This window comes from Streptomyces millisiae, assembly GCF_031845425.1.
Classification (GTDB): Bacteria; Actinomycetota; Actinomycetes; order Streptomycetales; family Streptomycetaceae; genus Streptomyces; species Streptomyces millisiae.
Map to the genome: position 1 here is coordinate 342,196 of NZ_JAVREM010000001.1, position 57,671 is coordinate 399,866.

Annotated in this window: 43 protein-coding genes and 1 pseudogene (2 of these 44 only partly in view); 32 read left to right on the plus strand and 12 right to left on the minus strand. The window is 71.9% G+C overall.

Annotated features, from left to right (window positions below; genetic code table 11):
* The 6 genes in view from RNC47_RS01470 to RNC47_RS01495 are tightly spaced (at most 1 nt apart) and all read left to right on the plus strand, a layout consistent with a single transcriptional unit that may run on beyond the window.
* A protein-coding gene (locus tag RNC47_RS01470) for an NAD(P)/FAD-dependent oxidoreductase (protein WP_311594728.1) crosses the window boundary here: on the plus strand, positions 1-532 show its 3' portion. It extends 491 nt beyond the left edge of the window; the window shows 532 of its 1,023 coding nt (coding positions 492-1,023); the start codon falls outside the window, past its left edge; it ends in the stop codon at positions 530-532.
* Position 533: 1 nt separating this feature from the next.
* Entirely contained in the window at positions 534-869 is a 336-nt protein-coding gene (locus RNC47_RS01475; protein ID WP_311594729.1) for an indolepyruvate ferredoxin oxidoreductase subunit alpha, read from the plus strand.
* The gene (locus tag RNC47_RS01480; protein WP_311594730.1) at positions 866-1,666 is read left to right on the plus strand and encodes a 2-keto-4-pentenoate hydratase; all 801 of its coding nucleotides are present in this window, start codon (positions 866-868) and stop codon (positions 1,664-1,666) included. The genes RNC47_RS01475 and RNC47_RS01480 overlap by 4 nt, the downstream gene beginning before the upstream one ends.
* Positions 1,663-2,622, plus strand: a complete 960-nt coding sequence (locus RNC47_RS01485) for an acetaldehyde dehydrogenase (acetylating) (RefSeq protein ID WP_311594731.1) — start codon at positions 1,663-1,665, stop codon at positions 2,620-2,622. Before RNC47_RS01480 ends, RNC47_RS01485 begins: the two co-directional genes overlap by 4 nt.
* A complete protein-coding gene (gene dmpG / locus RNC47_RS01490) occupies positions 2,619-3,644 on the plus strand; it encodes a 4-hydroxy-2-oxovalerate aldolase (protein WP_311594732.1) in 1,026 nt (341 codons plus the stop codon). Before RNC47_RS01485 ends, dmpG begins: the two co-directional genes overlap by 4 nt.
* Positions 3,641-4,426: an alpha/beta fold hydrolase gene (locus RNC47_RS01495; RefSeq protein WP_311594733.1), complete on the plus strand. Its 786-nt coding sequence runs from the start codon at positions 3,641-3,643 to the stop codon at positions 4,424-4,426. Before dmpG ends, RNC47_RS01495 begins: the two co-directional genes overlap by 4 nt.
* Before the next feature lie 28 nt (positions 4,427-4,454).
* Here RNC47_RS01495 and RNC47_RS01500 read toward each other — a convergent pair whose 3' ends face one another.
* A complete protein-coding gene (locus RNC47_RS01500; RefSeq protein WP_311594734.1) occupies positions 4,455-6,008 on the minus strand; it encodes an ABC transporter substrate-binding protein in 1,554 nt (517 codons plus the stop codon).
* A gap of 153 nt (positions 6,009-6,161) precedes the next feature.
* Between RNC47_RS01500 and RNC47_RS01505 the strand changes: the two genes are divergently transcribed.
* Positions 6,162-7,094, plus strand: a complete 933-nt coding sequence (locus RNC47_RS01505) for an NADP-dependent oxidoreductase (protein WP_311594735.1) — start codon at positions 6,162-6,164, stop codon at positions 7,092-7,094.
* Positions 7,095-7,108: 14 nt separating this feature from the next.
* Here the strand turns inward: RNC47_RS01505 and RNC47_RS01510 are convergent, their stop codons facing one another.
* Complete coding sequence (locus RNC47_RS01510) at positions 7,109-8,029, minus strand: sugar phosphate isomerase/epimerase family protein (RefSeq protein ID WP_311594736.1); 921 nt, start codon at positions 8,027-8,029, stop codon at positions 7,109-7,111.
* 182 nt (positions 8,030-8,211) lie between these two features.
* Here RNC47_RS01510 and RNC47_RS01515 point away from each other — a divergent pair, with 182 nt between their 5' ends.
* Genes RNC47_RS01515 through RNC47_RS01525 form a run of 3 tightly spaced genes read left to right on the plus strand, consistent with a single transcriptional unit; the run spans position 8,212 to position 12,160 of the window.
* The gene (locus RNC47_RS01515) at positions 8,212-9,165 is read left to right on the plus strand and encodes an ABC transporter permease (protein ID WP_311594737.1); all 954 of its coding nucleotides are present in this window, start codon (positions 8,212-8,214) and stop codon (positions 9,163-9,165) included.
* Positions 9,162-10,040, plus strand: a complete 879-nt coding sequence (locus tag RNC47_RS01520) for an ABC transporter permease (RefSeq protein WP_311594738.1) — start codon at positions 9,162-9,164, stop codon at positions 10,038-10,040. The genes RNC47_RS01515 and RNC47_RS01520 overlap by 4 nt, the downstream gene beginning before the upstream one ends.
* The gene (locus RNC47_RS01525; protein ID WP_311594739.1) at positions 10,037-12,160 is read left to right on the plus strand and encodes an ABC transporter ATP-binding protein; all 2,124 of its coding nucleotides are present in this window, start codon (positions 10,037-10,039) and stop codon (positions 12,158-12,160) included. The genes RNC47_RS01520 and RNC47_RS01525 overlap by 4 nt, the downstream gene beginning before the upstream one ends.
* A 78-nt stretch (positions 12,161-12,238) precedes the next feature.
* On the opposite strand, the gene RNC47_RS01530 is transcribed toward RNC47_RS01525, so the two are convergent.
* Positions 12,239-13,348, minus strand: a complete 1,110-nt coding sequence (locus RNC47_RS01530; RefSeq protein ID WP_311594740.1) for a Gfo/Idh/MocA family protein — start codon at positions 13,346-13,348, stop codon at positions 12,239-12,241.
* 152 nt (positions 13,349-13,500) lie between these two features.
* Positions 13,501-14,505, minus strand: a complete 1,005-nt coding sequence (locus tag RNC47_RS01535) for an Lrp/AsnC family transcriptional regulator (protein WP_311594741.1) — start codon at positions 14,503-14,505, stop codon at positions 13,501-13,503.
* 239 nt (positions 14,506-14,744) lie between these two features.
* Here RNC47_RS01535 and RNC47_RS01540 point away from each other — a divergent pair, with 239 nt between their 5' ends.
* The 14 genes from RNC47_RS01540 to atzF all read left to right on the plus strand — a co-directional run bounded on the left by RNC47_RS01540 (position 14,745) and on the right by atzF (position 32,809).
* On the plus strand, positions 14,745-16,304 hold the full coding sequence (locus RNC47_RS01540) for an ABC transporter substrate-binding protein (protein ID WP_311594742.1): 1,560 nt from the start codon (positions 14,745-14,747) through the stop codon (positions 16,302-16,304).
* 15 nt (positions 16,305-16,319) lie between these two features.
* Positions 16,320-17,360: an ABC transporter permease gene (locus RNC47_RS01545; protein ID WP_311594743.1), complete on the plus strand. Its 1,041-nt coding sequence runs from the start codon at positions 16,320-16,322 to the stop codon at positions 17,358-17,360.
* The gene (locus RNC47_RS01550; protein ID WP_311594744.1) at positions 17,350-19,092 is read left to right on the plus strand and encodes a dipeptide/oligopeptide/nickel ABC transporter permease/ATP-binding protein; all 1,743 of its coding nucleotides are present in this window, start codon (positions 17,350-17,352) and stop codon (positions 19,090-19,092) included. Before RNC47_RS01545 ends, RNC47_RS01550 begins: the two co-directional genes overlap by 11 nt.
* The gene (locus RNC47_RS01555) at positions 19,089-19,871 is read left to right on the plus strand and encodes an ABC transporter ATP-binding protein (protein ID WP_311594745.1); all 783 of its coding nucleotides are present in this window, start codon (positions 19,089-19,091) and stop codon (positions 19,869-19,871) included. Before RNC47_RS01550 ends, RNC47_RS01555 begins: the two co-directional genes overlap by 4 nt.
* 57 nt (positions 19,872-19,928) lie before the next feature.
* Positions 19,929-21,200: a metal-dependent hydrolase family protein gene (locus RNC47_RS01560; RefSeq protein ID WP_311594746.1), complete on the plus strand. Its 1,272-nt coding sequence runs from the start codon at positions 19,929-19,931 to the stop codon at positions 21,198-21,200.
* A 298-nt stretch (positions 21,201-21,498) separates the two neighbouring features.
* Positions 21,499-22,455 (plus strand): phosphotransferase enzyme family protein, encoded by a 957-nt coding sequence (locus RNC47_RS01565; protein ID WP_311594747.1) that lies wholly within the window; start codon positions 21,499-21,501, stop codon positions 22,453-22,455.
* Positions 22,452-23,804 (plus strand): aspartate aminotransferase family protein, encoded by a 1,353-nt coding sequence (locus tag RNC47_RS01570; protein WP_311594748.1) that lies wholly within the window; start codon positions 22,452-22,454, stop codon positions 23,802-23,804. The genes RNC47_RS01565 and RNC47_RS01570 overlap by 4 nt, the downstream gene beginning before the upstream one ends.
* Positions 23,797-24,534 (plus strand): ATP-binding cassette domain-containing protein, encoded by a 738-nt coding sequence (locus tag RNC47_RS01575; RefSeq protein WP_311594750.1) that lies wholly within the window; start codon positions 23,797-23,799, stop codon positions 24,532-24,534. Before RNC47_RS01570 ends, RNC47_RS01575 begins: the two co-directional genes overlap by 8 nt.
* Positions 24,535-24,536: 2 nt before the next feature.
* Complete coding sequence (locus RNC47_RS01580; protein WP_311594751.1) at positions 24,537-25,568, plus strand: ABC transporter permease; 1,032 nt, start codon at positions 24,537-24,539, stop codon at positions 25,566-25,568.
* Between the two features lie 72 nt (positions 25,569-25,640).
* Positions 25,641-26,672 carry a substrate-binding domain-containing protein gene (locus RNC47_RS01585; RefSeq protein WP_311594752.1) on the plus strand — a complete coding sequence of 344 codons (1,032 nt, stop codon included), beginning with the start codon at positions 25,641-25,643 and terminating at the stop codon, positions 26,670-26,672.
* A 70-nt stretch (positions 26,673-26,742) separates the two neighbouring features.
* Positions 26,743-28,806, plus strand: coding sequence for an amidase family protein (locus tag RNC47_RS01590; protein WP_311594753.1), 2,064 nt, complete (start codon positions 26,743-26,745; stop codon positions 28,804-28,806).
* Positions 28,803-30,215 (plus strand): amidase, encoded by a 1,413-nt coding sequence (locus RNC47_RS01595; RefSeq protein WP_311594754.1) that lies wholly within the window; start codon positions 28,803-28,805, stop codon positions 30,213-30,215. The genes RNC47_RS01590 and RNC47_RS01595 overlap by 4 nt, the downstream gene beginning before the upstream one ends.
* A 71-nt stretch (positions 30,216-30,286) precedes the next feature.
* Positions 30,287-31,072, plus strand: a complete 786-nt coding sequence (locus RNC47_RS01600) for a DeoR/GlpR family DNA-binding transcription regulator (protein ID WP_311594755.1) — start codon at positions 30,287-30,289, stop codon at positions 31,070-31,072.
* Positions 31,073-31,105: 33 nt separating this feature from the next.
* Complete coding sequence (gene atzF, locus RNC47_RS01605) at positions 31,106-32,809, plus strand: allophanate hydrolase (RefSeq protein WP_311594756.1); 1,704 nt, start codon at positions 31,106-31,108, stop codon at positions 32,807-32,809.
* 33 nt (positions 32,810-32,842) lie between these two features.
* On the opposite strand, the gene RNC47_RS01610 is transcribed toward atzF, so the two are convergent.
* Entirely contained in the window at positions 32,843-33,421 is a 579-nt protein-coding gene (locus tag RNC47_RS01610; RefSeq protein ID WP_311594757.1) for a dihydrofolate reductase family protein, read from the minus strand.
* Positions 33,422-33,719: 298 nt separating this feature from the next.
* Here RNC47_RS01610 and RNC47_RS01615 point away from each other — a divergent pair, with 298 nt between their 5' ends.
* Entirely contained in the window at positions 33,720-35,747 is a 2,028-nt protein-coding gene (locus tag RNC47_RS01615) for an immunoglobulin-like domain-containing protein (protein ID WP_311594758.1), read from the plus strand.
* 89 nt (positions 35,748-35,836) lie between these two features.
* Here the strand turns inward: RNC47_RS01615 and RNC47_RS01620 are convergent, their stop codons facing one another.
* The 3 genes from RNC47_RS01620 to RNC47_RS01630 form a co-directional block, all read right to left on the minus strand.
* Positions 35,837-36,859 (minus strand): LacI family DNA-binding transcriptional regulator, encoded by a 1,023-nt coding sequence (locus RNC47_RS01620; protein WP_311594944.1) that lies wholly within the window; start codon positions 36,857-36,859, stop codon positions 35,837-35,839.
* A gap of 224 nt (positions 36,860-37,083) precedes the next feature.
* On the minus strand, positions 37,084-39,951 hold the full coding sequence (locus RNC47_RS01625) for a Tat pathway signal protein (RefSeq protein WP_311594759.1): 2,868 nt from the start codon (positions 39,949-39,951) through the stop codon (positions 37,084-37,086).
* 112 nt (positions 39,952-40,063) lie between these two features.
* A complete protein-coding gene (locus RNC47_RS01630) occupies positions 40,064-41,080 on the minus strand; it encodes a hydroxyacid dehydrogenase (RefSeq protein WP_311594760.1) in 1,017 nt (338 codons plus the stop codon).
* Positions 41,081-41,382: 302 nt separating this feature from the next.
* Here RNC47_RS01630 and RNC47_RS01635 point away from each other — a divergent pair, with 302 nt between their 5' ends.
* From RNC47_RS01635 to RNC47_RS01645, 3 genes are read left to right on the plus strand one after another with little or no spacing between them, the layout of a single operon-like run.
* On the plus strand, positions 41,383-42,711 hold the full coding sequence (locus tag RNC47_RS01635) for an ABC transporter substrate-binding protein (protein WP_311594761.1): 1,329 nt from the start codon (positions 41,383-41,385) through the stop codon (positions 42,709-42,711).
* 9 nt (positions 42,712-42,720) lie between these two features.
* The gene (locus RNC47_RS01640) at positions 42,721-43,608 is read left to right on the plus strand and encodes a carbohydrate ABC transporter permease (RefSeq protein ID WP_311594762.1); all 888 of its coding nucleotides are present in this window, start codon (positions 42,721-42,723) and stop codon (positions 43,606-43,608) included.
* Complete coding sequence (locus tag RNC47_RS01645; protein ID WP_311594763.1) at positions 43,608-44,534, plus strand: carbohydrate ABC transporter permease; 927 nt, start codon at positions 43,608-43,610, stop codon at positions 44,532-44,534. The genes RNC47_RS01640 and RNC47_RS01645 overlap by 1 nt, the downstream gene beginning before the upstream one ends.
* A 260-nt stretch (positions 44,535-44,794) precedes the next feature.
* On the opposite strand, the gene RNC47_RS01650 is transcribed toward RNC47_RS01645, so the two are convergent.
* The 3 genes from RNC47_RS01650 to RNC47_RS01660 all read right to left on the minus strand — a co-directional run bounded on the left by RNC47_RS01650 (position 44,795) and on the right by RNC47_RS01660 (position 51,101).
* Positions 44,795-46,906, minus strand: coding sequence for an alpha-galactosidase (locus RNC47_RS01650; protein WP_311594764.1), 2,112 nt, complete (start codon positions 46,904-46,906; stop codon positions 44,795-44,797).
* A gap of 124 nt (positions 46,907-47,030) precedes the next feature.
* Positions 47,031-49,871, minus strand: coding sequence for a hypothetical protein (locus RNC47_RS01655; protein ID WP_311594765.1), 2,841 nt, complete (start codon positions 49,869-49,871; stop codon positions 47,031-47,033).
* Positions 49,872-50,096: 225 nt separating this feature from the next.
* The gene (locus RNC47_RS01660; protein ID WP_311594766.1) at positions 50,097-51,101 is read right to left on the minus strand and encodes an SDR family NAD(P)-dependent oxidoreductase; all 1,005 of its coding nucleotides are present in this window, start codon (positions 51,099-51,101) and stop codon (positions 50,097-50,099) included.
* A 73-nt stretch (positions 51,102-51,174) separates the two neighbouring features.
* Here RNC47_RS01660 and RNC47_RS01665 point away from each other — a divergent pair, with 73 nt between their 5' ends.
* The 3 genes and pseudogenes from RNC47_RS01665 to RNC47_RS01675 form a co-directional block, all read left to right on the plus strand.
* Positions 51,175-52,125 (plus strand): helix-turn-helix transcriptional regulator, encoded by a 951-nt coding sequence (locus tag RNC47_RS01665; protein WP_311594767.1) that lies wholly within the window; start codon positions 51,175-51,177, stop codon positions 52,123-52,125.
* Positions 52,126-52,311: 186 nt separating this feature from the next.
* A complete protein-coding gene (locus RNC47_RS01670) occupies positions 52,312-53,229 on the plus strand; it encodes a S1 family peptidase (RefSeq protein WP_311594768.1) in 918 nt (305 codons plus the stop codon).
* A 311-nt stretch (positions 53,230-53,540) separates the two neighbouring features.
* A pseudogene (locus tag RNC47_RS01675) lies at positions 53,541-54,887 on the plus strand (ThuA domain-containing protein); the annotation flags it as partial.
* Positions 54,888-55,121: 234 nt separating this feature from the next.
* On the opposite strand, the gene RNC47_RS01680 reads toward RNC47_RS01675, so the two are convergent.
* On the minus strand, positions 55,122-57,011 hold the full coding sequence (locus RNC47_RS01680) for a WD40 repeat domain-containing protein (protein ID WP_311594769.1): 1,890 nt from the start codon (positions 57,009-57,011) through the stop codon (positions 55,122-55,124).
* 113 nt (positions 57,012-57,124) lie between these two features.
* Between RNC47_RS01680 and RNC47_RS01685 the strand changes: the two genes are divergently transcribed.
* Positions 57,125-57,671: the 5' portion of an AraC family transcriptional regulator gene (locus RNC47_RS01685; protein ID WP_311594770.1), read on the plus strand. The gene runs 290 nt beyond the window's last position; the window shows 547 of its 837 coding nt (coding positions 1-547); the start codon lies at positions 57,125-57,127; its stop codon lies beyond the right edge, outside the window.

A 57,671-nucleotide genomic window follows, 5' to 3' on the forward strand; every position in this document is an offset into this window, starting at 1 on the left:
CGAGGACGTGGTGGTCGTCGGCGGCGGGGACAGCGCCTTCGACTGGGCGGCCACCCTCTTCCCGGTCGCCGGCTCGGTCACCCTGGTCCACCGCACGGGGCGCTTCCGGGCGCACCGGGCGACCGTGGAGAAGGTCACCGGCCTCGGCGTCGAGATCGTCACGGACTCCGAGGTGAGCGCGCTGCACGGCGCCTCCCGCCTCCAAGCCGTCGAGGTCAGGCACCGGACCACCGGTGCCACCCGGACGCTGCCGGCGCACACCGTCGTCGCCGCCCTCGGCTTCGTCGCCGACCTCGGCCCGATCCAGCACTGGGGGCTCGCCCTGAACGCCCGGCGGATCTCCGTGGACACCCGGATGGCCACCAACCTCCCCCGCGTCTTCGCCGCCGGGGACATCACGGACTACCCCGGCAAGGTGCGCCTGATCTCCGTGGGGTTCGGCGAGGTCGCGACCGCGGTGAACAACGCGGCCACCGTCATCGACCCGGAGGCCGCCCTGTTCCCCGGGCACTCCACCGAGAAGGAGAACTGACATGGCCTACGTCATCGGCGCGGACTGCGTCGACGTCATGGACCGGTCCTGCGTCGAGGAATGCCCCGTCGACTGCATCTACGAGGGCGGGCGCAAGCTCTACATCAACCCCGTGGAGTGCATCGACTGTGGCGCCTGCGAGGTGGCCTGCCCCATGGAGGCCATCACCGTCGACCGTCGGGCCGACCCCGAACACCGGGCCGACAACCGGCGGTTCTTCGAGGAGCCGCTGCCCGGCCGCGACGCCCCGCTCGGCCTCCCCGGCGGCGCCGGCCCCGTGGGCCCGCTGGGCGTGGACACCCCCTTCACCGGCGCGCTGTCGGGCGACGCCCGATGACCGCGCCGGAGATCCGCGCGGCGGCCGACGCGCTGTGGGAGGCCGAGCGCAGCAACACCCCCTGCCCGCCGGTCCGCGCGCTCCTGCCCGCGGGTGACATCGAGGCCGCCTACGCGGCGCAGCGGCTGAACGTGGCACGCGGCACCGCCGCCGGACGGCGCCTCGTCGGCCGCAAGATCGGTCTGACCTCGCCCGCAGTGCAGGCCCAACTCGGCGTGGACCAACCCGACTTCGGCGCGCTCTTCGCCGACATGGCGATCCCCGGGGGCGGCGTGGTACCGGCCGGCCGGCTCATCCAGCCCAAGGTCGAGGCGGAGATCGCCCTTGTCCTGGGCGCCGAACCGCCGCACCGCGACTGCACGGTGGCCGACGTGATCCGCGCGACCGAGTTCGCGCTGCCCGCGCTGGAGATCGTCGACAGCCGCAACGCCGACTGGGACATCACCATCGTCGACACCGTCGCCGACAACGCCTCGAGCGGCCTGTTCGTCCTCGGCTCCACCCCGGTGCCGCTGACGCGCCTCGACCCGCGCGGCGCCCGGATGACCATGACCCGGCGCGGCGTGACCGTCTCCCGGGGGACCGGCGCCGACTGCCTCGGCAGCCCGCTGAACGCCACCGCCTGGCTGGCTTCGACGCTGGCCGAGAGGGGCGACCCGCTGCGCGCCGGCGACCTCGTCCTGACCGGCGCGCTCGGGCCGATGGTGCCCGCGGCGCCCGGGGACGGGTTCGAGGCGCGCATCAGTCAACTCGGCAGCGTCACCGTCGAGTTCGCCATGGAGGGAGACCACGTATGAGCACCCGCACCAGGGTCGCCGTGATCGGCTCGGGCAACATCGGCACCGACCTCATGATCAAGGTGCTGCGGCTCTCGGAGCACCTGGAGATCGCGGCGCTGGCCGGCATCGACCCCGACTCCGACGGCCTCGCCCGCGCCCGCCGCCTCGGGGTGGCCACCACCCACGAGGGCATCGGGGGACTGGTCGCGCTCGACGAGTTCGCCGACGTCCGGATCGTCTTCGACGCCACCTCGGCCGGCGCCCACCAGCGGCACGACGAGGTGCTGCGCGGCCTCGGCCGCACCGTCGTCGACCTCACCCCGGCCGCCCTCGGCCCCTACGTGGTGCCGCCGGTGAACCTCGACGCCCACCTGGAAAGCCCCAACGTCAACATGGTCACCTGCGGCGGACAGGCCACGATCCCCGTCGTGGCCGCCGTCTCCGCGGTGACCCCCGTCCACTACGCGGAGATCGTCGCCTCCATCGCGTCCCGCTCGGCGGGTCCCGGCACCCGGGCCAACATCGACGAGTTCACCGAGACCACCGCCGCCGCCATCGAGGCGGTCGGCGGCGCCGCCCGCGGCAAGGCGATCATCGTCCTCAACCCGGCGGAACCGCCGCTGATCATGCGGGACACCGTGCACTGCCTGGTCGCCGACTGCGACGACGCGGCCGTCACCGCCTCGATCGAGGAGATGGTCGACCGGGTGCGGGCCTATGTGCCGGGCTACCGCCTCAAGCAGCAGGTGCAGTTCGAACGGATCGCCGCCGACGACCCGCTGCGCACGCTGCTGCCCGCCGCCGCCAGGACCGCGAAGGCGCCCGTGAAGGTGTCGGCGTTCCTCCAGGTCGAGGGCGCCGCCCACTACCTGCCCGCCTACGCCGGCAACCTCGACATCATGACCTCGGCCGCGCTGCGCACCGCGGAGCGGCTGGCCGCACACCACTCCCACCAGGAGGAGGCAGCCAGGTGACCACCGCCGACCTCTACATCCAGGACGTCACCCTCCGGGACGGCATGCACGCCGTCCGGCACCGCTACACCGTCGAACAGGCCCGCACCATCGCCGCCGCCCTGGACGCGGCCGGGGTCCGCGCCATCGAGATCGCCCACGGCGACGGCCTGTCGGGCTCCAGCGTCACCTACGGCGTCGGCGCCCACACCGACTGGGAGTGGATCGAGGCCGTCACCGGCGCCGTGCGGCGGGCGATCCCCACGACCCTGCTGCTGCCCGGCATCGGCACCCTCCGCGACCTACGGCGGGCCCACGCCCTCGGCATCCGCTCGGTGCGGATCGCCACCCACTGCACCGAGGCCGACATCGCCGCCCAGCACATCGCGGCCGCCCGCGAGCTGGGCATGGACGTCGCCGGCTTCCTGATGATGTCGCACCTGGCGGAACCGGCCGAACTGGCCCGCCAGGCGAAGCTCATGGAGTCGTACGGCGCCCACTGCGTCTACGTCACCGACTCCGGCGGCCGGCTGACCATGGACGGGGTGCGGGACCGCTTCCGCGCCTACCGCGACGTGCTCTCGCCCGACACCGAGCTCGGCATCCACGCCCACCACAACCTGGGCCTCGGCGTCGCCAACAGCGTGGTCGCCGTCGAGAACGGCGTCACCCGCGTCGACGCCTCGCTGGCCGGCCAGGGCGCGGGTGCCGGCAACTGCCCGCTTGAGGCCTTCGTCGCGGTGGCCGACCTGCTGGGCTGGCCGCACGGCTGCGCGCTCTTCCCGCTGATGGACGCCGCCGACGACCTGGTCCGCCCGCTCCAGGACCGCCCGGTGCGCGTCGACCGCGAGACCCTCAGCCTGGGCTACGCCGGTGTCTACTCCAGCTTCCTGCGGCATGCCGAGGCCGCCGCCGCCCGCCACGGCCTCGACACCCGCGCCATCCTCGTCGAGGTCGGACGCCGCGCCATGGTCGGCGGCCAGGAGGACATGATCACCGACGTCGCGCTGGACCTGGTGGCCCGGGCGGCGGGCCGCCCGTGACCCAGGCGCCGCGACGCGGCTATGTCGCCACCCGCTTCGGGCAGTTGCACTACGCCGAGTGCGGCACCGGCGAGCCCGTGCTGCTGCTGCACCAGACCCCGCGCTCCTGGACCGAGTACCTCGACGTCCTCCCGCTGGTGGGGACGGCGCGCCGGGCGATCGCCATGGACACCCTGGGCTTCGGCGCCTCGGCGAAGCCGGCGGGACCGCACTCGGTCGAGCGCTACGCCGACGCCGCCGGCGCGCTCGTCGACGCCCTCGGCCTCGACCGCTACCACCTGGTGGGGCACCACACCGGCGGCGTGATCGCCGTGGAACTCGCCGCGCGCCACCCGGACCGGGTCGCCAGCCTGCTGTTGTCCGCCACGCCCTTCGTCGACGCGGAGAAGCGGCGCGCCGCGGTGCGCGTGGACCACGTCGTGCCCCGCCCCGACGGCTCCCACCTCCTCGACCTCTGGAACCACCGTCGCGGCTTCTACCGGGACGGGGAGGAGGCCGCGCTCCACCGCTACCTGGTCGACGCCCTGACCGTGCTCGACCGGGTGACGGAGGGCCACGAGGCGGTGCGGCGCTACGCCATGGCGGAGCGGCTGCCGCTCGTCAGGGCCCGCACCCTCGCGGTCTGCGCCCCGGGGGACCACCACGCGCTGCCGTCCCTGCCCAAGCTGGCCGCGGCGCTCGGCTGCCCGACGCGGCTGCTCTCCGGCGGCCACGTCCCCGTCCCCGAGCAACTGCCCGGGGAGTTCGCCGAGCTGGTGCTCGACTGGGTGGGCCGGGGCTGAGCCACGGCCCACCCGCCGGTGTGCGGAGTCAGTCGGACAGCGACGCCTCGGCGATGTACAGGAAGCCCATCTGGGTCGCGACGATGTCGCTCACCGCCTCGGTCCGCACGGAGAGCGTGGGCCGGGAGATGAGCGGCACCGCGAAGGCCTGGTCGATGAAGTAGTCGTTGAACTCGCGCAGCGCCCGCTCCCGCTCCTCGGGGCTGCTGGCGCTGGTCACCGCGTCCACGAGCGCGTCGTACTCGGCCGTCTCGAACCCGCTGACGTTGTTCGCCGGCACCAGCTCGGGACGGCTCACGACGGCGCTGGCCGGCGAGAGCCCGTTGCCCGCCTGCATCAGCACGACCGGCTCGGAGAAGTTCCGGGTCGCGAGCCGCTCCTCGTAGTCGGGCCCGTTGAGGATCACCGGCTCGGCGTTCAGGCCGACGTCCGCCAGGTTGTTCTGGACGATCTGGAAGATGCCCGTCGCCTCCGGCGTGTCACCCATGGCGACCTCGAAGGACGTGCCGGGCGCCACGCCCGCCTCGGCCAGCAGTTCCTCGGCCCGGTCGGGGTCGTAGGAGTAGTGCGCGGCCTGGGCCTCGTCGTACCCGACCGTGGTGGAGCGCCACGGCACGCTCGTGGCCACGCCGTGACCGCCCTCGACCTGCTCCACGATGCGGTCGCGGTCGATCGCGTACTGGACGGCCCGGCGCACCGCCGGGTCGTCGAAGGGCTGCTGGGTCACGTCGAAGGCGACCGGGAACGCCGCGCCGCCGGTGGCGACGAGCTCGAACCCCGGCTGCTCGCCCAGGCTCCGCGCGTCACCCGGGGGCAGCCCCACGGCGTACTGGGCGCGTCCGCTGCGGATCGCCGAGGTCAGCGCCGTGGGGTCGGTGATCACGTCGATCTGGATGCCGTCGAGCTCGGTGTTCTCCGCGTCGCGGTGCTCGTCGTACCTGCTGAGCACGATCTCGCCGCCCGGCGTCCAGGACTCCCAGCGGAAACGGCCCGTGCCGTCGACGTCCCGACCGGCGGCGTAGTCGTCGTAGGCGTCCTCGTTGAGGATGGGCAGGGTCTCGAACAGGTCGAAGACGTTCGGCAGCGGCTGGGCGAAGGTGAGTTCGAGCCCGTGGTCGCCGTCGGGGCGTATCTCCGAGATCTGGGCGGCGATCGACTGGTTCGCCGCTCCGACGGACGGGTCCTGGGCCTGCTCCAGGGTGAAGGCGACGTCGGCCGAGGTCAGCCGGCGGCCGCTGTGGAACGTCACGTCGTCGCGCAGCGTGATGCTCATGCTCGTCGCGTCGGGTGCCAGCTCCCACGACTCGGCCAGCACCCCGCGCGGCTCGGTGGTCTCGGGGTCGATGAGCGTCAGCGTCTCGAAGACCGAGTACTCCACCACGATGTTGCCGATCGCCGTCTTGAGGAACGAGCCCGGGTCGACGTCGTACGCCTGGGCGACGACCAGCGTGCCGTCGTCGCCCGCCGCGCCGGCGGCTCCTGGGCCCTGGGTGGCGGCACTGCAACCGGCGGACGCCAGCATCGCCGCGGCCGCGGCGGCGAGCACCGGCCGACGCCACCTGGCTCTCTTCGTCAGTGACATCGAAACTCCTCGGGGTAGTCGGGGGAACGTGCGGTGACGTGGGGGTGTGGTCGCCCAAGCTAGAGCCGAGTGACCGCCGGCACCCCGCCCGCGTTTCGCTGACCGGTCCAGCGACCCCGGGGAATCGGCGGAGCGGTGGTTAGCGTCGGCGTCATGTCTCTCGCTTACTGCTTCACCGCGTACGGCGGCCCCGAGGTCCAGCGGTTCCTCGACGTGACGGTGCCCGCCCCGGCGCGGGGCGAGGTGCTCGTCCGGGTGCACGCCGCCGGTGTCAACCCCGTCGACTGGAAGGTGCGCGCCGGGATGCACCGTTCCTTCCTGCCGCTGGTGCTGCCGGCGGTGCTCGGGCGCGAGGTCGCCGGGGTCGTGGTGCGCACCGGCCCCGGCGTCGACGACCTCGCGGTGGGCGACCGGGTCTTCGGCGCCACGGTCGGCGGCAGCGGCGGCTACGCGGAACTGGCCCTGATGCCGGCCGCGCGGACCGCGCGCGTCCCCGCGGGGGTGCCGTTCGTCGAGGCGGCGGCGCTGCCCATCGCGGCCGGCACCGCGCACGGCAGCCTCGCCGGCCTCGCCGTGGCACCGGGCGACACCGTGCTGGTCCTCGGCGCCGGCGGCGGCGTCGGCACCATGGCCACCCAGCTGGCGGCCATCGGGGGAGCCACGGTGGTGGGCACCGCGAGCGCGGGGAAGCGCGTGTTCGTCGAGTCGCTCGGCGCCACGGCCGTCGCCCACGACGAGGACGACGTCGAGGCCCGGCTCCGGGAACTGCTCCCGGACGGGCCCGACGCCGTCCTCGACCTGGTCGGCGGCGACGCGCTCCTCGGCGCCGCGAGTCTCCTCGGCGACCGGACCCGGGTGCTCGGCGTGACCGGGGAACCGCTCGCCACCCGGTTCGGCGTGGGTCGCCTGGTGAACGTCGGCGATTCGGCGACGCTGTCCGCCCTGGCCGGACTCGTGGGCGCCGGACGGCTGGATCCGCGGGTCCACCGGGTGTTCCCCTTCGTCGAGTCGGGGAACGCGCTCGCCCTCGTCGAGTCGGGCCACGTGGCGGGCAAGGTGGTGATCGACGTCGCCGGCGACCGCTGAGGCGGGGGGCCCGGTCAGGCGGTGGCGCCGCCGTAGCGGGCGTTCATCCACTCCGCCGACGCGATGGCGCACTCCAGCGGGTCGGCGATGGCGGGGCGGTCGACCTCGACCATGAGCCAGCCGGCGAAGTCACCCGGCAGGGCGCCGAGGATGTCGGCCAGCGGCAGCTCGCCGCGGCCCGGCTCCGCCCACAGGCCCTCGACCACCGTCCGCTGGTAGTCCCAGCCCGCGCCCCGGCCGCGCTCACCGACGCTCAGCAGGCAGTCCTTCACATGGACGAACGGCACCCGCTCGGCGTGGTCGGCGATGACGGCCCGCACGTCGAACCCCGCCCAGGCGAGGTGCCCGGTGTCCGGCAGGAATCCCAGCTCCTCGGGGCCGAGGGCGTCGAGCACCGCCCGCGCCTCGTCCTCGGTCTCGATCCAGGTGCCGACGTGCGGGTGGAGCGCCGGCCTGACGCCCTCGGCCCGCATCACCTCGGAGATCCGGCGGATCAGCTCCGTCACGGCGGTGAGCCGGACCGCGTCGCTCTCGGTGCCCTGGGCCGGCCGCAGCACCCGGGGCGCCCCCTTCTTCATGCCCATGCCCAGGCCGACGTCCCCGAGTCCGAGTTCGGCATGGATCCGCGCGACCTTCGCCGCGCTGTCCAGGACCTCGGCCTCGGTGCCGTCCCTGCCGTCGGAGCGACAGACGAAGTAGCCGGGCGCCAGGGTCAGCCCGGTCTCGTCCACGGCGTCGCGGTACCGCTCCACCGACCAGTCGGCCGGCACCTCCAGCATGACGGAGCCGAAACCGGCCTGCCTGACCAGGGAGAGCAGCTTCCCGCGCTCGGGGGCCAGCGACGGGTCGAGCCAGCCGTCGTCGGTGGCCATCCAGTGGATCGGGTTGAGGGCGACGCGCGCCGCCGGGAGCGCGGGGGATGACTGGCCGGACATGGGGTGTCCCTTCAGGTCGGCGAGCAGGTCCGGGAATCGTAGGCACCGGTCGGCCGGGTCCAGCACGGTCGCGGTTCGGTAGACGGACCCTCCGCGAGGTGCGCGCCGCCGTCCTGTGGTTCATTGCCAACCCCATCCCGACGGTCTGAGGAGTCCCCTATGTCCACGAGAGGCGGTGAGCGATGATCAGGTTCCTGGTAGGCAAGGCACCGTCACTGGTCTTCGTCCTGTTCGCCAGCTCGATCGTCGCCTTCGCGCTGCCCAGGCTCGCGCCGGGCGATGTCGCCGTGGTGCTGGCCGGGGACGACCCGACCGCGGAGAGCATCGCGGCGATCCGCCGGGAGCTCGGTCTCGACCGGTCTCCCGTCGTGCAGTACGCGGAGTGGATCTCCGGGCTGTTCCGCGGCGACCTGGGAGAGTCGTTCCTCCTGCAGCGGAGCGTGGCCAGCCTGATCGGCGACCGGATCGGCAGCACGGTGCAGCTCGCGCTCCTCTCGACGATCCTCGTCGTCCTCATCGGCGCCACCCTGGGCACGCTGGCGGGCTCGGCCCGCGTCGGCTGGGCCCGCGCCGTGCTGGACTTCGCCAACAGCCTGTTCGTGGCGGTGCCGTCGTTCCTCGTCGGCCTGGGCTTCATCCTCCTCTTCGGGATCTTCAACCGGTGGCTGCCGGTCAGTGGCGAGGTGAGCGTCCTCGACGATCCGGTCTGGGGGTTCCAGTACCTGATCCTTCCCGCCCTGGCGCTCGCCCTGGGCCCGGCGGCCGTCGTGGCGCGTTTCATCCAGACCGAGATGCGGGCCGTGCGGAACGCGGAGTTCGTGGACCTGGCCCTCAGCAAGGGCGCGTCGGCGCGACACATCACCCTCCGGCACGTCTTCCGCAACAGCCTGGGGACCGGGGTCGTCGCCGTGGGGCTGCAGATGGGCAACGTGCTGGCCGGTGCCGTGATCATCGAGGCGATCTTCGCGCGCAACGGGCTCGGCCAGCTCGCCGTCTCCAGCGTCCAGGACCGCGACTTCACGGTCCTCCAGGTGCTGATCCTGGGGGCCGTCCTGGTGGCGGTGCTGTGCCAGCTCCTCACCGAGATCGTCCTCGCCGCCCTCGACCCGCGCATCCGGCTGGGGGACCAGACATGACCGAGATCCAGGTGACGACCACCGACATCGAGGCGCCGGCGGGCGCCCGCCGGCTCAACCCCACCGTCGCGCGCTACCTGTCGGCCTTCCGCACGGCCAGGGGCGTCATCGGGCTCGGCCTCCTCGGCGTCCTGGTGCTCGGCGCGCTGCTGGCCCCGGTGTTCTTCCCCGAGGGCCCCAACAGCCAGGGCCGGGAGGCCCTGACCGGGATGTCGGGCGCGCACCCGTTCGGCCTCGACGAGTTCGGGCGCGACATCCTCGCCCGCAGCCTCTACGGGCTGCGGATCGACCTCAGCCTGATCCTCCTCGCCGTGCCCCTCAGCATGTCCTTCGGCATGCTCCTCGGGCTCGCCGGCGTCCTCTCGGAACGCCTCGGCGTCGCGATCCAACGCCTGTTGGACGTCGTCATCGGCTTCCCCGGCCTGCTGCTCGGCATCTGCCTGGTCGCCGTGCTCGGCCCCGGCTGGGTCTCGCTGTTCCTGACGATCCTGATCGCGGGCATCCCCACGGCCGGCCGCCTGGCGCGCGCCGCGTGGCTGGAGCAGCAGACCCGGGAGTACGTCCTGGCGGCCCGCGTGCTCGGGGTGTCGCGCTGGAGCCTGCTGACCCGGCACGTCGTCCCCAACGCGATGGACGCGATCGTGGTGAACGGCTCCGTGTGGATGGTGATCGGCGTCTACATCGAGGCCGGCCTGAGCATCGTGGGGCTCGGCGTGGAGCCGCCGACGCCCTCGCTCGGGGTGCTGCTCAACACCGGCCTGCGGTTCGTCACCCAGTCCCCGACCCAGGTGATCGGACCCGCTCTGGTCCTGCTTCTGCTCGCCGTGGCGTTCAGCATGATCGCGGACGCCCTCAACGAGGCGGTGAATCGATGACCGACGCGACCACCCGACCCGCCGACGCCGGCCCCCACCCGACCCGGTCGAACACCGAACCGTCCGCGCCGTTGCTGCGGGTCAGCGACCTGCGGACGGAGTTCAGGACCCGGCACGGGCTCGTCAGGGCCGTCAACGGCGTCAGCTTCGACGTCCACCCGGGCGACGTCCTCGGCATCGTGGGGGAGTCGGGATCCGGCAAGTCCGTCACCGCCCGCTCGATCATGCGCATGGTCCGCCCCCCGGGGAAGGTGGTCGGCGGCTCGGTCGAGTTCGCCGGCGAGGACCTGCTGTCCCTGCCGGAACGCGAGATGAGGCGCCGCAGGGGCGGCGCCGTCGCCCTGGTGTTCCAGGACCCCCAGGCGGTGCTCAACCCCGTCATGCGGATCGGGGACCAGATCGTGGAGGCCCTGACCCTGCACGGGACGGACAAGCGGGCCGCCCGCCGCCGCGCCCTCGACCTGCTCGACCAGGTCGGCATCCCCGACGCGGCGACCAGGATCGACCACTACCCCCACCAGTTCTCCGGCGGCATGCGGCAGCGCGTCGTCATCGCCATCGCGCTCGCCAACGACCCGGCGCTGCTGATCGCCGACGAGCCGACCACCGCCCTCGACGTCACCATCCAGGCGCAGATCCTGCGGCTGCTGCTCAGGCTGCGCGCCGAACTCGGCCTCGCCATCGCGATCATCACCCACGACATGGGGGTGGTCGCCGAGATGTGCACCCGGGTCGCGGTGATGTACGGCGGCCGCGTGGTCGAGCAGGGCACCGTCGAGCAGGTCCTCGGAACACCCCGGCACCCCTACACCGCGGCGCTGCTCGCCGCCATGCCCCGGATCGACGACGACCGCGTCGGCGAGCCGCTGCCCGCCATCCCCGGATCGCCGCCCGACCCCGCCGCGCTCCCCGCGGGCTGCGCCTTCGCCCCCCGCTGCCGGTACGCGGAGGACGCCTGCCGGGAGCAGATCCCGGAACTGCTCGGGGTCGGCGAGGAGGGGCAGCTGTCCGCCTGCTTCGTGGCACACCGCGGCGACGGCATCGGGCCCGCCACGGACGACGACGCGCCGGAGCGTGCCGCCGCGACCGTCACCGTGACCGAGGTCCGCGCGCCCCGGCCGGCCGACTCCGTGCCGGTCCTGGAGGTCCGCGATCTGCGGGTCGACGTCGGCTCCCGCCGCCGGGGCGTGTTCCGCCGGGACGCCCCGGTGTTCGCCGTCGACTCGGTCAGCCTGGCGGTGCGGGCCGGCGAGACGCTCGGCCTGGTGGGGGAGAGCGGCTGCGGCAAGTCGACGTTGTCACGCGCCGTCGTCGGGATCACGCCCGTCGCCGGCGGCTCCGTCCTGGTCGATGGGCAGGACGTCACGGCCATGGCCGGTGACGACCTCGGCCGCGTCAGGTCCTCGGTGCAGTACGTCTTCCAGGACCCCTACGCCTCGCTCAACCCGCGGCGCACCATCCGCCAGTCGCTCGCCGAGGCGCTGTCGCTGCGCGGCCTGCGCGGCTCGGCGCTCGAGCGGGAGGCGCGGTCGCTGATGACGCGGGTGGGGCTGCGCGCCGACCATCTCGACCGCTATCCGCAGGCGTTCTCAGGTGGCCAGCGGCAGCGGATCGGCATCGCCCGGGCGCTGGCCCGCGAACCGAAGGTGCTCATCCTCGACGAACCGGTCTCGGCGCTCGACATGTCGATCCAGGCCCAGATCATCAACCTGCTGGAGGAGTTGCAGGACGAGCTCGACCTCGGCTACCTGTTCATCGCCCACGACCTCTCAGTCGTCCGCCACCTCAGCGACCGGGTGGCGGTGATGTACCTCGGCCGGATCGTGGAGACCGGCAGCGCCGCCAGCGTGTACGGGAACCCCCGGCACCCCTACACGGCCGCGCTGCTGTCCTCGTCCCCGGTGCCGAGCCTCGCCGAGCGCGAGCGGGAGCGCGTCGTCCTGCGCGGGGACCTGCCGAGCCCGGCGGACCCGCCGTCGGGCTGCCGGTTCCGGACGCGGTGCCCCGTCGGGCCGCTCACGCGCCCGGAGCGCACGGTCTGCGTCGAGGTCGCCCCCGAGCCGCGGTCCGACGGCGCGGGCGGGCAGGTCGCCTGCCACTTCGCGGGCGAGCTGTCCTGACGGACGGCGGACAACGAACGACGAACCGCCCCGACCGGTCACGGTCGGGGCGGTGTTCGTTCTCGCGTGGTGGCGGCGTCAGGCGGCGTACCGGGGCGCCGGGCGTTCGCAGCCGCTCTCCAGCGGCACGACCCGGCTCTCCCGGGAGGCCGTCTCGACCGCGCACAGCGCCTCCAGGACGTGGAAGGCGAACGCGGCGTTGGCCCGGTGCGGTCCGCCCTCGACCGCGTCGGCGAGGTCGCGCACGCCGAGGCCCCGGCGGTGCTGCTCGCGGGTGTCGACGGCGCCGAACAGGCCGACCGCCGGCTCCAGCACGGTCCACCCGGTGTCGCCGTGCCGCCGCAGCCGCACGTCGCCGTCGAAGTTGTTCGGGTTCGGCAGGGAGAGCGTGCCCTCGGTGCCGTAGATCTCTATCCGGGGCAGTTCCGTGTCCCAGATGTCGAAGCTCATCAGCGCCGTGCCGATGACGCCCGAGGCGAAGGTGAGCACCGCCGAGGCGTGCGTGGGGACCTCGACCTCGATGGAGTCGACGGCCCGGTCGGGGGCGGTCACCGTCCTGACCGGCGCCCCGATCCGGGTCGCGGCGGTGACGCTCGCGATCGGGCCGAGGAGGTTCACCAGGATGGCGACGTAGTAGGGGCCCATGTCCATGACCGGGCCGCCGCCCCGCTGGAACAGGAAGCGCGGGTCGGGATGCCAGGTCTCCGCCTTGCTGTGGCTGATGAACGCCGAGGCGCCGACGGGCGTGCCGACGAGTCCGGCGTCGATGGCCCTGCGCGCCGTCTGGCTCGCGCTGCCGAGGAAGGTGTCGGGAGCCGAACCGAGCACCCGCCCGCTCGCGGCGGCCGCGTCGAGGACGGCTCGGCCCTCCTCGACCGTCGTGCCCAGCGGCTTCTCGACGTAGACGTGCTTGCCGGCCTCCAGCGCGGTGACGATGGTGCGCGCGTGGTGCACCGGCGGGGTGAGGTTCACGATGATGTCGACCGACTCGTCCGCGTAGAGCTCGGCGTCGTCGCCCCAGGCCGGGATGGAGTGCTCGACAGCGGCCTGCTTGGCCCGCGCCGGGTCGATGTCGCCCACCCGCACGATGGGGAGCTCCGGGTAGCGCGCCATGCCGGCGACGTACCGACCGAAGATGTTGCCGCTGCCGAGGATTCCGATCCGATGCGATTGCCTTGCTGTGCCCATGTTTCCTCTCCCAGGGCGACGCGTCCGCGGTGCCCTGGGGCCGTGAGCGGTCAGCGGCACGCGCGGCGCGGGGTCGGACCTTTCCGGGCACCCTAGGTCGCCCTCCCAACGGGCACGAGACGCGTGTTCCGCTGAGCAGAACCCCGGCCCGGCTACCCGGTCGTGAACGGCACGTACCGCTCCAGCCGGCTGTCGTAGCCGATCACGTGCCCCATCCGCTTCGCGATCCGCGGGACCACGGCACGATCCGTGACCCGCGTCGTGGGGAACCGCACGGCGATCACGCGCTCGATCTCGTCCAGTTCCTCGATGTCGCGCAGGCAGGCCGTCGCGATCAGGTTGGACGCGCCCGTCATGCTGGAGCACCACCGCAGCTGGGGGAAGCGTCGCAGGGTGGCCGCGACGTTCTCCAGGTCGCTCTGGGGCACGTCGAACCAGAGCATCACCTCCTCCCAGCCTCCGAGGTCGTGGCTGAAGTCGATGCGCCAGCTCACCCAGCTCGCCACCAGCAGCGCGTCGACGCCCCTGGACACCGCGGACAGGGAGCGACCGACGCGCCCCTGAAGGCCGGAGATGGGGCGCCGCACGTCGTCCCCGATCGCGGCGACCAGCTCCAGCAGCAGGGGGCTGGGCTTCGGGTCGGCCACGGCCGTCGGCAGGGTCTCGGAAACCGCCCGCGCCTGCGCGGCCGTGAGGGCGTACGGGCGCCAGTCGGAGCCCTGCTTGAAGACCCGGCGGAAGTAGCTCGTCCGCATCCGCCGCACGCCCGGCACCGAGCCGACGACCTCGTCCACGTACCGGTCGACGGCGACCCGGTCCGGCAGGCTGACCGTGAGCACCAGGTCGCGCGCCCCCGACGTGCAGTGGATGCTCACCACCGGCGCCTCGCCGGACAGCCGCTCGATGACGCTCTGCCGACGCCCCGGCTCGCAGCCGATCTCGACCACGGCCGTCGCCAGGTCCCGCAACTGCGCGTTGATGACGTGGAAGCAGCTCGACCAGACCCGGCGGTCCCCCGTCACCCGGCTCCAACGGCGGGAGAGCGTGGAGGGGTCGGTCATCAGGATCTGGCCCAGCCGGGCCCACGAGACGCGCGGGTTGATCTGCAGCGCGTGGACGATCGCGAAGTCCATGGCGTCGAACATGGCGAGAATCATGTTCCAGGTTGGTCCATATCGCAATATTCGTGCGGACCACCGCAGAGGATGGCGAATACGCGGCACCGTCGGCACACTGCCTCTCACGGACATCGCCACCGACGCGACATGCCCGTCCCGCAGGCCGTCCCCGGGCCAACCCCCGCCCCGGTGCGCCTCTCCCGCCGACGACGCCGGCCACCCCTCCACGCTCCCCTGCCGCCCCCTGACGCCTGTCAGATCCGTTCCGGAGGCCCTCTATGCGAAGTACGCGCCCCAGGCCACCGCTCGTCGCGGTGGTGCTGCTGGTCGCCCTGGCCCCGTTGACCGGCTGCCTGTCCGCGCGCGGCGCCGACGGCTCCGCCACCGACACCGTCAACGCCGCCCTCGGCACCGACCCCTCCACCTTCGACCCCGCGCTCGGTTCCGCCAGCGACGACTACACCGCCGACCGGCTGCTCTACGACACCCTCACCCGCCGCGACAACGAGGGGCTCGCCGCCGGCCTCGCCACCGACTGGGAGGCCGTCTCCGCCGCCGAGTTCGTCTTCACCATCCGTCCCGGCGCCACCTGCTCCGACGGCACGCCCGTCAGCCCGACCGTCGTCGCGGACTCCCTGACCCGCTTCGCCGACCCGGACACCGGATCCCCCGGCCGCACCCTCGCCCTGGGGCGCGGCGAGGCCACCTTCACCCCCGACGACGAGGCCGGCACCGTCACCGTCGAACTCACCGAGAACTGGGCCGACCTGCCCATCGGGCTCTCCCTGCCACAGACCGGCATCGTGTGCCCGGCCGGACTCGCCGACCCCGAAGGTCTTGCCGCCGGCACCGTCGAGGGCGCCTTCTCGGGCCCGTACACCCTGGCTCGCGCCACCCCCGCGGTCTCCTACGAGTTCGCGCTGCGCGAGGAGTACGACGCCTGGCCGGACTTCGCCGAGCCCCTCACCGGCACCGCCCCCGCCACCCTGGTGTTCACCCCCTACGCCGACCCGTCCACCAGAGCCACCCAGTTGCTCTCCGGCGTGCTGGACGTCGCCAGCTTCCCCGACGAGAACATCGGCCGCTTCGAGAACAACGACTCCTTCTCGGTCGACATGGTCCACGCGCTCAGCACCTACCTGCTGTTCAACGAGCGCGAGGGTTCGGTCTTCGCCGACGCCCCCGAGCTACGGCGCGCCGTCGCCCAGGCGCTGGACCCCGAGGCGTTCACCCAGGTCGTCACCAACGGGCGGGGCCAGGTCCTCAGGTCGGTCGGCTCCTCCGCACTGCCGTGCGCCAACACCGACACCTCCCTGCTCCCCGGCCACGACCCCGAGGCCGCCGGCGAGGTGCTCGACGGCGTCACCATCCGGTTCGTCGGCACCATCGGCGTCGACCAGGGCAACGAGTACGCGGCCGAGGTGCTCCGCAACGCCGGCGCCGACATCGAGCTGCGGAACCTGGACAACGCCCAGTGGTCGGAGATCACCAGCGGCGGGGGCGGCGACTGGGACCTCACCATCCAGGCCGACTTCAACGTCGTCGGCTCCCTCCCCTCGTCCCTGCTGCGCGTCATGGGGCCGCCCACCGAGGACGGCGGGCGCAGCAAGACCGGCGCCGACAACGAGGAGGGCTACGGCGCGCTCCTGGAAGCGATGAGCACCACCGAGCAGGACGCGCGCTGTCAGGCCTTGCGGCGGGCGCAGGAGTCCTTCCTCCAACGGGTGGACGCCGCGCCGCTCGCCGGTCTCGCCGAGGCATCCGTCGCCGCCGACGGTGTCTCGATCCGCGCCCTCGGCGACTACATCGATCCCGCGACGATCCGCATCGTCGGCTGACCCGGAGCCCGCGCCATGACCACCATCACCGCACCCTCAGCCGCGCCCGTCCCCGGCGCCCCGGCCTCCCGCACCGGCCGGGCCGGCGCCGGGCCCTGGCTGGCCTTCGCCCGCGGCCGCCTCATCGGCCTGGCCGCCGTCTTCCTCGTCCTCCTCGTGCTGTCGTTCCTCATCGTGCAGCTCATCCCCGGCGACCCGGCCGTGGCCATCGCCGGCCCCGACGCCACCGCCGAGGACATCGCGGCCATCCGCGGCACGCTCGGCCTCGACCGCCCGATCCTCACCCAGTTCCTCGACTACGCCGGCGGTGTCCTCACCGGTGACCTCGGGGACTCCTTCCAGTACCGCCAGCCGGTCGAGACCATCATCGGCAACCGCCTCCCGTTCACCGCGGTCCTCGCGCTCCACGGCATCGTCGTGGTCCTGCTCGTCGCCGTCCCCGTGGGCATGGCCGTCGCCATCGCCACCCGCGGCGGCCGTCGCCGCTGGCTCGACACCGCCTTCGGAGCCCTCACGGGCTTCCTCGACTCCGTGCCCGGCTACATCATGGCGACCTTCCTCGTCGTGCTGTTCGCCAGCGGCGTCGGCGTCCTCCCGCTGCTGCCGCCCGCGTACTCCCCGGGCGACCCCAACCTCTCGCTCATCCTGCCCGTGACCGCCCTGGCCGTCGGCCCCGCCTGCACCATCGCCCGCGTCGTGCGCCGCGAGACCGCCGTCGTCCTCGGACACGACTACATGCGCACCGCGCGCGGCTGGCGACTGCGGCCCGGCACCCTCCACCTCAAGTACGCGCTGCCCAACCTGCTGACCACCACTCTCACCCTCAGCGGACTCATCCTCTCCGGCATGCTCGGCGGCGCGCTGATCATCGAGAACGTGTTCGCGTTGCCGGGGCTCGGCTCCGGCATCATCAAGGCGATCCTCGACCGCGACTACCCCGTCATCCAGGGCATGGTCCTCGTCATCGGCATGATCGCCGCCCTCGTCCACCTGGTCGTCGACGTGCTGCTCGCACTCGTCGACTCCCGCAACCTGGGAGGCGCTCATGGCGACTGAGACGGTCACCGCATCCGCCACGCCGACGTCCCGCACGACCGCCGGTACGTCCCGGCGCTTCGCCTGGACCCCCGGCCTCGTCATCGGCCTGACCCTGATGGCCGCCGTCGTCGCGATCGGTCTCCTGGCCCCGGTGCTGCTCGACGGGCGGGCCACCGCCATGGGCGAGAGCGCCGCCCAACCGTCGGCCGCCCACTGGCTCGGCACCGACGCCGCCGGCCACGACGTGCTGGCGCGCAGCCTCGTCGCCACCCGTCTCACCCTGCTCATGACCGTGGGCGCCACGGCCGTCTCCGTGGTCGGCGGCCTCGTCATCGGCACGGCGGTGTGGCTGGCCCCGAGGCGGCTGCGCACCCTCGGGCTGCGCGCCATCGATGCCCTCGTCGCCTTCCCCACGCTCCTCCTGGCCCTGGTCGTCGCCGCGATCCTCGAACCCGGCACCGGCTCCGCCATCGCCGCCATCGGCCTCGCCGGCATCCCCTACTTCGCGCGCCTCACGGCGAACCTCGCCGGGCAGATCTCCCACCGCGACTTCGTCACCACCGCCCGGCTGATGGGCGTGCCGGGACACCGCGTCGCCGCCCGGCACGTCCTGCCCAACATGGCCGAGCCCCTGCTCGTCCTCACCGCCTCCGCCTTCGCCCAGGCCCTCACGGCCCTCTCCGCGCTGTCCTTCGTCGGCCTCGGCGTCCAGTCGCCCGACTACGACTTCGGCAAGCTGCTCAACGAGGCCCTGCCGTCCGTACTGGCCGGCCGCCCCTGGCAGATGGTGGGCCCGACCCTGCTCATCGTGCTCACCGGCGTCGCCGCCACCCTCATCGGCGACGGCCTCGCCGCCGCCGCCGACCCCCGCACCGGCACCCGGACCCGCGCGGCGGCGCTGGTCGGCTCCGGCGTCACCGACCAGGCCGCCGGTACGCCGGCCGGCGCGTCCCTCGTCGACGTCGACGACCTCGTCATCACCAACGCCGCCGGTCACACCCTCGTCGACCACGTCTCCCTGCGCATCGCCCCCGGCGAGATCGTCGGCCTCGTCGGCGAGTCGGGCTCCGGCAAGTCCCTCACCGCCATGACCCTGGCCCGGCTGCTGCCCGACGGACTCACCGCGCGGGCCGGGCGGATCCGGCTCGGCGACCTCGACCTGCTCGGCCGCGTCGCACCACGCGACCTCGCCCTCGCCATGGGCCTCGTCTACCAGGACCCCGGCACCACCTTCAACCCCGCTCTCCGCCTCGGCACCCAACTCACCGAGGTCCTCCGCACCCACGCCCGGGCCGATCGCGGCGAGGCCCGCACCCGCATCCTCGACGCCCTGCGCGCCGTACGGATGACGGAACCCGAACTCCGGCTCCGCCAGCATCCGCACGAGCTCTCCGGCGGCATGCGCCAGCGCGCCATGATCGCCTCCGCGATCTCCACCACCCCGAAGCTCCTCATCGCCGACGAGCCCACCACGGCCCTGGACGTCACCGTGCAGGCCGAGATACTGCGGGAACTCAAGCGGATCAACCGCGAGTTCGGTACCGCGATCCTCTTCATCTCACACGACCTGGCCGTGGTGCGGGCGCTCTGCGACCGCGTGCTGGTGATGAACGACGGCCGCATCGTCGAGGAGACGGCGGCGGCGGACCTCACCACCGAGTCCGCCCAACACCCCTACACCCGCAGGCTGCTCGCCGCCACGCCCACCGTCGCCGCCGCCGCGGCCGCCGCCGAGGAGTCCCACCGATGACCGACCCCCTCCTCCGCATCGAGCACCTCGACATCGCCTACGGCAGGGGCCCCACCACCACCCACGCGGTCCGCGACGTCAGCCTCGACCTCACCCGGGGACACACCCTGGGCCTGGTGGGGGAGTCGGGCTCCGGCAAGACCACCCTCGCGAAGGCGATCGTCGGCGGCCTGCGCCCCAGATCCGGCTCCATCACCATCGACGGCACCGACGTCACCAGTGCCCGGGGCCGGGACCGCACCGCCCTGCGCCGCCGCGTCCAACTCATCCCCCAGGACCCGTACTCCTCGCTCGACCCCCGCCGCACCATCGGCCAGGCCCTCGCCGAGGCCATCGATCCCCGGCGCGCGTCGGTGCGCAGACACCGGGCCACCATCACCGAATGGCTCGAGCGGGTCCGGATGCCGGCCGACGCCGTCGACCGCTACCCCCACGAGTTCTCCGGCGGCCAGCGCCAGCGCATCGCCATCGCGCGAGGCCTGCTGATCCAGCCCAGCCTCGTCGTCGCGGACGAGATCACCTCCGCCCTGGACGTCTCCGTCCAGGCCGAGATCCTCGCGCTGCTCGACGAGCTGCGGCACGAACTCCGCCTCACCCTGGTCTTCATCTCGCACAACCTCGCCGTGGTGCGCCAGGTGTCCGACGAGGTGGCGGTCCTCTACCACGGTGAACTCGTCGAACACGGTCGAGCCGCCCACGTCTACGACTCCCCGACCGCCGACTACACCCGAGCCCTGCTCGACGCCGATCCGGCATCGCCCGGCTTCTCCCTCAGCTGACCCTGACCCCTCACCCCTCACCACCACCCGTCACGTCCGGAAGGAACACCCCCACCCATGCCCACCGAGCCGCTCCGCCTGGTCAACGCCCGCCTCGTCACCGGCAAGCCGGGAGCCGCCCCGATCCCGGACGCCGTGCTGGTCACCGACGCCGAAGGCCGCATCGTCCACGCGGGCGAGGCCGACGCCGCTCCCGCCTCCCCCGGCGCGCGCGAGATCGACCTGGCAGGACGCACCCTGCTGCCCGGCTTCATCGACGCCCACGTCCACGTCAAGCTCAGCCTGCCCCAGGGCCCGTTCCACGAGCTGACCACCGACCCGGCCTACGTCGCGTACGAGACCGCCGAGCGGCTGCGCGCCACCCTGGACGCCGGCGTCACCACCGTCCGCGACCTGGCGGGCGCCAGCCGCGGCGTACGCGCCGCCATCGCCGACGGCCTCATCACCGGCCCCCGGCTGAAGATCGCGGTGAACGCCATCAGCCACACCGGCGGCCACGGCGACTTCCACCACTTCGACGGCGGCCACATGCAACTGCACCAGGGCGGCGCCTACCTGGCCGACACCCCGGACGAGGCGCGCCGGGCCACGCGCGACGCGATCCGTTCCGGCGCCGACGTGATCAAGATCTGCACCACCGGCGGCATGGGCAGCCCGCACGACACCCCCGACGACGAGGGCCTGCGCGTGGACGAGGTGCGCGCCGTCGTCGACGAGGCCACCCGGCACGGCGGCCGCCCCGTCGCCGCCCACGCCCAGGGGCTGGCCGGGATCCAGGCCGCCATCCTGGGGGGCGTCACGAGCGTCGAACACGGCTACGGCATCGACGACAAGGCCCTCGACCTGGCCGCCGAGCGTGGCGTCTTCCTGGTTCCGACCCTCTCGACGGTCTTCGTCGGCATCGACAAGAAGGCGATGCAGCCGTACCACTACGAGAAGAAGGTGCGGTGGTCGGGCATCACCAAGACCAACATCGCCCACGCCATCGAGCGCGGCGCCAGGATCGCCATGGGCACCGACGCGGGCGTCGTCCCCCACGGCCGCAACCTGCTCGAACTCGGGTTCCTCGTCGAACTCGGCATGTCACCGGCCGACGCGATCGTCGCCGGCACCGCCACGGCGGCCGAACTCCTCGGCGTCGCGGACGACCTCGGAACCCTGGAGGCGGGCAAGCTCGCCGACTTCGTCGTCAGCGCGGTCGACCCCCTCACCGACATCGTCGGCCTCGGCGACCCCGCCAACGTCCTGCTCGTCGCCCAGTCCGGCGTGATCCGCAAGGACCTCGTCGGCCTTGCGGCGACCACGGCTCAGGGCCAGCTGGTCTCCTGACCGGCCGGCCGTCCCCCGGGGAGTTCCATTCTCCTTGGCTCCACAGGCCAGAGGCCCCCTCCCAACAGGGGAGGGGGCCTCTGGCGTGCCATGCCCGACGAGCCTCGCGATCTCCATGGCGGGGACGTCGGGATCGGATCGCTGCCCGCAGCGAGGTTGCCGGAATCCGCTGGCGTCGCCCGTTCCAAGTCTGTTTCGCAACTGTAAAAAACTCGGTCTCATACTGATTGATTCAATCAGAAAAAGCTAATGTCTCGATCAGTTCAGCTTTTGAGAGACCGAGGAGGTCGGTGCGCCGATGCGTGACCCAGTAGAGCGGCTGCTGGCCGAGTACGGCATACGGGAGGTTCTCGCCGTGACGGCGACGGCGTCCGAGGTCGACCGCACCTGGCTGGTCGAGACCCCGCGTGGCGGTCTCGTGGTGAAGCGGTCGCCCTACGGGAGCAGCGCGCCGCGCACGCAGGCGGGGCTGCTGGCGCTCGCGGCCCGGGACGCGAGCCTTCCCCTGCCACGCCTGCTCACCAGTGCCGTCACCGGCACCGCGCTCAGCTCCGACGGCACCGCCTACGTGACGACGCGCTGCCCTGGCCGCCCGCTCGAGGAGGCGACCATCACCGACGACCTGGCCGCCGCGCTCGCCCGACTCCAGGCCGCGCTCATAGGCGCGCTCGCCGACGCCGACGCGGACGCGCTCGGCGTCCCGGACGTCAACGAGTGGTCGCTCGACGCCGTCGTCGACTACGAGCCGCTCGTCGGCGCGCACGCCCCCGCCGGCACGGCGGGTTTCCTGCGCGGGGTGATCGACGCCTACCGCGCGACGGTCGCGCCGGTGCGCGACCGGCTGCCGGTCCAGGTCATCCATGCCGACGTCAACCTCTCCAACGTCCTGGTCTCGGGCGACGGCCGGGTGACCGGAATCTTCGACTTCGGAGACGCCGTTCGGGCGCCGCGCGCCTATGACGTGGCGGTCACGGCCTGCTACCTCGCGCTCGCCCTGGGCGCGCTCGACCACCCGGTCGTCCGCGGCTACCTCGATCAGGCCGTCCGCCTGTGCCGCCTGCACGCCCTCGAGGTGTCGCTCCTGCGCACCCTCGTGCTGTGCCGGCTGGCGATCGTGATCCTCCTGGGTCGGGAGTCCGCACGACGCTCGCCCGACCGGGCCGCCTATCAGCTCCGCTACGACCACCTCGCGGAACGACTGCTCACGCGAGTCGCCGACAAGGACGCACCCCAGGGAAGGGAAACGATCTCGTGACGGCGACATCCAGCGAGGTCGGCCAGATGATCAACCGGTTCGATCCCGGCGCGGCGCACACCCTGTCCGAGGCCGACCAACGGTTGCTGGCGCGCCGACGGGCGACGCTCGGCGACATCTATCCGCTGTTCTACGACAAGCCCGTGCACGTGGTGCGCGGCAGCGGAGCGTGGCTGGTCGACGCGGACGGCGTGGAATACCTCGACGCGTACAACAACGTGCCCGCCGTGGGGCACGCCAACCCGCGCGTCGCCAAGGCCGTCTACGCCCAGCTCACGCGGATGAACACGCACACCCGCTATCTGCAGGACGGAGTCGTCGAGTTCGCCGAGCGGTTCCTCGCCACCCATCCGGCCCATCTCGATCACGTCATCTTCACGAACTCCGGGTCCGAGGCCAACGATCTGGCGCTCACCATCGCGAAGTGGCGCACCGGGAACGAGGGCGTCATCGTCACGCGGATGGCGTACCACGGCACCACGAGCCTGCTCGCCGGTGTCTCGCCCGAGAACGGCCCCGGCATGCCGGTCGCGCCGTTCGTGCGCGTCGTCGACCCGCCGGACACCTTCCGGTACGGGGACGCGGCGGGGGCGATGTTCGCGGCGGCCGTGGGTGAGGCGATCGACGAGCTCACCGCGAGCGGTCTCGGGGTCGCCGCGTTGCTGATCGACACGATCATGTCGACCGACGGCATCTTCCCCGGCCCGCGCGGCATGCTGGCCGAGGCGTTCCGTGCCGTCCAGGCCGCCGGCGGCCTGGTGATCGCCGACGAGGTGCAGCCGGGGATGGCGCGCATCGGCGAGGCGATGTGGGGCTTCCAACGCCACACGGACCAGGTCGACCTGGTGACCTCGGGCAAACCCCTGGCGGGCGGCCTGCCCATCGGCAGCCTCGTGCTCCCCGCCGAGCTGTCCGACGGATACGCCGCCGGCCACCGCTACTTCAACACCTTCGGCGGCAACCCCGCCTCCATCGCGGCGGCTGGTGCCGTGCTCGACGAGGTGCAGGAGCGCGGCCTGATGCGTGGCGCGCTCGAGGTCGGTGCCGCGCTGCGGCGGTCGATCGCCGAGGCGAGCGCCACGAGCCCGTACGTCGCCGACGTCCGCGGCGTCGGCCTGTTCATCGGCGTCGAGATGGTGGACCGCGAGGGCCAACCGTCGCGTGACGTCGCCCGGCGCGTGGTCAACGGCCTCCGGGACCGCAACGTGCTCATCTCGGCCGTCGGCCGCCTGGGGCAGGTCCTCAAGGTCCGCCCCCCGCTGGTCTTCACCCACGACGACGCGACCGCGTTCCTGACGGCCTACCGGGCCGTGCTCGACGAACTCGACCAGGAGGGATCCCATGGGTGACGAGGTGCTCACCATCTCCGACGTGGGGAAGCGGTTCGGTGCCGTGACCGCCCTGCGCGACGTGAACCTCACCGTGCGAGCCGGCGAGATCGTCGCGCTCCTCGGTGACAACGGCGCCGGCAAGTCGACGTTGATGAACGTCATCTGCGGATCACACGCCGCCGACACCGGAGTCGTCGCCGTGAAGGGCGAGCCGCTGGCCTCGCTCGCCGACGCCAGGCGCCTCGGCGTGGGCGTCGTCTACCAGGACCTGGCGCTCGCGCCGCACCTGAGCCTCGCGGAGAACCTGTTCCTCGGCCACGAAGTGGTCCGCGGGGCCGGCCCGTTCCGCGTGCTGGACCGGGCGAGGATGCGCGACGAGGCCAGGGACGCGATCGAGCGCCTCGGCATATCCACGCTCCGCGACGTGCGGCTCCCGGTGGCGAGGCTGTCCGGCGGCCAGCGCCAGGTGCTGGCGGTCGCCCGAGCGATGAAGTGGGCCAGGCACCTCATCCTGCTCGACGAGCCGACGGCCGCGCTCGGCCCCAAACAGGTCGGCATCGTGCTCGACTCGATCAAGAAGGCGGCGGATCACGGCCTCGGCGTCGTCCTCGTCTCGCACGACATCCCGAGCGTGCTCAAGCTGGCGGACCGGATCGTGATCCTCCGCCACGGGACGATCGCCAAGGACGTTCCTCCCGCCGGCCTTTCCGTCTCCGACGTCGTCACCGTCATGGTGGGTGAGGAGTGACCATGTCCCAGACCTCGACCGTCGCCGCAGGCCCTCGCCGCCTCGCCGTTCCCCACCGACTGACCTCGGTGCTCGCCAACCGCGCCGCGCAGATCATCGCCGTCGAGATCCTGGTGATCGCCGTCTTCCAGGCGCTCTCGCCGAACGGAGCGTTCCTCAGCGAGGCGAACGTCCGGGGCATGGCGCTGACCGCGTCCCAGGTCCTGCTGCTCGCGGTCGGGCAGGCCGTGCTGATGTCCGCGGGGCACATCGACATCTCCCAGGGCGCCGCCGTCATCCTCACCTCCGTGGTCGCCGGCAACGCGATGCTGTCGATGGGGGAGAGCCTGCCGCTGCCCGTGGTGCTGCTGCTCGGAGTGCTGGTCAGCGTGGGAGCGGGCGCGGTCATCGGCGCGATCAACGGCGTGCTCGTCGGCGTGGTCGGCATCAACGCGCTGGTGACCACGCTCGGCATGCTCTCCATCGCGACCGGCGCCGCGCAGGTGATCACCGACGGCGTCAACCTGACCGGCATGCCGGGCGAACTGCAGACGTCCTTCGGCGCGGTCAACCTCGGTCCGCTCCCCATGCCGATGATCGTGAGCCTGGTCGTGATCGCGATCATCTGGGCCCACTACCGGTTCTCGCCCTGGGGCACCCACACGCTCGCGATGGGCTCCAACCCGCTTGCCGCCCGCCGCGTGGGCATCTCGACGCTGCGCAACACGATCGCGATCTTCGTGTTGTCCTCGGCACTCGCCGGCCTCGCCGGCTACATCGACCTCGCCCGGTACTCGACGACGAACATCTCCGGGCACCTCAACGACTCGATGGCGGCCATCGCCGCCGCACTCATCGGCGGCACGGCTCTGACCGGCGGGCGCATCAGCTTCCTCGGCGCGGTCGTCGGCGCGTTCCTGGCGATCATCCTCCAGTCGGGCCTCGTGATCATCGACCTCTCACCCTTCTACCAGACCATCGCGATCGGAACCATGCTCCTGATCGCCGTCAGCTTGGACCGCGGCGCGCGCAGGAGCGCCCCGGGCAGCGGATAGATCCGCCGCCGGTCCGAGGTACCCGCAGCAGTCGGCCACCCCCTCCGCACCACCCAGGACAAGGACGAAGACATGAAGCACAACATGCGGGCCCCCGCGGGGCGGATGCTCGGTGCCGGTGTGGCCGTGGCCATGACGGCTCTGCTCGCCGGATGCTCGACCAGCGACCCCACCCCGCCGTCCGGCGGCGGCAACGCCGACGGCGGCGGCGGCGACTACACGGTCGCCATGGTCACGCCCGAGGCCACCGGCGAGTTCTACGGCGCGATGTACTGCGGCGCGCAGGAGGCGGCCGACGAACAGGGCGTGACCCTGAACATCCAGGGCACCCCCGGCACCACGGTGGAGGAGGAGATGCAGGTGCTGCAGTCGGTGCTCGCCACCGACCCGGACGGCATGCTGCTCACGGTGTGGGACAACACGGCCTTCAACCAGACCATGAGCTCCTTCACCGACGCGGGCAAGCCGCTCGTGATGCCCGACTCGTTCCTCTCGAACGACGCCTACGTCCAGAGCATCCGCACCGACAGCTACCAGTCGTCGTTCGACGCCGCCGTCCGGGCCGTCGAGGACTTCGACGTGACCTCGGGCAAGGTCCTCATCGTCACCGACGCGCCGGGCAACGCCATCCAGTCCGCTCGTGCCGAGGGATTCCGCGACGCGATCCGGGACGAGACCGACCTCGAGGTGCTGGAGATCCAGTACGTCGGAGGCGACTCCGCCGAGGCCTCGCAGGCCGTCTCCTCCACCCTCGCGGCCAACCCGGACCTGTCGCTCGTGTTCTCGACGAACATCGGCGCCGGGACCGGAGCCGCGAACGGCATCCGCACCGCCGGCGGTGACGACGTCGTACACATCGGATACGACACCTCCTCCCCGCAGGTCGAGGAGTTGCGCGACGGCGACTACGACGCGCTCATCGCGCAGAGTCCCTACACCATGGGCTACGACTCGATGACGCTGATCTCGCAGATCCTGAAGGGCGAGGTCGAGGCCGAGAGCATCACGGAGCAGACCGAGTACTCGCCGTGGGAGCTCGTGACCGCCGACACCGTCGACAGCGACGAGATCGCTCCGTACCTCTACACCACCGACTGCGGCTGAGCAGCGGGCGCCCGGTCCGACCCCCGGGGCCGGCCGACCTGGTCCCGACTCTGGAGCACGAAGCACCGAAATGAACGCCCACGCCACCCCGGCGGACATGCCGACGATGCCCGTCGCCGTCGCGCGGAAGTCGCTCGCCTCGGGGACGACGAGATCGCTCGCGCTCACCCACCACGCGCTGCGTCGCGTCGCGGCCCTCGACCGAAGCGGCCCGCGGCTCGGCGCGATGCCCGTGCTGAACCCGGCCAGCTACGACGAGGCCGCGCGACGCGACCGCGAGCGCGCCGAGAACCGCGTCCGAAGCCCCCTGCACGGCGTCCCCTTCGGCGTCAAGGACAGCTTCGCGGTGCGCGGCCTCACCGCGGCGGCGGGCTCCCCGGCCTTCGCCGACCTCCTCGCGGACCGTGACGCCGTGGTCGTCGAGCGACTCCGTGCGGCGGGCGCACTGCTGATCGGGAGGACGAACATGCCGCCGATGGCGATCGGCGGCGGCCAGGCCGGCCTGTACGGCCGCACCCGCAGCCCGTACAACCCCGACTTCCTCGCCGCGGCCTGGCACTCCGGCTCCTCGATCGGTTCCGCGGTCTCGGTCGCCGCGGGCTTCTGCTCCTTTGGCATCGGTGAGGAGACGGTGTCTTCAGGACGGTCGCCGGCCTCCAACAACGCGCTCGTCGCCTACACGCCGTCCTGGGGTGTCGTCCCCAGCGCCGGAAACTGGCCGCTCCACCCCTTCCGGGACGTGGTGGTGCCGCACACCCTCGACGTCTCCGATCTCCTCGACGTGCTCGCCGTGCTCGCCGGACCGGACGACCGCGACGTGTGGCAACGGCAGAGCGCGATCGACGTGTCCCCGGCCGCTCGGGTCGCCGCCGACATCACCACCCTCACCACCGCCGACGGCGACCTGCGCGGGCTACGCGTCGGCGTGCCCCGGCTCTACGTGGGCGAGGCGTACGACGATGTCGCCCCGATTCCGCCGCGCGCCTCGATCCGCGCGCTCTGGGACGGTGCCGAACGTGCGCTCACCGATGCCGGCGCCACGCTCGTGCGGGTGCCGTTCCCACTGGTCGAGGCCTACGAGTCCCGCTCGGCGCGGCGGCGGGACCTGGTGGCGAGCGGCTACCTCCCCGCGGACTGGACCGCCTACGAGCTCGGCCCGCTCATGACCGCGGCCTGGGCGGGATTCCTCGAGGACTACTGCGGCGGCGCCGTCGCGTTGCGTGACATCGCGCCGGGCAGCGTCCGGCCGGACGTGCCGTACTCGGTCGACGCGATCGAGAGCGGGCGACCACGCCCCGGGCAGGACGTCTTCGACTTCGGCGGGATCCTGCGGGCCGAGCCGGTGCCGCTGGCCGAGGCGATCGCACACGCCACACCGGCGCTCACCGGTCTGGCCGCCGCGCGGGAGCGGCTCCTCCACGCGTGGATGGACGAGGCCGGGCTCGACGTGCTCGCGTTCCCGGCCAACGCGGACATCGGCCCCTGGGACGCCGAGTCCAACCCCGACTCGGCGCGACTCGCCTGGGCCGACGGCGCCGTGTTCTCGCACATGAACCACGTGATGCGTCGCGTCGGCCTGCCCAGCGTGACGGTGCCGATGGGCCGTACCGCGGACCTCGGCATGCCGGTGGGGCTCACGCTGTGCGGACGCGCCTACGCGGACGCCGATCTGCTGCGGTGGGCCGCGGCGGTCGAGGGCGCGCTCCCGCCACGCCCCGTCGCCCCGCTGCCCGCGGTCGGACCGCTCGGACTCCTCCGGTCCGATCGCGCGGCACCCCCGGGGCCCACCGCGCCGATCACGATCGCCGCCCGCGCCGCGATCGGGCCCGGCGGCGCCGTCGACGTCGCCGCGACCGTGCGGGCGGGCACCGCCCCGGTGCTGGTCGAGATCGACGGCCGCCGGGTCGAGGCGGCACCGGAAGACCGGGTCGAGGTCAGCCTCGACCCGGCACTGCGGAGGGTGCACGGCGACACCTCCGTACTGGTGCTCGCGAGCACGCTCGGAGCCGACGGGCTCACGTCGGCCGCCGCCCTCGCCGAGGTGCCCTTCCGGTGGCCGGCCGCCGAACCCCCTTCCGCCGCACCGACATCCCCGACCGCCCGCGCCGACGCGCAGACAAGGAGAACCGAATGACCACGACCGCGACGCCGATCCACTGGTGGACCGCCACCCGCCTCCGCGACGCCATCGCGTCGGGCGAGCTCAGCGCGGTCGAGGTCATGACCGCGTTCCTCGACCGGATGGACGCGACCGACGACGCCGTCAACGTCATGGTGTTCCGGCTCCCACGCGACCAGTGCCTGGCGCTCGCGGCGGAGGCCGATCGCGCCCGCGACTCCGGGGAACCGCTCGGACCGCTGCACGGCCTGCCGATCGCCATCAAGGACCTCGTCGATGTCGCCGGGATGCCGACATCGAGGGGCTCCCGTGCCTTCGCTGGCCGTGGCCCGATGCCGAGCGACGCTCCGCACGTGGCGAAGCTGCGCGCCGCGGGCGCCCTGCTCATCGGCAAGACGAACGCGCCCGAGGTCGGTGTCGGCACGGTGACCTGGAACGACGTCTTCGGCATCACGCGCAACCCGTTCGACCTGAGCCGGCACGCCGGCGGGTCGACCGGCGGCACCGCGGCGGTCGCGGCCGGCATGCTGCCCTTCTGCGACGGGTCCGACTCCGGCGGCAGCCTGCGCTACCCCGCCTCGTTCTGCAACGTGGTCGGGCTCCGCACCACCCCGGGGCTCGTGCCCGCGGTCGCCGGCGGCGGATCCTGGTCGCCGCACTCGGTGAACGGGCCCGTCGCGCGTACCTGCCGCGACGCCGCACTGCTGCTGGCCGGCATGACCGGCGAGGACCCCCTCAGCCCGCTCTCGGTCGGCGCGGCGCCGACCACGGAGCTGGGCGAGCCACGTACCGCGCCGCTCCGGCTGGCCTGGAGCCCCGACCTCGGCGGACTCCCGATCTCGGACGAGGTCCGCGCGGTGTTCGCCGACACCCGCGCTCGGCTCGAGGCGGCCGGCGTCGAGATCATCGATGTCGACATCGACTTCACCGGCGTCGGCCGCGCCTGGGAGGTCATCGAGCTGACCGGATGGTTCTCGCTGCTCGGCCGCGACCCGATCGACCATCCCGAGAAGTACCGCGACGACTTCGTCCGCAACGTCAGCGAGGCGTCCGCCTTCTCCACGACCGAACTCGTCGAGGCCGAGGACCGCCGCTACCGGCTGTTCGTCGAGTTCGCCGAACTCCTCACCGACGTCGACGGCTTCGTCTGTCCCGGCGCGCCCGTGGTGGCGCCGCCCGCTGAGGACAAGTGGGTCGCGCGGATCGGCGACGCCACGTTCGACCGCTACTTCCTGTGGCAACGGTTGGCCTGCGCCCTCGTGGTGACGCAGCATCCCGTGCTCGCGCTGCCGGCCGGGTTCTCGGACGGGCTGCCCGTCGGCCTGCAGATCGTCGGCCGATACGGCCGCGACGTCGAGCTGCTGGAGATCGGCGAACAACTCGAGACGATCCTCGGCGTCAGCGACGTACACCCCGAACTCTGAGGAAGCGCGCACCGCGCGAATCCATAGGGTGTGCCCGACGCATCATGACCGCCACAGAGAGGTGAACGTCCATGGCCGGCAAGCGCCAACGACGCCTGCAGCGCATCATCGAACTGCTCGAGCAGCACGGCAGGGTTGAGACCGCCGCCCTGAGCCAGGAGCTCGAGGTGACGGAGCTGACGATCCGTCGCGACATCGAGCAGCTCGACGCCGAGGGCATCGTCCGGCGCGTCTACGGCGGAGCCGTGCTGAACGCCGGGCGGAGCTTCGAACCACCGTTCGCGATGCGGCTCAACACGAACGTCGAGGGCAAGAAGGCCATCGCCAGTGCCGTCGTGGACCGCATCCCGCGCGGTGCCAACGTGGCGATCGATTTCGGTACCAAGGCCTACTACATCGCGCTCGAGATGCGGCGGCGGCACCTCCAGGTGCTCGCCGCGCCGACCAGCGTGCAGGTCCTCGAAGTGCTCGGGCAGGACCCCGACATCCGGGTGATGGTACCTGGCGGTGACCTCAAGCCCGGCGAGCTGAGCCTGCACGGGTCGGCGGCCGAGCAGTTCTTCCGCGCGCGCCGCTGGGATGTCGCGATCGTCGGTGTCGCCGGCATAAACGTCGAGACCAACGTGATGACCGACTACAACGAGGGCGACGCCCGGCTCAAGGCCGCCATGGTCACGGCGGCCGATCGGGTCGTCGTGCTCGCGGAGAGCCGGCACCTCGGCGCGCAGTCCTTCTCCCCGGTCAGCTCGCTCGACGCGGTCACGACGGTCGTGACGGACGCGCGCGGCGGGCACGAGACGCTGACGGCTCTCGAGGGCAGGGGCATCGAGGTCGTCAGAGCGCACGACGCGCGCTGAGCGACGACGCAGAGACAGACGGGAGCGACGACCATGGGACCGAGCGTCGAGCGCGTGCGGCGCGCCTATCGACGGCTTGCCGAGGTGGATCGGCCGGAGGTGTGGATCTCCGTACGCGACCAGGCGGACGCCGAGCGGGAGGCCGAACTGCTCGACGCCCGCGCGGCGGCGGGACGGACGCTGCCGCTGCACGGCGTCGTGCTCGCGGTGAAGGACAACATCGACGTCGCCGGCATGCCCACGACCGGTGCGTTCCCCGGCGCCTTCCGTCCGGCCGAGGTGGACGCCACCGCCGTGTCGCGACTCCGCGCGGCCGGCGCGGTCGTGATCGGCAAGACGAACCTCGACCAGTTCGCCACCGGACTCGTCGGCACCCGCAGCCCGTACGGAGCGGTGCGCAACGCGCGGCGTCCCGAGCTGATCTCCGGCGGATCGAGCTCCGGTTCGGCGGTGGCCGTGGCGCTCGGTGTGGTCGACATCGCCCTCGGCACGGACACCGCCGGCTCCGGTCGCGTCCCAGCGGCGCTCAACGGCATCGTCGGCGTCAAACCGACCCTCGGGCTCGTCTCCGCCGTGGGCATGATGCCCGCCTGCCGCCCGTACGACACGATCACCGTGTTCGCCCAGGAGCTGTCCACCGCGATCCGCACGGCGCGCACCATGACCGGTCCGGACGCCGTCGATCCCCTCTCCCGCGACTGGCCGGCCGACGTCCGGCTCGCCGGCTCGCCGCGTCCCGTGCTCGGCGTCCCGTCCGACGACGATCTCGACTCACTCGAACCGTTCGCGCTGGCGGCCTGGCGGGATGCCCTCGACCGGCTCACCGAGCACGCCGAACTCCGCCCCATCGAGATGGCGCCGCTGCTGGGCGCGGCGAAACTGCTCTACGAGGGCGCCATCGTCGCGGGGCGGTTCCACGCGGCCGGGGAACACGTCGAGGGCGCGTCCGGCGACGCCGCCGGCCTCGATCCGACGGTCGCGGGCATCGTGCGCGACGCCCGGGACGTCGCAGGCTGGGAGTACGTACGCGACCGGGCGGAAATCGACCGCATCGCGGTGCTCGCCCGTGAGCTGCTCGCCGGGTGCGAGTGCCTGGTGGTGCCAACGGCTCCCGCGCATCCGACGATCGCCGCCGTGCGGGCGGATCCCGTCGCGCTCAACGCGCGCATGGGAACCTTCACGAACTTCGTCAACCTGCTCGACATGTCCGCGGTCTCGGTGCCGGCGGCGTCGACGGACGACGGCGAGTTCGGCATCACCTTCATCGCCAGGGCGTTCGACGACCAGCTCGCGGTCGACGCCGCCGCCCGGTTTCTCGGTGTCCCGGCGGAGCCGTACGCCGAAACGTGGCCGCACGTCGCCGTGTTCGGCGCGCACCTGCGGGGGCAACCGCTCAACGACGAACTCGTGGCGCTCGGGGCGAGGTTTGCCCGGGACGTCCTGACGGCCGACGAGTACCAGCTCTACGCGCTCGACACCACACCACAGAAGCCAGGCCTCGTCCGGGTGGGCCCCGGTGGGTCGGCGATCGCGGGCGAGCTCTGGTCGATCTCGCCGGCCGGTCTCGGCGCGTTCCTCAGTGCGCTGCGCGCGCCCATGACGCTCGGCTCGGTCACCCTGGCCAACGGAGAGGAGGTCGTCGGGTTCGGATGCGAGCCACGAGCACTCGAGGGCGCCAAGGACATCACCAGCTTCGGTGGATGGCGCGCCTACCGCGCATCGCTCGGTGCCGTCTGACGCCCCGTTCCGGGGCAGGTTCGGCGGTTGCCCTCAGCGGTGCGGGGTGGGCCGGTAGATGAGTTCCTGGGTGTGGCCGTCGAAGGTCCGGTGGGCGAGCAGTTCGAGGTCGAAGTCGGCCGCCCCCTCGAAGATCCGGTCGGTTCCCGTCTGTCCGCTGATGACGGGGAAGATCGTCACCTGGACGCGGTCGACGAGACCCGCGGCCATCAGCGCCCGGTTGAGCGACAGGCTGCCGTGCGAGCGCAACGGCACCGCGGACTCCTCCTTGAGCCGGGCGACGACGTCGACGGCGTCGCCGGCCACGACGGTCGCGTCCGGCCATGCGAGGGGTCCTGTGAGCGTCGTCGAGACCACCGTTGTCGGCATGCCGCGCATCCGGGAGTTCACCGGGTCGAGGTCGGTGTCCGGGACCGGCCCCAGCAGCTCCAGGAACTGCCGAAAGGTGTTGGCCCCCAGCACCATCCGCTGCTCCCGGCTGATCACGGCAAGGCGGTTGGCGAGGAACTCGGGGCCCTGCTTTCCCCAGTAGCCGCCCCAGTCGCCGTCGGGACCGTAGGAGCCGAAGCCGTCGAGCGTGGAGAAGACGTCCCAGGTGTAGACAGCGGTCATGATGCGCTCCTCGAATGCGGTTGATGGCCTGTTGTGGATACAGACGAGGAACCATGACGAAACTCATCGCACCTGAACGCCTGGAATCTGGCGCGGGACCGGCCGATGGCGTGATCCGGCGCCCAGGTTCCACCGAAAGTTTCGCATTCCTCCGCACAGGTTCGACTTGGGGCAGGTTTCTCCTAAGCTCCGGGCGGCGAACGCTGGTTCGAAAGCGAGCCGCCGCAAGACGAGGAGCAACGACATGCCGCTACGCAGACCACGCCGACGACGGCGCGCTCATCCGGTGGGAGTGGGGTTGGCCGTTCTGGGACTGACGGTCGTCGCGCTGACTCCGGCGGCGGCGATCGACGCCGAGACGGCCGACCGGACTTCCACCGCCGGCGGGCGGACGGTGGAGACGACGCTGTTCCCCGTCATCGACACGGACACCGTGGGCACGAGCAACCAGGCACGCAGTTGGGCCGACACCCTCACGGTGAACAACGCCGGCGGGCTCGACGCCCCCGATTCGATGGCGGCCTTCCTCCAGTTCGCCGTCGGCGACGCCGCGGCGGTTCCGGGAACGATCGTGGAGGCGCGGTTGGTCCTCACCGCGACGCCGCGGTCGGCAGCGGGCGAGGACGTCGTACTGACCACCGGCATGTTCACGAACGACCACTGGACCGGTCAGAACCCGCGCAGGTCCGATCCGTCCTTCATCCTCACCGGGGCGACGAAGCCAGAGGTCACGGCCATCGAGGGGACCGAAGCCCCGCTTGTGACGGAGCGCGGAACCACGACCTATCAGGCGGACGTCACCGCGGCGGTCGCGGCCGAGCGCGACGGGGACGGCGCCGTCTCCCTGCGGGTGTGGAACGAGACGGCGGGCGGCCGGGCGGCGGAGTTCCATTCCGACTCCGGCACGCACGGAGACCTGCGCCCCCGGTTGGTCGTGACGTCCCGGACCGACCCCGGCACGGCCCGCGACCACGCCGAAGCGGCCTCGGACCTGGCCGCCGTGTCCCGCGCCGTCGCCAGGTACGCGGACCGCGCGGTCGACGACCTCCCGATGCCCGACCGCGGCCGGCGCGGTTCGTCGATCTCCTGGTGGTCCTGGGACGAGCAGCACCTGCGGGACGACGGCACCGTCACCCGCCCCGTCGACTCCCTCCCCGACGCGACCGTGTACGTCGACGTCACGGCCGCCAACGGCGAGGTGAGACTCGAGGACCGGCTCCGGGTCGTGATCCCGCACGAGACCCGCTCCGCCGAGGCGCCCGAGGTGGACGCGGCCGTGCGGCCCGTGGAGATCGAGGACGAGGTGCTCGGCCTGATCGATTCGGAGTGGGACGGGGAGTTCACACACGTCAGCTATCCACGCCAGGTCCTCGACCGCGAGATCGGCGTGGCCACCGGCGAGTCGATCCAGGCCGCCGTGGACGAGGTCGGCGCCGCCGGCGGCGGCGTGGTGAGGCTCGGCGAGGGGCTGCACGAACTGGAAGCGCCACTCGACCTCCACGATCGCGTCACCCTGGTCGGCGCCGGGCAGGACCGCACCGTCGTGCGCTACTCGGGGTCCGGCGAGGCCATCGGCACCACCGACCGGCAGATCACCGACGTGGTGATCAAGGGCCTGACGCTGGAGGGAGCCAGGGGTGACCTCGACGCGCCCAGCGGTGTCTACTTCGCGGGCGCCGACCCCGTCAGCGCCCGACACCAGCGCATCGTCCTGCAGGACCTGACCGTTCGGAACTTCGGCGGTCACGGCATCCACATCAAGCGAGCCAGCGACATCGTCACGGACAACCTGACGTCCATGTACAACGGTGAGCGGCACAGCCTCTTCCACAACGTCTACTGGCTCTTCGACAACAACATCCTCCAGTCGGACGTCGACCTGTCCAAGCCGGTCAACGGCAAGGGCGCCAAGTACACCTCGACCGCCGACGTGATCGTGCAGCGGGCCGAGATCCGGCACACCACGCGCAACGCCGTCCAGGCCGACGGCCGTGACGACGAGCGGATCTTCTTCCACCGGTTCGACATCAGCGGCGCCGGGGCCACGGCACTCTGGATGATCTGCGAGATCTTCCACGACCCCGGCCGGTACACGGAAGACCCCACGTACTCGCCGAACCAGGTGATCATCAACCGGTCGAACATCGTGGACAACACGCGAGGCGGGGTCTGGAAGATCGTGACCGACGTGCGGGTGCTGAACAGCCGCTTCGACAACATCGACAGCGACCTCATGCTGCTGAACACCCACCCGACCTACCGCGACTCCACGTTCGCCCACGAGCCCGAGCACTACACCGACCGCTACGACGTGCCGGACCTCTGACCACGGCCGCCGGGCGGGCGACGCGTGGCGGACGTTCGCCCGTCCCGGTTCCGGCTGGCACGACCCTGACGCCCGATGGAGCCGCACGCTCAGGAGCCGGCCGGGGGCCGGACGGAGTCGCGGATGACCAGTTGGGTGCTGAGCACCACATGGTCGTCGCTGCCCGAGTGGTCCGGGTTCAGGGCGAGGCGCACGGCGGTGCGACCGAGGTCCTCGAAGGGGACGCGGACGGTGGTGAGGGAGGGGGTGAGGTCGGCGGCGAAGTGCAGATCATCGAAGCCGACGATGGAGACGTCGTCGGGAAGGGAGCGTCCGGCCTCGCGTAGTGCCGCCGCCGCGCCGGTGGCGACGAGGTCGGTGTCGGCGAAGACGGCGGTGAACTCGAAGCCGGCCTTCAGAGCGTCGCGGGTGCGTTGGTAGCCGGAGCCGCGGTTGTAGGCGCCGGGGATGTCCATGTCCTCGCGGTAGGGGATCCCGTGGGCCCGCAGGGCCTGCCGATAGCCGGCGCGGCGCTGGATGGCGGAGCTGTTCAGCGGAACCCCGCCGAGGAAGAGGATCTTCTGGTGGCCGGCGGACAGCAGGTGGTCGGCGGCCTGGAAGGCGCCGCCGCGGTTGTCGTACTCCACCACCGTGGCCGGCGCCCTGCCGGGCAGCGGTGGGCGCCCGCAGAGCACGAGGCGGGAGCCGGCGGCGTCGAGCGCGGTGGCGTACTCGGCCATGCGCCGGTGGTAGGCGTCGTCCGCGTCCACCCCGCCGACCAGGATGACGGCGGCCGCGTGCTGCTCGCGCATGAGCTGGACGAGGTCGTCCTCCCGTTCGGGATCACCGTGGGTGGCGCAGACCAGGCTCAGCCTCCCCCGCGAGGCGGCCTCCTGCTCCACACCAGCGGCCACGTGGGCGAGCGAGGGACCCGTGATCTCGGGGATGACCAGGGCGATGGGGCCGGCCACACCCCGGGAGAGAGCCTTGGCGTGCACGTTGATCACATAGTGCAGGGACTCCACGGCCGCCATGACCCTGGCCCGGGTCTCCTTGGACACCGGATAGTTGCCCGCGAGGGTACGGGAAACGGTTGCTACCGATACGCCGGCCCTGGCCGCGACATCACGGATGGTGCTGGGCCGGTCGGAGCCCTTCCGACCGGATCTGGCGGGCCCCGATACGGCTCCTGCCCGTGTGTTCTTCCGGCTCTCCTGCACAGTTCGACGTTACTCCATCAGGGAGGCGTGTTCCGTCGGGTGGCGGGCGTTCGCACGGTAAACGTTTCTATGAGTGCGCGGGCCGCCGTCCCGCCCCGAGCTCTCCCACGGCGGGACGGCGGGTGTCGCGCTGTTCCTCAGCGTCGCCGAAGGACCACGGTGGTGCCGGGGCGGACCCGCAGCTCGGCGCTGCCGCCCACTCGGTCGCCGGTGACGAGGTCGGTGGAGGCACCGAAGCCTCGGGTGGCGAGGGTGTAGGTGCGGCTTGTCGTGGTGTTCATGGCGATGAGGTAGGGCCCGTACTGGCAGCGGTAGAAGGCGGCGCGGCCGACGAAGGGGGTCTCCTGCCCGGCCGGTTGCTCGGGGACGTCGTCCGGGGCGGCGGCCAACGGCAACTCCTGGCCCGCGAACGCCTGGTGCGGGGTCTCGCCGGGCGGGGGGAAGCCGCCGGGCGGGATGGGCGCGTCAGCACCGACGTTGAACTCCCAGTTGACCCAGTCGGGTTCGACTGCGACGCGGCCGTCGGGAACGTAACGCACGTCCGTCCAGACGGTCGCGGAGCGTTCGATGCCGTGCACGTCGATGTGGTGGATCCGGGCGAGCCGGTTGACGCCCCAGCGGGCCCGCCAGTACAGCGAGGCGTAGAGGATCTCGTCGCCGTGTTTGACGGCGACCACGGCGTTCTCGGGGTCGGCGAAGACGAAGTCGGGCTGGCCGGGGGTCATCGGCAGCCGGGCGTCGCTGGCGGGGGCGGTGGTGACGATCTCGTAGTCCCGCTGGACGGACAGCAGGTTGCGGTCGACGACGGCGCTGGTCGCGGCGAGGTGGGCGTCGAGCAGGAGGCTGAAGTGCTGGTGGTCCTCCATCGCCTGGCGGGCGTAGGCGGTGAGATCGGGGTCCCCGACCAGGGCCGCGAGTTGCATCGTCTGGCCTTCCCAGCTGTTGGCCTGGTCGTAGTCGCGCTTGCCTGGGTAGACCAGGTCGCGCCAGCCGATGACGGTTTCCAGCCGCATGGTTCGGTACCCGTCGGCGTCCAGCGCCGGGTGGTGGAAGATCGCCCGGGTCTTGGCGATCTTGACCAGTTGGTCGCGCAGCCGGTCGTCCCGCACCCCGCCGAAGACGCTGACCACCTCGTGGATGAGGGCGAGCCAGCCCTGGACCTCGCCGTAGTTGCCGACGTACCCGAGCTCCTTGGTCAGGCCCGCCCGGGTCACCTGGTGGTAGGAGCTTCCCATGGGCCGGGTCGGCGTACCGTCCTCGTTCTCCGGGCCCAGCCACGGGGTCAGGCCGACGGCCTCGTACAGGTAGGCGCGGGCTCGCTCCTCGCCCCAGGCGTCGGGTGAGCCGAGGAGTTCGAGACCGCGGTCGGCGAGGTAGATGCCGAGGTCGACGATCATCGTCTGGTTGGTGTACCAGCGGCGGTTCCGCCGCCAGAACTCGCGGCTGGTCAGCAGCAGCTCGGCCCAGGCGTCGCGCCGTATGACGGGGGTGTACGTCGAGTCGCTCGGCGGGGTCAGCGTCAGGTCGTCGAACCAGGCCGTCCCCGGGCCCCGCAGCCGCACCTGGGTCTCCACCGAGACGGCCGTGGCCGGGGTGTCCAGTGTGACGGTGACCCGCTCCCAGTCATGGCTGCCCCCGGTGGCGTGGGCCTTGTTCTCCGAGCCGACGACCCGGCCGCCCGAGTCGAAGAAGAGCACGTCCAGGTAGGCGCCCTCGCTCCCGGTCACGTTCTCGGTCCTGACCCAGACCGTGTAGGTGTGGGAGCCCTGGGCCACCGGGACCCTGGCGTGCGGGACCAGACCGACGACGCCGGATGACGGGATCGTGATCCTCGCGGAGGCCGTGCCGCCGTCCCGGGTGACGTCGGTGTCGCGGACGGTCGTGCCGGAACCGCTCCAGGTGTGGGTGCGCCAACCGGTCGGATGGGCGTGACCGTCGTCGAAGCCGGGGTTGTTGAGGACCCCGGGATCACCGGTGAGCGGGGCGTCCAGACGGGAGAGCAGGTCCTCGCGTAGTTGGAGCAGGAACTGTCCGGCGATGCTCGCCCCCATCCAGTTCCCCTCGATCACCGAGGGGTTGGTCAGGGACCTGCGGTAGAGGTCGTCCACGCTCTGCACGATCTGTGCCGGCACGGCCGGGCTCCGGTGGGCCTCGCTCCCGGGCATGGCATAGGCCCGGGCCAGGATGTTCACGTAGTCCATGTTGCCCTGCACCGAGGTGCGGTTGAGCTCGCCGCGCACCCGGTTGGCCACCCTGGTCGCGATCGTCTCCAGCACCTCGGGGCCGGGCTCGGTGCGCACGGGGGCGTCGGCGAAGGAGCCGGTGACCTCGTCGTCGGCGAGGTCGAAGTACGGCTCGGCGTGCGTGTACAGACGGTAGACACCGCGGGTCGGGACCTCCAGCGCGTAGTAGTAGCGCTCGGAGGTGGCGCCGTAGGGGTAGATGCGGCCCATGGACCGGATCTCCAGGCTCACCGACTCCCTGCCCTCGGTCAGCTCGGGAGGCAGCGGCAGGGTGTGGAAGTAGAACCGTCCGGGGGTCCGCGGCTCCCGGCCCGCGATGTCCAAGGGGTCCACGGCGCCCAGGTGGAAGTGACCGACCTGTGCACCCTCCGCGTAGAGCTGGAGCCGTCCCTTCTCCTCGCCGAAGTCGTCGCCCCAGAGCTTGATCGTGACGTACGTCCTTCCGCGCGGCCGACAGGCCATGGTGAGGGCCAGGGTGCCGCCCCAGAAGCCCGGGGTCTCCAGCGGGTTGAGGACGCGCGCGGGCTGGTCGAGACCACCGTTCAGGGTGGTGGAGCCGGTGGCGACCAGGCCGTGTGCGTCCTCCGACCCGGCGTCGCCGAAGACGGCCGTGTCGAGCGCGGCGCGGGCCTCGCGGGCGGCACTCGAGGCCTCGGCCGCGTGGGCGGGAGCGGCCTGCCAGAGCCAGCCGGAGGTGGCCGCGGCACCCGCGGTGCCGCCGGCCAGTCTGAGGACCGACCTGCGGTCCAGCGATCCTGACATGAGGAGACTTCCCTTCGATGGAGAACCGGTTCCGTCCGCTCGTCCCGCGGAGGAAGGCGGATCGGGCGGCGACCGCCGGCCGGGGAGGTGCGAGCCGGTCGACGCGACGCCTTCAGGCGCTGATGGCCAGCTCGGCCCGGTGGACCTGGTGGGCGAGAGGTCCGTCGCCGGTGAGGCGTTCGAGCTCCTCCACGACGGTGCGGCCGAGGCGTTCCAACTCGTTGCCGAGCGAGCCGGCGATGTGCGGGGTGACGAAGACGTTGGGCAGGTCCAGGAGCGCGGAGTCGGCTGGCAGCGGCTCGGGTTCGGTGACGTCGAGCACGGCGGCGATGCGGCCGGAGACCAGTTCGTCGGTCAGCGCCCGGGGGTCGATCAGGGCGCCGCGCGAGGTGTTGATCAGCACCCCGCCGTCCGGGATCATCGCCAGCCGCGCGCGGTCCAACATGCGGTAGGTCTCGGGTATGTCGGGGGCGTGCAGGCTGACGATGTCGCAGGTCCGCAGCAGTTCGTCCAGGGGCAGTGGCTCGGCGCCGAGCGCCCTGGCCTCCGGGTCGGCGACGTGGGGGTCGTGGAGGGCGACCTCCAGGTCGAAGGGGCGCAGCAGGTCGAGCACCCGTCTGCCCACTCGGGAGGCGCCGATCAGGCCAACCCGGCGGCCCAGGTTGCCCAGTTTCGGGTAGGCGGTGGTGGGGTCGGGGAACGTCCGTCCGGCGCGGACCCGTTCGCGGAGTCGGAACGCGTCCTTACCGGCGAAGAGGATCGCCGCGAGCGTGTACTCGGCCACCGGGAGCGCGTTGGCGCCGGCCGCGCTCGACACGGTGATCCCGCGCTCCCAGAACGCGTCCCCGACCATGTGCCGCACGCTGCCGGCGGCATGCAGGACGGCGCGCAGCCGTGGCGCCGCTCGCAGCGCGTCCGCGTCGATGGGCGGGCAGCCCCAGCCGGTGATCAGCACCTCGGTGGTGGCCAGCACGGCGGCCACCGACGGGTCCGCGAAGTCCCGCACCACGAGGCCGGGGTCGATGTGGGCCAGCTCGCGCAGTCGAGCCATCTGGCGGGACGGGAACAGCTGGGGCAGATGCGCCGGGTTCATGGCGAACAGCGCGGCGGGTGGTTGTGCGGCGGGCATGGCGCTCCAGCGTCGGCAGGGAGGGGAAGGGATAGTAAACGTATTCGACGCTAGAGGCGGGAACTACGCAAGGTAAACAGTTGTGACTCGTACATGGTCGCGGAATCCTCCTCGGCTGAGGGCTGCTGAGGGAGGACGGGTGCGCGATTCGCGAGGAGTGTTCCGATACATTCCGCGAAGCGGGCGTGTCACATCTCTTGTGGCGGGGATGCCCGACCGCTACGGTCCACGGCAAACGGTTACTGTCGCGGCGCTGTGGACGGTTCGCGCGCGGCCCCGTGGTCCCACCGAGGAGTACGACAATGCCCAACAGATTCAGGCGCCCCGCGTTCGCCGGAGCCCTCTGCGCTCTCGCGCTCACCAACTCGGCGTGCGGTGGCGGAGGCGGGGACGCCGGCGCCTCGTCCGACGGTCCGGTCACCGTGTCCTTCTGGGGCTGGGCCAACGGGCACGAGGCGCTGGTCGACGCGTTCAACGCCAGCCATGACGACATACGGATCGAGTATGCGAAGGGCACCGACGCGACCACGATGATGCAGCAGCTCACCAACGCCTTCGAGGCCGGTGACGCTCCCTGTCTGTTCCAGAACTCCTCGGAGTTCGTGCCGAGCTTCCTCTCGGACGGCATGCTCGCCGACGTCACCGAGTACGTCGAACCGCACCGCGACGAGTTCATCGAGAGCGCGTACCTCGGAGCCACCGTCCAGGGCACGGCGTACGGAGTGCCCACCAGCTCCGCACCGGCCTTCACCATCTACCGCGCCGACGTCTTCGAGGAGTACGGCCTCCAGCCCCCCGAGACGTGGGACGACATGATCGAGGCCGGGCGGGTGCTGGCCGAGGACGGCATCAACATCACCAACTACGCCGGCGAGGACCCCAGCACCCTGGTCACGATGGCCATGCAGGCAGGCGCTCACTGGTACCAGATCGAGGGCGACGCCTGGAAGATCGACCTCCTGGACCCGGGGTCGCTCCGGGCCGCCGAGATCATCCAGGAAATCGTCGACGGCGGCATGCACTCCTCACTCACCTTCGCCGACTACGCCGCGGTGCAGCGCAACTACGACCAGGGCGGAACGGTGACCCGGCAGATCTCCACCTGGCAGATGTCCGGAATGGTGCAGAACTTCACCGACTCCCTCGGAGCGTGGGCCCTGGCACCGTGGCCGACCCTCGCGGGCGAGGCGCCCAGGACCCCGGCGGGCACCAACAACAGCGGCGGAGTGAACCTGGTGACCTCACAGTGCGAGTACCCCGAGCAGGCCGCCGAGGCCGCGTTGTGGATGTCCACCGACCCCGAGGCCGTCGAGCTGATGGCCAGCCCGGACACCGGCAACGGCCTGATGCCGGCGGTCACCAACGCCGGTGACTACGTCGACCAGACCATCTCGGAAGACCTGCTGGGCGAGAACTACGACGCGGCTCGCCAGATCGTGATCGACAGCCTGGACACCGTCACCACCGACTGGACCTTCGGCCCGAACTGGACCGCCATGAGCACCGAGATGGCCGACGGCTGGGCCCGGGTCATCACCGGGGAACAGACGGTCGTCCAACTGCTGGAGTACATGCAGGAGTGGACAGTGAACGACCTGACCTCCCGCGGCATCAACGTCGTCACGAGCTGAGGCAGGCCCATGATCCGCTCTCTGCGTTGGAAGGGCGCCGCCTTCACGGCACCCTTCCAACTCGGCTTCGTCTTCGTCTACCTGCTGCCCATCGGATACGCCGTCTACCAGAGCCTGTTCGTCGAACGCAGGTCAGGTCTCGGCCTGGGGGGCGGCTCGACGACCGAGTTCGTCGGCCTCGACAACTACGAGCGGGGTCTGACGGACCCGGTCTTCCTCGGCGCGATCGGGCGGGTGTTCCTGTTCGCATGCGTCCAGATCCCGCTGATGCTCGGCGTCGCCCTGCTCGTCGCCCTGCTGCTCGACGCGCTCACGTCGCGTCTCACCAGCGCGTTCCGCATCGGACTGTTGGTGCCGTACATGATCCCCGGCGTCGTGGCCACCATCGTGTGGGTGAACGTCTACAGCCCGGACGTCGGCCCCCTCACGGATCTGGGCCGGCTCTTCGGCTGGTCGTGGAACTTCTTCGCCCCCGAGATGGTGTGGCCCTCCATCGGCAACCTGCTGACCTGGCACGGCATCGGCTACAACATGCTGATCATCTACGCCGCGCTCCAGGCCGTGCCGCGGGAGATGTTCGACGCCGCCCGGGTGGACGGCGCCTCCGAGTTGCGGATCGCCCTGAGCATCAAGGTGCCCTACGTCCGAGGCGCGCTGGTGCTCACCGGAATGCTGTCGATCATCCACATGCTGCAGATCTTCAACGAGCCCCAGTTGTTCCGCAGCGTCACCCCGCAGACGGTCGACGCGAACTTCACCCCCATCATGATCATCTTCAATCAGGCGTTCGCCTCCGGCAACTACAACTACGCGGCCGCCCTGTCGGTGCTCCTGGCGCTCTTCCTGGGCGTCGCGTCCTTCCTCTTCTACCGGCTGACGACGAGGGAGGCGGACTGATGGTCCTGACCCAACCCGACGCCACGGCGACCAGGCCCGAGCCGAAGGCCCGTCCGGTACGACGGCTCTCCCGCCCGGACAGAGCCTCCCGCACCCGGGGCGCCCAGCGCTTCCTCCTCCTGGGGCTGGTTCTCGCGACCACGTACAGCGTCTTCCCGGTGTGGTGGCTGATCGTCGCCGCCACCAAGGACCAGGTGGGGCTCTACCAGACCAACGGCCTGTGGTTCTCCGACTTTCACCTGTGGGAGAACCTGGAACAGCTCTTCACCTACAACGACGGCATCTTCCTGCGCTGGGTCGCCAACTCCTTCCTCTACGCCGGAGTCGGCTCCCTCGGCGGCACCCTCGTCGCGCTGGCCGCCGGCTACGGCCTGGCCCGCTTCGACTTCCCCGGCCGCAAGGCGGTCTTCGCCTGCGTCGTGGGCTCCTTCCTGGTCCCCATCGCGATGCTCACCCTCCCGCTGTACCTGCTCTTCTCCGAGCTCGGCCTGATCAACACCGTCTGGGCGATGCTGATCCCGTGCTTCATCAACCCCTTCAGCGTCTACCTGGCCAAGGTCTACACCGAGTCGGCCATCCCCTACGAGCTCCTGGAAGCGGCACGACTCGACGGGGCCGGCGAGATCCGGATCTTCTTCAGCATCGTGCTGCGGATGATGACCACCGGCGGCGCCACCGTCTTCCTCCTGGCCTTCGTCGGCACCTGGAACGCCTTCTTCTTCCCCCTCACCATGCTGCGCGGTGAGGAGATGTGGACGCTCAACCTGGGCCTGTACAACTGGTCCGGCATGCGCATGCAGTCCGGTGTCGATCTCACCAGTCTCGTCATCACCGGCTGCCTGCTGTCCATCCTGCCGCTCGCCATCACCATGATCGCCATGCGCCGCTACTGGCGCACCGGCGTCACGTTGGGCGCGCTCAAGTGACGGCCGGCCGGGCGTCTCTCGCCACCACGAGGCAGGTAGACGCGCCCGGCTGGCCAGCGGCCCCTGGCCCATGGCTGACGACCGCGGCTCGGTGATGCGGACCGGGGGTCCTGACCCGTGAGGAAAGGGCAGGAGGCACCAGGGTGAACCATCGCGGAGAGCGGAACCGCGCACCGGCCGGCAGGTAGTACAGCAAGAGGTTGGCGACCATCCCGGTCGCCAACCTCTTCTTCTGCCTTCGGACGCCTGAGGGGCGACGGTCAGTCAGCGGTGGGCGTCAGGCGCAGCAGTAGCGCGGTGGGGGTGCGGGGGAGGGTGACGGTCAGTTCGCCGGTTTCGGTCGACCAGGTCGTGGTGGCGTCGGAGGCGCCGGCCGGGTGCAGCATCTCGACGCGGACCGGGTGGCCGGCCAACTCCGGGAGCGGCAGGGTGTGGTGTGGTTCGCCGGCGCGTCGCCAGATGGTGAGGTAGCGGGTGTGGCCGGCGGTGAGGCCGAGCGCGGTCCAGTCGTCGGTCCAGCGGGGCAGGCCGAGGGGCCAGAACGGGGTGGCGTGTGGCAGGTCGGGTCTGATCTCCCCGTAGGCGTTCAGGGCGTCGCGCACGCTGGCGAGTTGGTCGTCGGTCATGCGGTTGAGGTGGCCGGAGAGGTGGATGCGGCCGAGGAGTGCGCTGGCGAGTACGAAGGCGTTCTCGTCGGTGGTGAACTCGGGTTGGGCGTAGGCCCATACGGCGCCCTGTTCGGGTGGTACGGCGGTGGGTGCGGCGGCGGCGATGGGTGGGTAGCGCAGGTGGTCCTGTTGGTCGCTGGTGGACTGGAGTTGGGTGACGGCGTGCAGGGCGCCGTCCATGCGCATGCCGCCGGAGGCGCAGTTCTCCAGGACCAGGTGGGGGTGGCGGTCCAGGAGTGAGCCGAGCCAGGCGCGGTAGGCGCGGGCGTGGCCGAGGAGGCCGGCGCCGGGGCTGGTGGTGCCGCCGGTGTCGGTGCCGGGCGGGACGCTGATGTTGTAGTCCAGCTTGAGGTAGCCCACGCCCCACTCGCCGACGATCCGGTCCACGGTGCGGTCCAGGTGGGCGACGGCCGCCGGGTGCCGCAGGTCGAGCTGGTAGCGGCCGTGCTCCCGGACCCGCACCCCCTCGCGGCGGAAGAACGCCTCGGCGGGCAGGGCCTTCGCCAGAGGGCTGCGCACGCCGATGACCTCGGGTTCCAGCCAGAGCCCCGGCACCATGCCGTGGGCGCGGATCCGGTCGAGCACCTCGTGGATGCCGTGTTCGCCGGGGAAGCGGTTGGCGGCCGGCTCCCAGGCGCCGACGCTGTCCCACCAGCCCTGGGTGTCGTCGTCGTACCAGCCGGCGTCGATCACGAAGTACTCCGCACCCACCTCGGCGGCGGCGTCGATCAGGGGCAGCAGCTTGGCGGTGGTGGGATCGCCGTTGAGAGTGTTCATGAAGTCGTTGAAGACGATCGGCAGTCGACGGTGGTCCTCGTGCGGCCGGCGCACGGCCCTGCGGTAGGCGGTGAGCGCACCGAAGGCCGCGGTGAGGTCACCGCCGACAGCGAGCGCGGCCGGCTCGGTGGTGAACGACCCGCCAGGGGCCAGCGGTTGACGCCACTGGTGCTCGGTGTCGGTGGGGCCGTGCAACGCCAGATAGCTGCCGGGGGAGCGCTCCCCGACCTCCCACAGCCAGCCGGTGGACGACTCCACCTGCCACAACCAGGCCGCCCCGCCGTCGCCTTGGACCAGGGCGCCCATCGGCAGGTGGCCGTCGGTCGACCAACTACCCCTACTGGCATAGCCGACCCGCCCCCGACTGTCCTTCTGATTCCGCGCCCGACTCAGATCCGGGACCCGGGTACGCAGCGGCTCGTGGCGCCAACGGCACTCCGCCAGCCAGTCGTTCTCCGCCCAGTACACATCCAGCACGTCCGGAGAAGGCAGCCCACCAAGGCTGAGCGAGGAGACCGCCAGCAGTGTGACGGGGTTCGGGCCCTCGTTGGTGACCCGGGTCCGGGACCTGACCACCGGCACCCCGTCGGGCGAGTCGAGCAGCACCTCGACGGCGAGCCCCGTGGTCTCGTCGCGCAGCCGCAGGGCCAGCCGGTGCCAGTCGCCATCCCGGGCCGTCTCATGACCGACCAGCCGCAGCCGCGCGCCGATCGAGGACTCGATCCCGCGCTGCCCCGACCACTCACTGCCCTCACCCAGCGCTAACACCTCCACCAACGGCGTCGCCCCGGCCTCGGCCAGCGCGGCCGGACCGAGCGCCACCAGGCGCGGCGGCCCGTCAGGCCCGGCGGCCACCTCCACGCCGAGCGCCTCGTGCCCCCAACGAACCCGAACCACCCCTTCGCCTTCCGTAGCGTTCTTCAACACGTCGATACTCCTCGCGACATTCCGACTACCGATTCCTTGATGTCCTCGTGGCCTGCCCGGAGACAGCACGCGGGTCCGCCGGGTGGGGAGCGCCCGACGGACCCGCGCGTGGGGAGGGGCGCCGTCAGGTGGCGACCCTGATCCTGGTGCCGTGGCCGGCCGGGACCACACCGCTGACGGTGCGGCCGTCGTTGTCCGGCTGGTCGGCCGGGTTCCAGCCGTCGCCGGTGTCGTAGTGGAGCCGGGCGCGGCGGCCGTGGCGACCGGTGGGGAGGGTGACGCGGACGGGGGCGGCGGCCGAGACCTCGAGTCCGTCGTCGGCGCGTCGGAGTCCGGCCGCGACCGCCTCGTCACCGGCCGCCTCGATGCCGTGGTCGCCGTGGAAGAGGCGGTGTCCGAGGCCGAGGTACAGGTACTGGAAGCCGTCGCGGTTCTCGCTGGTCACGCCGAAGGTGCCGCGGAAGGTCAGGCCGCCGCCGAGGGTGTGGGTGGCGTCGTCCGTGGCGCTGAGGATCCGCTCGACGCGGTCGCGCAGTTCCCGCGATCCGCCACCGCTGGTGACCTTGAGCCCGGCGAAGGCACCTGTGGAGCCGAGGTCACGGACTCTCCGGACGGACCGCTCGCCCTCCGCGGAGGGCTCGAAGACGCCGACGAACGGGGCGGTGGCGGCGTTGTTGCCGTTCTGTCGGACGATCAGGGTCGGCGTCGTGTCCGGTGCCTTGTTGACGCCGGCCGGGGTGACAGTGTCGACGATGGTGGTGGGCGGGGCCTCGACCTGGTAGACAGTGCGGCCCGACTGGCCGACGAGCCACAGGTTCATGGTGATGGCGGGGCCGGCGGCGGAGGCGTCGATGGTCCAGCGGGCGCTGAGGTCGCCGTCGTGCGCGGCGGACCGTACCTCGGTGAAGTACGCGTAGGCGGCGTCGTACTCGGTGCCGAGGTCGGTGGCCGGGGCGAGCGACAAGGGGGTGCCGGAGGCGTCGGTCAGTTCGAGGCGGTGGCCGAGGTTGTGGTGCAGGTAGTCGTTGTCCTCCTGGTCGGAGCGGAAGACGTCGACGTAGTAGCCGGTGGTGGGAGAGGTGCGGACGATGGCGATCTGACGGCGTTTCTCGGCGGCCGTGACGTCCGCGAACGAGACGTGTGGGGAGATCGGGGGACCGCCCGTGAACGCGTCGGCGGACACGGCGGGTTCGATGGCGTTGACGGTGACAGGGCCCTGGCGGTAGCCGGGAAGGATGGTGTTCGCCCCGGCCGCCCCCCGGTGGTAGCCGTAGTCGGCGCTCCAGTACGACTCGTACGCCTTCGCGTTGGGGGAGAGCGCCCAGCCCTTGCCGTAGAACTGGACGGCCAGGCCGTTGTCCGTGAGGTGGTACGCGCCGTCGTAGCCCCCGTAGAGGGTGGCCATCAGGCCCGTCTCGGCGTCGTTGCGGTTCTTCAGCGTGATGTGCCGGTGGTGGGCGGAGTAGGCGGCGCGTATCTCGGCGGCGCCGGCACCGCCCGCGGGCACGAGGTCCGTGCCGTCGACGATGCCCAGCCAGCCCACCGCGTTGCGCGAGTACTGGCCCGCGGCGATGGCGTTGCGCAGGACGTCGGAGACGAGCTGGGCGTTGTCGCCCTGGCCCGTCCTGGTGTAGTAGGAGAGCAGGCGCTCGAACGTGGTGTAGCCGGGTGAGCCACCCCGCCCGTCGCCGAAGACGACCATGTTCCCGCGTCCGTCCAACCAGGGGACGATCGCCAGCGAGGCCCGCCGCAGCGTGTCGTTGTCCGCGATCGTGTCCACGCCGGCCTTGGCCACCGGCACGGAGAACTTCAGCAGCGAGCCGATGGTGCCGAACGAGTAGACGGGCGACTCGGGCCACAGGCCGGTCACGGGGTTGTACTCGGTGAGGATGTCCGGCAGCGCCTGGTGGTACTCGGTGCTGGTCTCCGTGTAGGACTCCAGGTAGTACTCGCGGCCCCGACCGTCGAGGTAGTGGGCGTTGGGTTCCAGAGCCAGGATCGCGTCCAGCACGCAGCCCCAGCCGTTGATGTTCCAGTTGCCGGTGGAGAAGCCGCGCACCCTGTTGATGTCGATGAAGCGTTTGAAGACGATGCCGGAGGTCTCGATCAGGCCCTTGCCGATCTCGGCGAGATGGGGGTGCGGGTTGGCCTGGAGGTGGTCGAACACGAAGTCGTAGACCACGGCGGCGAGACCGCCCATGGGGTCGTGGATGACCTCGTAGTCGTAGTAGCCGCCGATGCCGCCCGGCTCGTAGCCACCCGGGCCGCCCAGGGAGCGTTCGGGATCGAGCGCCGGATTCATGTAGTAGACGCCGAGCAGCCACTGCCAGTAGATGTCGGCGGCGAACCGCGCGTACTTCTCCTCCCCGGTGACCCAGTGCAGGAATCCGGCATCGCCCGCGATGGCCAGGATCTCCTCGTTGTTGAGCCGGACCATGTGGCCGGTCTCGGCATAGGGAACGAGGCCGTTGTTCGACATCATCGAGCCGTCCTCGCTGTAGGGGATGCGATCCGCCAGCGGGACGTTCCGGTTCGCGTTCCAGATCCGCATCGCGGGGTAACGCACGGTCGGTACCGGCGCGTTGCCCTCAGCGCGGTCGAAGCGCTGGTCCTTGATGTAGACCTGGGTGTACCGCTCACCCTCCTTCCAGAACATCGCCATCCGGGACAGGATCCACGCCGGATCCGTGAGGTGACGGTCGGCCAGTGGGTCGATGGTCGCCTTCAGGGCGGCGAACGACCGGGTCGCCCAGTCGGACCGCGCGACCCTGTCCAGGACCGCTTCGCGGTCGGTGGCCGTGACATAGACCTGCGGGTGGGTGGCGACGGCGCTGCCGGACGTCTGGGCCCGTCCCACCGCAGTGGCCCGGCCGTCGGCCGGGCCGAGTGCGAGCAGGGCGGCGGCACCGGTGGCGGACGCGAGCACGTGACGGCGGGTCGGGTTCGAAACGTGTGATCGAGGCATGAGGCGGCTCCCACACTGCGACGTCGCAGTGGTTCCGTGCGGAGTAACCGTTTACTGCGTACGGAACTTACGGCAGCCCCAAGTGTAAGGCAAGAGAGTAGACACCGTTTTCTATAGCGTCTCCGCGGGGCAGTCGCTGTCCGGTGTGGTGACCCCGCCCACCCGTCGCAGAGGCGCTTTTCTCAGCGCCAATGGTCGCGGCGCCTGCCGGCGTCGCGGTGGGCGTTACGCCTTGAGCAGCCGCTCGCTCAACTCCCAGAGCCGACGCGCCGACTCCGGGTCGATCGCGTGCGGCACCACGTCGGACGGCACGTCCTCGTCGGTGCCGAAGGCGAACGGCCTCGGGGTGTCGAGCGGCGAGACGTCGTTGTCCTTGAGGTAGACCCCGCCGATGTCGGCGAGCAGGGGGCTGGTGGCCGCGAACACGCTGGTGCTGGCGCCCTGCCGCGGCGTCTTCATCTCGCGCGCCGGATCGATCACCGGTCTGCCGGCGTCGTCGAGCAGCCCCATGGCCCGCAGCGCCTCCTCGCTCACCGCGGGACCGTCCTCGGACCGGGCGGGGCCGAGGTTGGTGGTGACGACGACGCCCGGGTGCACCGCGTAGCCGCGGATCCCGTCCTCGGCCCAGCGGCGGTCCAGCTCGACGGCGAACAGCACGTTGGCGGTCTTGGACTGGCCGTAGGCGAGCATGCCGTCGTAGCCGGTGGTGAAGTGCGGGTCGTCCCAGCGGATGTCGGAGAGCCGGTGGCCGCCGGACGTCACGTTCACCACCCGGGCGCCGTGGGCCGCGCGCAGCGCGGGCAGCAGGGCCAGGGTCAGTTGGAAGTGGCCGAGGTGGTTGGTCGCGAACTGCGACTCGTAGCCGCGCGCGTCCCGCACCAGGGGGCCGCTCATGATGCCGGCGTTGTTGATCAGGATGTGCAGCGGGCGCCCGGAGTCGAGGTAGCGGTCGGCGAAGGCGTCGATCGACGCCGGGTCGAGCAGGTCGAGCCGGTCGATCGCCACCCGCTCGATGCCGGCCAACGCGGGGGCGGCGCGCTCGGGGTCGCGCGAGCCCACGGTCACGGAGGCGCCGGCCCCGCTGAGCGCGCGGGTGGTCTCCAGGCCGAGCCCGACGTGGCCACCCGTGACGATGACGTTCCGGCCCGTCAGGTCGATCCCACGGAGGACCTCGTCCGCCGTGGACGCCGCGGTGAAGCCGGACCCGAGAGGCTGCTGTTTCTGTGTCATGACCCCACTCTGCGCCCGACTGCCCGAACTCTGAATCATTGACCGTTCGTATTTCTTGCGCGAGAGTACGGACATGGTCGAAGACCAGCTGTCACAGGTGCTCGAACTCGTCGAGGTGCGCGGGCAGCTGACGGGCGGGTTCGTGACGCGGGGCCGCTGGGCGTCGCACGCCGCCCTGGACACCCCGCTGAAGTTCATGGCGATGGTGCGCGGCCGCGCCCGGCTGACCACCGACGGCGCCGAAGGGCCGATCGAGCTCGAACCCGGAGACGTCGCGATCCTGAACAACCGGTCGTGGCTGAGGCTCGAAGGCGGCACCGGTGAAGGACCGCGCCGCGAGATCACGCCCGAGCCGGGCTTCCCCTCGCCCCGCCTCCTCGCCGCCGACCGCGTCGCCGACGACGTCGTCCTCGGCGGCCGCATCGACCTCAACCCGGCGGGTCGGGCCCTGCTCCTGCAGGCGCTGCCGCCGCTGGGGCACGTCCGGGCGTCGGCCGCCGCCGCGGCCAACCTGCGCGGCAGCCTTGAGCGGCTGTTCGACGAGGCGACCGGGAACCGGGTGGGCTCGGCGTTCGCCATCCGGCAGCACGGCCAACTCCTGGTGCTCGAGATGCTGCGCGCCTACCTGGGCCAGGCCGAACTGCCCCCGGGATGGCTGCGGTTGCTGACCGACGAACGGTTGCGCCCGGCGCTCGGCCGGATGCACGCCGAGCCTGCGAAGCCCTGGGGGCTGGCGGAGTTGGCGCGCGCCGCGGCGATGTCGCGGACGTCGTTCGCGGAACGGTTCAGGGCCGTTGCGGGCGTACCGCCGCTGACCTATCTCAGCCGCTGGCGGATGCTGCTCGCGCGGCGCGCGCTGCGTGACAGCGACGTCCGCGTCGGGGCGCTGGCGGCCGAGCTCGGCTACGGGTCCGAGAGCGCCTTCAGCACCGCGTTCAAGCGGGAGGTGGGGGAGTCGCCGCTTCGCTACCGTCACCGCGCGCGGCACGAGTCGCCCGACCCCGCCGAGCCCTCGCCGGTCTGACCGCCGCCGCCCTCCGGCTACTGGCCGAAAGTGCGTCTTGCCAGTGCGTGACGGAATGGGAGTATCTCGTGTGGAAGCTGTCGGAGTTGTAAGAGATCTTCGCCCGGCAGGTGTCCGATCACCGTGCTTCACGCACTCGCAGCCGTCTCATCCGTCGGATCGACGAATCCCACTGGAGGAATGCACGTGAGATCGAAGCGCACCACCTCGCGCCGGCGTCTCGCCCGGGGCTTACGGACCCTGGCGGTGGCCACCGGCCTCGCCGCCGCCGCGGCACTGTTCCTGCCCGGCGCCGCCCAGGCCGACGACGGCGTCTTCAACGCCACCGAACTGTCCGCCGCCAGCGAGGCCGTCGAGGCCGCCGGCATCGGCGGCGTGGCCTGGGCGGTGGACCCCTCGACGGACACCGTGACGGTCCTGGTCGACGAGACCGTCTCCGAGGCCGACCTCGCCGAGCTCACCGCGAGCGCCGGTGACCTGGTCGGCGCACTGGACATCCAGCGCACCGAGGGCACGTTCGAGAAGTACCTGCAGGGTGGCGACGCGATCTACGCCGACGTCGGCTGGCGCTGCTCGCTCGGCTTCAACGTCCGCTCCGGCGGCACCTACTACTTCCTGACCGCCGGTCACTGTACGGCCGACCCGTACGGCCCGACGCCGCCGTACCCGCTGTGGCACAACGGCTCGGCCTGGATCGGCTACACCGCCGGCTCGTCCTTCCCGGTCAACGACTTCGGCATCGTCGCCTACGACCCGCAGCCCTCCTCGGTGCCCGGCACGGTCGCGGGCGGCGGCACCATCACCGGGTTCGCCAACCCGGTCGTGGGCCAGTCGGCCTGCCGCAGCGGCAGCACCACGGGCGTGCGCTGCGGCTCGGTCACCGGCCTCGGCTGGACGGTCGACTACGGGAACGGCGAGGTCGTCTACGACATGATCCAGACCAACATCTGCGCCGAGCCCGGCGACAGCGGCGGCCCGCTCTGGTCCGGTTCCACCGGTCTCGGACTGACCTCGGGCGGCAGCGGCAACTGCACCTCGGGCGGCATCACGTTCTTCCAGCCGGTGGTCGAGGCGGCCAACGCCTACGGGGTCACCGTGCCCTGATCCACACCACGACGCGTCCCCGCCCGGCCCCGCCGGGCGGGGACGTTCGCTGTCGGGCGGGGAACTTTACCCGCTCGCCGGGCGGAAGTCCGGCAGCCTTGTGTGAGAAGTCTTCCCCAAGTCGTGCGTAAGCCTCTATCTTCCCTGTGCGTACCGCAGAAAGACCGGGTCTTTCGATCGCTTCCCTGCCGAGTTTCGCAGCGCAACAGCCTACTTGTGACGTACGGCTGCTCGATGAGCCCCGTTCATCGGAGCTCGCGGTCCTGACCCGGTATCACGCAACGGCGCCAACCAGATCTGGAGGCTCCCGCATGATCCGCCGCATCCGACATCTGACCGGCCTCGGCCTCGGGGCACTGCTCTGCCTCGCCGCGCTGCCGGCGACGCCCAGCTCCGCCGCCCAGGCCGCCGCCCCCGACGACCCCGCCTACCAGGTGTTGGTCTTCTCCAAGACCGCCGGCTTCCGGCACGACTCGATCGACGAGGGAATCGCCGCGATCACCCGACTCGGCGAGGAGAACAACTTCACGGTGACCGCCACCGAGAACGCCGGCGCCTTCACGACCAGGAACCTGGCCCGGTACGAGGCGGTGGTGTTCCTCTCCACCACCGGCGACGTGCTGAACCGCGGCCAGGAGGCGGCCTTCGAGCGCTACATCAACGCCGGCGGCGGATACGTGGGCGTGCACGCCGCGGCCGACACCGAGTACGACTGGGACTGGTACAACGGTCTCGCCGGCGCGCTCTTCCAGTCCCACCCCCAGATCCAGCAGGCCACCGTGCGGGTCGAGGACCGCGCGCACGCCGCCACCGCCCACCTGGGCGGCACCTGGCAGCGCACCGACGAGTGGTACAACTACCGCACCAACCCGCGCACCACCTCCCACGTGCTGGCATCGCTCGACGAGTCCAGCTACTCGGGCGGCACCATGGCCGGCGACCACCCCATCGCCTGGTGCAAGGAGTACGAGGGCGGCCGGGCCTTCTACACCGGCGGCGGCCACACCGCCGAGTCCTACGCCGAGCAGGACTTCGTCCGACACCTGCTGGGCGGCATCCGCTGGGCCGCCGGCGTCACCGAGGCCGACTGCCGCCCCGAGACCGGCTACACCCCGCTCTTCGACGGCTCGGGAACCACCGGCTGGTCACAGGCCGGGCCCGGCTCCTTCGAACTGTCCGACGGCACCCTCGTCTCCCGGGGCGGCATGGGCCTGCTCTGGTACGAGGCCCAGGAGTTCGGCTCCTACTCGCTGAAGCTCGACTGGATGCTGGAGGGCGACGACAACTCCGGCGTCTTCGTGGGCTTCCCCGCGTCCGACGACCCCTGGTCCGCCGTCGACAACGGGTACGAGATCCAGATCGACGCGACCGACGCCGCCGACCGCACCACCGGAGCCGTCTACGGCTTCCAGTCCGCCGACCTCGCCGCCCGCGACGCCGCCCTCAACCCGCCGGGGGAGTGGAACACCTACGAGATCCGCGTCGAGGGCGAACGCCTCCGCGTCTACCTCAACGGCACGCTCATCAACGACTTCACCAACACCGACCCCGCTCGCAGCCTCCAGCAGGGCCACATCGGACTGCAGAACCACGGCGCCGACGACACCGCCTCCTTCCGCAACGTCCGGATCCAGGAACTCGACGCCCACTCCTGCCCCGACGACCACCACTGACGCGTCTCCCCACCGGTTAGGCCCTGTCCGGCCGATCTTTCCGGGGCCGCGACGCCATACACGGCACCTCGCTGCGTTACCGAATCGCGCGAATACGGCCAAGTATGAGCTGCGATCCGGCGCCTTGAGCGAAGCGACTGGGGGCACCTCCCAGCGTTAGCTGGGGGAGCACCGCGTCTGACGCCGCGGCCTGATCCGAAAAGATCGACCGGACAGGACCTAGGCGCAGTTGCGTTCCAGCTCGGTCAGTCCCGCCCGGACCGCGTCGTCGGGGTCGTCGGCCAGCTGCCGCAGCGCGGGCAGCAGTCGGCGGAGCAGGTCCCACTGGTCGTCGGCGGCCTCGGTGCGGCCCCGCCGGACGTCGGCGAGGTCGGCGAGCAGCGTCATCAGCCGGCCCCGGACCGGGGTCCACCTGTTCAGCACCAGCTTCGCCAGCAGCGGCGCGGCCGCCAGGGCGGCGGTCGCGCCGTGCCCGTGCACCAGCAGCTCGTGCAGTCGCTCCGCCGCCCGCGCCGCGATCCGCTCGTCGTCCCAGCCGGCTCGCAGGATCTGGGACGGCACCTCGTGAGCCGGGCCCGGATTGCACCGGAGTCGGTCCCACGGGAAGCGGTCCACCTGCTCCTTGATCCGGCGCAGCACCCACAGCTCGTCCGGGTCGAGGCGCAGCGCGGCCCAGCCGGGCGCGCCGCCCCGCACCCACAACACGCCGTCCGGGTCGAGGCGGAGCGCCTCGACGCCGGTGCCGAGCCGCAGGTCGGCCGCGACGTCGGAGCAGCCGGTGCCCAGGTCCCACACCCGCACCAGGCCGTCGGCCCAGGCGGCCGCCAGCACCGGCCCCGAGCCGGGCAGCACCGCCGACGCCAGGGCGGTCACCGCCGTGCCGCGCCGGTCGAACGGCCGGGCCGCCGGCGGCCCTTCCGTCAGCCAGATCCGCAGCACCCCGGCCGCGTCGCCGCTGACCAGCAACCCCGACTCCGCGGACTGGTCGTGGCGCAGGCAGGTCACGGCGGTGACCGGCGCCCGGTGCAACCGCTCGCTCGACTCCAGCCACCTGCCGCCCGAGGCGCTGTCGCGAACCCGGGCGTGCACCACGCCGTCCGCGTCGCCCGCGACGGCGACCCCGCCCGCCACGTCGGCCGCCCGGGCCGTGCCGGCCGGCAGTCCGGCCAGGCCGGCCGCCGCCGGCACCGGCGGCTCGCCGCCGGGCGGCGCGGTGCCGACGGACACCACCCGCCAGCGCTCCCACTCGTCCTCGTCGCCGGGGGCGAACGCCGCCGGCGGCAGATCCGGCAGCGGGTCGGGCGACTCCGCCGGCGGCGCCACGGACAGGTCGGCGCCGACCGGCTCCAGCACGGCCAGGGCTGCCTCGACCGCCTGCCGCGTCCGGCCGTGGACCACCAGCGGCCAGTCGGCGAAGTCGCCACGGGCATGACGGATCACCACGTCGGGACCGCCGTGCAGGACGGCGTCGGCGCCGAGTTCCCGCCAGGGCAACAGGCCCATCTCGGGGAACGACGCGCGCAGCCGGTCCAGGACGGCCGGATCCCGCTCCAGGTCCCCGTGGGTCAGGACCGCGGTGAACCCGAAGTGGCCGGGCAGCCGCTCCAACGCCAGGTGCAGCAGGAACTCGGATATGGAGGCCGCCTGCGGCAGCCACTCCTCGTCCCCCGTCCGCACCAGCACCGGCGGATCGTCCCGCGCGGCCTCGGCGGCGGCGTAGCCCCACTGGTTGCAGTACTCGTACTCGGACATGAACACGCACACGGACTCGGGCCCGTCCTCCGCGAGCGGCGGCCACTGGGTGTGCACCCAGTACAGCCGGGGCCGGTACGCGAAGGAGTTGACGGGGGAGTGCCACCACTCGGTGAGGGCCGCAGGCACCGGAAGCCGGGGGTACCCCCGGACGGAGTCTGGGGGAAGGTCGCCCGCCTCGTCGACGTTCTCGCCGTCCCCGGGACCCCAGACCGGCTCGCCACCGGGGTCGACATAACCCCACTCGCGCTGCACCCGGTCCAGCAACCCCCAACGCTCCCCGGAGTCGACGAGGACCCGGTCCCGAGCCTCCCGCAGACGCTCCGCGAACCGCCCGTAGTCGATCACCTGTGGCATCCGCGCATCCTAGGCCCCGTCCCCGCCCCGGCGGCTCACCGGCCCGCCGAGCTCGACGACGAGCGGTCGGGACGCCCGGTCACCCGCGCCCCCGCATGGTGCAGAATGCGGCCATGGGGGCGTCCGAGCAGGCGATCTGGACCCGGGCCGTGCTGGGCCCCGGGCAGTCCCTGGACCTCATCACCGCCCGGTTCGCGACCCACCGCTACGCGCCGCACTGCCACCAGGAGTTCGCCGTCGGCGTCTGCACGGGTGGCAGCGAGATCATCGACTACCGCGGCGCCCGGCACCGGGCCGGTCCCGGCAGCATCGTCGTCCTCGCCCCCGGGGAGGCGCACACCGGCGCGCCGGCCGCCGGCGACGGCTACGCCTACCGGGCGTTCTACCCCACGACGGCGCTGCTCACCGAGGGCCTGCGGGCCGCCGCCCACTTCCGCGAACCGGTGATCGACGATCCGGAGTTGGCGGCCGCCCTCCGGTCGGCGCACCACGTCGTGAGCCGCCCAGGGGATCCCCTGGAGGCGGAGTCGCGGCTGATACCGCTGTTCACGACGCTGGCCCGGCGCCACGGCAGGACCTCCCCGACCCGGGACCTGGTGTCCGGAGCCGCGGGGGTCGCGGCCGCCGTGCGGGTCCGGCTGACGGACGAACTGCTCCGGC

Bases quoted from the DNA above. Each gene is read 5' to 3' on its own strand.
- RNC47_RS01475 (WP_311594729.1), top strand. From the start codon at position 534: ATGGCCTACGTCATCGGCGCGGACTGCGTCGACGTCATGGACCGGTCC.
- RNC47_RS01480 (WP_311594730.1), top strand. From the start codon at position 866: ATGACCGCGCCGGAGATCCGCGCGGCGGCCGACGCGCTGTGGGAGGCC.
- RNC47_RS01485 (WP_311594731.1), top strand. From the start codon at position 1,663: ATGAGCACCCGCACCAGGGTCGCCGTGATCGGCTCGGGCAACATCGGC.
- RNC47_RS01500 (WP_311594734.1), bottom strand. From the start codon at position 6,008: ATGTCACTGACGAAGAGAGCCAGGTGGCGTCGGCCGGTGCTCGCCGCC.
- RNC47_RS01505 (WP_311594735.1), top strand. From the start codon at position 6,162: ATGTCTCTCGCTTACTGCTTCACCGCGTACGGCGGCCCCGAGGTCCAG.
- RNC47_RS01510 (WP_311594736.1), bottom strand. From the start codon at position 8,029: ATGTCCGGCCAGTCATCCCCCGCGCTCCCGGCGGCGCGCGTCGCCCTC.
- RNC47_RS01515 (WP_311594737.1), top strand. From the start codon at position 8,212: ATGATCAGGTTCCTGGTAGGCAAGGCACCGTCACTGGTCTTCGTCCTG.
- RNC47_RS01520 (WP_311594738.1), top strand. From the start codon at position 9,162: ATGACCGAGATCCAGGTGACGACCACCGACATCGAGGCGCCGGCGGGC.
- RNC47_RS01525 (WP_311594739.1), top strand. From the start codon at position 10,037: ATGACCGACGCGACCACCCGACCCGCCGACGCCGGCCCCCACCCGACC.
- RNC47_RS01530 (WP_311594740.1), bottom strand. From the start codon at position 13,348: ATGGGCACAGCAAGGCAATCGCATCGGATCGGAATCCTCGGCAGCGGC.
- RNC47_RS01535 (WP_311594741.1), bottom strand. From the start codon at position 14,505: ATGATTCTCGCCATGTTCGACGCCATGGACTTCGCGATCGTCCACGCG.
- RNC47_RS01540 (WP_311594742.1), top strand. From the start codon at position 14,745: ATGCGAAGTACGCGCCCCAGGCCACCGCTCGTCGCGGTGGTGCTGCTG.
- RNC47_RS01545 (WP_311594743.1), top strand. From the start codon at position 16,320: ATGACCACCATCACCGCACCCTCAGCCGCGCCCGTCCCCGGCGCCCCG.
- RNC47_RS01550 (WP_311594744.1), top strand. From the start codon at position 17,350: ATGGCGACTGAGACGGTCACCGCATCCGCCACGCCGACGTCCCGCACG.
- RNC47_RS01555 (WP_311594745.1), top strand. From the start codon at position 19,089: ATGACCGACCCCCTCCTCCGCATCGAGCACCTCGACATCGCCTACGGC.
- RNC47_RS01560 (WP_311594746.1), top strand. From the start codon at position 19,929: ATGCCCACCGAGCCGCTCCGCCTGGTCAACGCCCGCCTCGTCACCGGC.
- RNC47_RS01565 (WP_311594747.1), top strand. From the start codon at position 21,499: ATGCGTGACCCAGTAGAGCGGCTGCTGGCCGAGTACGGCATACGGGAG.
- RNC47_RS01575 (WP_311594750.1), top strand. From the start codon at position 23,797: ATGGGTGACGAGGTGCTCACCATCTCCGACGTGGGGAAGCGGTTCGGT.
- RNC47_RS01580 (WP_311594751.1), top strand. From the start codon at position 24,537: ATGTCCCAGACCTCGACCGTCGCCGCAGGCCCTCGCCGCCTCGCCGTT.
- RNC47_RS01585 (WP_311594752.1), top strand. From the start codon at position 25,641: ATGAAGCACAACATGCGGGCCCCCGCGGGGCGGATGCTCGGTGCCGGT.
- RNC47_RS01590 (WP_311594753.1), top strand. From the start codon at position 26,743: ATGAACGCCCACGCCACCCCGGCGGACATGCCGACGATGCCCGTCGCC.
- RNC47_RS01595 (WP_311594754.1), top strand. From the start codon at position 28,803: ATGACCACGACCGCGACGCCGATCCACTGGTGGACCGCCACCCGCCTC.
- RNC47_RS01600 (WP_311594755.1), top strand. From the start codon at position 30,287: ATGGCCGGCAAGCGCCAACGACGCCTGCAGCGCATCATCGAACTGCTC.
- atzF (WP_311594756.1), top strand. From the start codon at position 31,106: ATGGGACCGAGCGTCGAGCGCGTGCGGCGCGCCTATCGACGGCTTGCC.
- RNC47_RS01610 (WP_311594757.1), bottom strand. From the start codon at position 33,421: ATGACCGCTGTCTACACCTGGGACGTCTTCTCCACGCTCGACGGCTTC.
- RNC47_RS01625 (WP_311594759.1), bottom strand. From the start codon at position 39,951: ATGTCAGGATCGCTGGACCGCAGGTCGGTCCTCAGACTGGCCGGCGGC.
- RNC47_RS01630 (WP_311594760.1), bottom strand. From the start codon at position 41,080: ATGCCCGCCGCACAACCACCCGCCGCGCTGTTCGCCATGAACCCGGCG.
- RNC47_RS01635 (WP_311594761.1), top strand. From the start codon at position 41,383: ATGCCCAACAGATTCAGGCGCCCCGCGTTCGCCGGAGCCCTCTGCGCT.
- RNC47_RS01640 (WP_311594762.1), top strand. From the start codon at position 42,721: ATGATCCGCTCTCTGCGTTGGAAGGGCGCCGCCTTCACGGCACCCTTC.
- RNC47_RS01645 (WP_311594763.1), top strand. From the start codon at position 43,608: ATGGTCCTGACCCAACCCGACGCCACGGCGACCAGGCCCGAGCCGAAG.
- RNC47_RS01655 (WP_311594765.1), bottom strand. From the start codon at position 49,871: ATGCCTCGATCACACGTTTCGAACCCGACCCGCCGTCACGTGCTCGCG.
- RNC47_RS01660 (WP_311594766.1), bottom strand. From the start codon at position 51,101: ATGACACAGAAACAGCAGCCTCTCGGGTCCGGCTTCACCGCGGCGTCC.
- RNC47_RS01665 (WP_311594767.1), top strand. From the start codon at position 51,175: ATGGTCGAAGACCAGCTGTCACAGGTGCTCGAACTCGTCGAGGTGCGC.
- RNC47_RS01680 (WP_311594769.1), bottom strand. From the start codon at position 57,011: ATGCCACAGGTGATCGACTACGGGCGGTTCGCGGAGCGTCTGCGGGAG.